The organism is Pseudomonas kuykendallii (genome assembly GCF_900106975.1).
Taxonomy (GTDB): domain Bacteria; phylum Pseudomonadota; class Gammaproteobacteria; order Pseudomonadales; family Pseudomonadaceae; genus Pseudomonas_O; species Pseudomonas_O kuykendallii.
Window position 1 is genome coordinate 228,200 of sequence record NZ_FNNU01000005.1, and the last position, 52,728, is coordinate 280,927.

The 52,728-nt window shown below is 63.6% G+C and carries 72 protein-coding genes, 1 tRNA gene and 2 pseudogenes (1 of these 75 running past the window's edge); 58 read left to right on the forward strand and 17 right to left on the reverse strand.

Annotation, left to right across the window (positions count from 1 at the left end; translation table 11 throughout):
* From BLV15_RS16915 to BLV15_RS16990, 17 genes and pseudogenes are all read left to right on the forward strand, one after another.
* Window positions 1-638, forward strand: partial view of a phage terminase small subunit gene (locus BLV15_RS16915; RefSeq protein ID WP_090230854.1) — the 3' portion only. The gene continues 64 nt to the left of window position 1, outside the view; the window shows 638 of its 702 coding nt (coding positions 65-702); the start codon falls outside the window, past its left edge; the stop codon is at window positions 636-638.
* A gap of 104 nt (window positions 639-742) precedes the next feature.
* A complete protein-coding gene (locus BLV15_RS16920) occupies window positions 743-1,204 on the forward strand; it encodes a head completion/stabilization protein (RefSeq protein WP_090230856.1) in 462 nt (153 codons plus the stop codon).
* Complete coding sequence (locus BLV15_RS16925) at window positions 1,204-1,413, forward strand: tail protein X (protein ID WP_090230858.1); 210 nt, start codon at window positions 1,204-1,206, stop codon at window positions 1,411-1,413. Before BLV15_RS16920 ends, BLV15_RS16925 begins: the two co-directional genes overlap by 1 nt.
* A gap of 30 nt (window positions 1,414-1,443) precedes the next feature.
* Entirely contained in the window at window positions 1,444-1,758 is a 315-nt protein-coding gene (locus tag BLV15_RS16930; RefSeq protein ID WP_090231076.1) for a phage holin, lambda family, read from the forward strand.
* Window positions 1,755-2,594 carry an N-acetylmuramidase domain-containing protein gene (locus tag BLV15_RS16935; RefSeq protein ID WP_090230861.1) on the forward strand — a complete coding sequence of 280 codons (840 nt, stop codon included), beginning with the start codon at window positions 1,755-1,757 and terminating at the stop codon, window positions 2,592-2,594. The genes BLV15_RS16930 and BLV15_RS16935 overlap by 4 nt, the downstream gene beginning before the upstream one ends.
* Window positions 2,591-2,797, forward strand: a complete 207-nt coding sequence (locus BLV15_RS16940; RefSeq protein WP_090230864.1) for a hypothetical protein — start codon at window positions 2,591-2,593, stop codon at window positions 2,795-2,797. Before BLV15_RS16935 ends, BLV15_RS16940 begins: the two co-directional genes overlap by 4 nt.
* Window positions 2,794-3,138, forward strand: a pseudogene (locus BLV15_RS16945) (Rz-like lysis system protein LysB); the annotation flags it as partial. The gene BLV15_RS16940 and the pseudogene BLV15_RS16945, both read left to right, overlap by 4 nt.
* A complete protein-coding gene (gene lysC / locus BLV15_RS22230; RefSeq protein WP_217632896.1) occupies window positions 3,059-3,322 on the forward strand; it encodes an Rz1-like lysis system protein LysC in 264 nt (87 codons plus the stop codon). The pseudogene BLV15_RS16945 and the gene lysC, both read left to right, overlap by 80 nt.
* Window positions 3,319-3,801, forward strand: a complete 483-nt coding sequence (locus BLV15_RS16950) for a phage tail protein (RefSeq protein ID WP_090230869.1) — start codon at window positions 3,319-3,321, stop codon at window positions 3,799-3,801. Before lysC ends, BLV15_RS16950 begins: the two co-directional genes overlap by 4 nt.
* Window positions 3,798-4,256, forward strand: coding sequence for a phage virion morphogenesis protein (locus BLV15_RS16955; protein WP_090231077.1), 459 nt, complete (start codon window positions 3,798-3,800; stop codon window positions 4,254-4,256). The genes BLV15_RS16950 and BLV15_RS16955 overlap by 4 nt, the downstream gene beginning before the upstream one ends.
* 60 nt (window positions 4,257-4,316) lie before the next feature.
* Entirely contained in the window at window positions 4,317-4,853 is a 537-nt protein-coding gene (locus BLV15_RS16960) for a phage baseplate assembly protein V (RefSeq protein ID WP_090230872.1), read from the forward strand.
* Window positions 4,850-5,200 (forward strand): GPW/gp25 family protein, encoded by a 351-nt coding sequence (locus tag BLV15_RS16965; protein WP_090230875.1) that lies wholly within the window; start codon window positions 4,850-4,852, stop codon window positions 5,198-5,200. Before BLV15_RS16960 ends, BLV15_RS16965 begins: the two co-directional genes overlap by 4 nt.
* Entirely contained in the window at window positions 5,197-6,114 is a 918-nt protein-coding gene (locus BLV15_RS16970) for a baseplate assembly protein (RefSeq protein WP_090230877.1), read from the forward strand. Before BLV15_RS16965 ends, BLV15_RS16970 begins: the two co-directional genes overlap by 4 nt.
* The gene (locus BLV15_RS16975) at window positions 6,107-6,673 is read left to right on the forward strand and encodes a phage tail protein I (protein ID WP_090230880.1); all 567 of its coding nucleotides are present in this window, start codon (window positions 6,107-6,109) and stop codon (window positions 6,671-6,673) included. The genes BLV15_RS16970 and BLV15_RS16975 overlap by 8 nt, the downstream gene beginning before the upstream one ends.
* Window positions 6,673-7,905 (forward strand): hypothetical protein, encoded by a 1,233-nt coding sequence (locus tag BLV15_RS22360; RefSeq protein WP_175534388.1) that lies wholly within the window; start codon window positions 6,673-6,675, stop codon window positions 7,903-7,905. The genes BLV15_RS16975 and BLV15_RS22360 overlap by 1 nt, the downstream gene beginning before the upstream one ends.
* 15 nt (window positions 7,906-7,920) lie before the next feature.
* Window positions 7,921-8,340: a hypothetical protein gene (locus tag BLV15_RS16985; protein ID WP_139210732.1), complete on the forward strand. Its 420-nt coding sequence runs from the start codon at window positions 7,921-7,923 to the stop codon at window positions 8,338-8,340.
* Entirely contained in the window at window positions 8,337-9,119 is a 783-nt protein-coding gene (locus BLV15_RS16990; protein ID WP_090230884.1) for a DUF7338 family protein, read from the forward strand. The genes BLV15_RS16985 and BLV15_RS16990 overlap by 4 nt, the downstream gene beginning before the upstream one ends.
* Window positions 9,120-9,194: 75 nt before the next feature.
* On the opposite strand, the gene BLV15_RS16995 is transcribed toward BLV15_RS16990, so the two are convergent.
* A complete protein-coding gene (locus BLV15_RS16995; RefSeq protein ID WP_090230886.1) occupies window positions 9,195-9,644 on the reverse strand; it encodes a hypothetical protein in 450 nt (149 codons plus the stop codon).
* A 213-nt stretch (window positions 9,645-9,857) separates the two neighbouring features.
* On the opposite strand from BLV15_RS16995, the gene BLV15_RS17000 reads away from it, so the two are divergent.
* The 8 genes from BLV15_RS17000 to BLV15_RS21900 are packed head-to-tail and all read left to right on the forward strand — an operon-like array spanning window position 9,858 to window position 17,108.
* Window positions 9,858-11,030, forward strand: coding sequence for a phage tail sheath protein (locus BLV15_RS17000; RefSeq protein ID WP_090230887.1), 1,173 nt, complete (start codon window positions 9,858-9,860; stop codon window positions 11,028-11,030).
* A 49-nt stretch (window positions 11,031-11,079) separates the two neighbouring features.
* The gene (locus BLV15_RS17005) at window positions 11,080-11,595 is read left to right on the forward strand and encodes a phage major tail tube protein (protein WP_090230888.1); all 516 of its coding nucleotides are present in this window, start codon (window positions 11,080-11,082) and stop codon (window positions 11,593-11,595) included.
* Between the two features lie 52 nt (window positions 11,596-11,647).
* Window positions 11,648-11,974 carry a phage tail assembly protein gene (locus BLV15_RS17010; RefSeq protein ID WP_090230889.1) on the forward strand — a complete coding sequence of 109 codons (327 nt, stop codon included), beginning with the start codon at window positions 11,648-11,650 and terminating at the stop codon, window positions 11,972-11,974.
* Between the two features lie 8 nt (window positions 11,975-11,982).
* Window positions 11,983-12,105 (forward strand): GpE family phage tail protein, encoded by a 123-nt coding sequence (locus BLV15_RS17015; protein ID WP_090230890.1) that lies wholly within the window; start codon window positions 11,983-11,985, stop codon window positions 12,103-12,105.
* On the forward strand, window positions 12,098-14,683 hold the full coding sequence (locus tag BLV15_RS17020) for a phage tail tape measure protein (protein WP_090230891.1): 2,586 nt from the start codon (window positions 12,098-12,100) through the stop codon (window positions 14,681-14,683). Before BLV15_RS17015 ends, BLV15_RS17020 begins: the two co-directional genes overlap by 8 nt.
* 6 nt (window positions 14,684-14,689) lie before the next feature.
* Window positions 14,690-15,130 (forward strand): phage tail protein, encoded by a 441-nt coding sequence (locus BLV15_RS17025; protein ID WP_090230892.1) that lies wholly within the window; start codon window positions 14,690-14,692, stop codon window positions 15,128-15,130.
* 2 nt (window positions 15,131-15,132) lie between these two features.
* On the forward strand, window positions 15,133-16,392 hold the full coding sequence (locus tag BLV15_RS17030) for a phage late control D family protein (protein WP_090231078.1): 1,260 nt from the start codon (window positions 15,133-15,135) through the stop codon (window positions 16,390-16,392).
* 50 nt (window positions 16,393-16,442) lie between these two features.
* Window positions 16,443-17,108: a hypothetical protein gene (locus tag BLV15_RS21900; protein ID WP_139210733.1), complete on the forward strand. Its 666-nt coding sequence runs from the start codon at window positions 16,443-16,445 to the stop codon at window positions 17,106-17,108.
* Here BLV15_RS21900 and BLV15_RS17040 read toward each other — a convergent pair whose 3' ends face one another.
* Complete coding sequence (locus BLV15_RS17040) at window positions 17,109-18,365, reverse strand: Y-family DNA polymerase (RefSeq protein WP_090230894.1); 1,257 nt, start codon at window positions 18,363-18,365, stop codon at window positions 17,109-17,111. It abuts the gene before it with no gap.
* A gap of 1 nt (window position 18,366) precedes the next feature.
* Entirely contained in the window at window positions 18,367-18,801 is a 435-nt protein-coding gene (locus BLV15_RS17045) for a LexA family protein (protein ID WP_090230895.1), read from the reverse strand.
* Window positions 18,802-18,899: 98 nt separating this feature from the next.
* On the opposite strand from BLV15_RS17045, the gene BLV15_RS17050 reads away from it, so the two are divergent.
* The 3 genes and pseudogenes from BLV15_RS17050 (at window position 18,900) to BLV15_RS17060 (ending at window position 21,127) form a co-directional block, all read left to right on the forward strand.
* Window positions 18,900-19,589: an endonuclease gene (locus BLV15_RS17050; protein ID WP_090230896.1), complete on the forward strand. Its 690-nt coding sequence runs from the start codon at window positions 18,900-18,902 to the stop codon at window positions 19,587-19,589.
* A gap of 46 nt (window positions 19,590-19,635) precedes the next feature.
* Window positions 19,636-19,860 (forward strand): annotated as a pseudogene (locus tag BLV15_RS22585) (helix-turn-helix domain-containing protein); the annotation flags it as partial.
* A 469-nt stretch (window positions 19,861-20,329) separates the two neighbouring features.
* Window positions 20,330-21,127, forward strand: a complete 798-nt coding sequence (locus BLV15_RS17060; protein WP_090230897.1) for a DNA adenine methylase — start codon at window positions 20,330-20,332, stop codon at window positions 21,125-21,127.
* Here the strand turns inward: BLV15_RS17060 and BLV15_RS17065 are convergent, their stop codons facing one another.
* The 5 genes from BLV15_RS17065 to BLV15_RS17070 form a co-directional block, all read right to left on the reverse strand.
* Window positions 21,128-22,291, reverse strand: coding sequence for a DGQHR domain-containing protein (locus BLV15_RS17065; RefSeq protein ID WP_090230898.1), 1,164 nt, complete (start codon window positions 22,289-22,291; stop codon window positions 21,128-21,130). It abuts the gene before it with no gap.
* Window positions 22,288-22,899, reverse strand: a complete 612-nt coding sequence (locus tag BLV15_RS21905) for a hypothetical protein (protein WP_139210734.1) — start codon at window positions 22,897-22,899, stop codon at window positions 22,288-22,290. The genes BLV15_RS17065 and BLV15_RS21905 overlap by 4 nt, the downstream gene beginning before the upstream one ends.
* Window positions 22,900-22,978: 79 nt before the next feature.
* A complete protein-coding gene (locus BLV15_RS22145) occupies window positions 22,979-23,155 on the reverse strand; it encodes a hypothetical protein (protein ID WP_175534389.1) in 177 nt (58 codons plus the stop codon).
* A 39-nt stretch (window positions 23,156-23,194) separates the two neighbouring features.
* Window positions 23,195-23,434 carry a helix-turn-helix domain-containing protein gene (locus BLV15_RS21910; RefSeq protein ID WP_139210735.1) on the reverse strand — a complete coding sequence of 80 codons (240 nt, stop codon included), beginning with the start codon at window positions 23,432-23,434 and terminating at the stop codon, window positions 23,195-23,197.
* A 19-nt stretch (window positions 23,435-23,453) separates the two neighbouring features.
* Entirely contained in the window at window positions 23,454-23,795 is a 342-nt protein-coding gene (locus BLV15_RS17070) for a helix-turn-helix domain-containing protein (RefSeq protein WP_090231079.1), read from the reverse strand.
* Between the two features lie 85 nt (window positions 23,796-23,880).
* On the opposite strand from BLV15_RS17070, the gene BLV15_RS17075 reads away from it, so the two are divergent.
* Together BLV15_RS17075 and BLV15_RS17080 are read left to right on the forward strand one after the other, a co-directional pair.
* Window positions 23,881-24,144 carry a DNA-binding protein gene (locus tag BLV15_RS17075; protein WP_090230899.1) on the forward strand — a complete coding sequence of 88 codons (264 nt, stop codon included), beginning with the start codon at window positions 23,881-23,883 and terminating at the stop codon, window positions 24,142-24,144.
* Window positions 24,145-24,173: 29 nt separating this feature from the next.
* Window positions 24,174-24,635: a YmfL family putative regulatory protein gene (locus BLV15_RS17080; protein WP_090230900.1), complete on the forward strand. Its 462-nt coding sequence runs from the start codon at window positions 24,174-24,176 to the stop codon at window positions 24,633-24,635.
* A gap of 204 nt (window positions 24,636-24,839) precedes the next feature.
* On the opposite strand, the gene BLV15_RS17085 is transcribed toward BLV15_RS17080, so the two are convergent.
* Complete coding sequence (locus BLV15_RS17085; protein ID WP_090230901.1) at window positions 24,840-25,151, reverse strand: hypothetical protein; 312 nt, start codon at window positions 25,149-25,151, stop codon at window positions 24,840-24,842.
* A 154-nt stretch (window positions 25,152-25,305) separates the two neighbouring features.
* On the opposite strand from BLV15_RS17085, the gene BLV15_RS17090 reads away from it, so the two are divergent.
* From BLV15_RS17090 to BLV15_RS17170, 18 genes are all read left to right on the forward strand, one after another.
* Window positions 25,306-25,611 (forward strand): Ogr/Delta-like zinc finger protein, encoded by a 306-nt coding sequence (locus tag BLV15_RS17090; RefSeq protein ID WP_090230902.1) that lies wholly within the window; start codon window positions 25,306-25,308, stop codon window positions 25,609-25,611.
* Window positions 25,608-26,000, forward strand: a complete 393-nt coding sequence (locus BLV15_RS17095; RefSeq protein ID WP_090230903.1) for a hypothetical protein — start codon at window positions 25,608-25,610, stop codon at window positions 25,998-26,000. The genes BLV15_RS17090 and BLV15_RS17095 overlap by 4 nt, the downstream gene beginning before the upstream one ends.
* A gap of 68 nt (window positions 26,001-26,068) precedes the next feature.
* Window positions 26,069-26,299 carry a hypothetical protein gene (locus BLV15_RS17100; protein WP_090230904.1) on the forward strand — a complete coding sequence of 77 codons (231 nt, stop codon included), beginning with the start codon at window positions 26,069-26,071 and terminating at the stop codon, window positions 26,297-26,299.
* 13 nt (window positions 26,300-26,312) lie between these two features.
* The gene (locus BLV15_RS17105; RefSeq protein ID WP_090230905.1) at window positions 26,313-26,594 is read left to right on the forward strand and encodes a hypothetical protein; all 282 of its coding nucleotides are present in this window, start codon (window positions 26,313-26,315) and stop codon (window positions 26,592-26,594) included.
* Window positions 26,595-26,605: 11 nt separating this feature from the next.
* Window positions 26,606-29,416, forward strand: coding sequence for a toprim domain-containing protein (locus BLV15_RS17110; RefSeq protein ID WP_090230906.1), 2,811 nt, complete (start codon window positions 26,606-26,608; stop codon window positions 29,414-29,416).
* Between the two features lie 62 nt (window positions 29,417-29,478).
* On the forward strand, window positions 29,479-29,604 hold the full coding sequence (locus BLV15_RS22425; protein ID WP_255964489.1) for a hypothetical protein: 126 nt from the start codon (window positions 29,479-29,481) through the stop codon (window positions 29,602-29,604).
* 64 nt (window positions 29,605-29,668) lie between these two features.
* The gene (locus BLV15_RS17115) at window positions 29,669-30,631 is read left to right on the forward strand and encodes a coiled-coil domain-containing protein (protein WP_090230907.1); all 963 of its coding nucleotides are present in this window, start codon (window positions 29,669-29,671) and stop codon (window positions 30,629-30,631) included.
* Between the two features lie 59 nt (window positions 30,632-30,690).
* Window positions 30,691-30,954 (forward strand): hypothetical protein, encoded by a 264-nt coding sequence (locus BLV15_RS17120; protein ID WP_090230908.1) that lies wholly within the window; start codon window positions 30,691-30,693, stop codon window positions 30,952-30,954.
* Between the two features lies 1 nt (window position 30,955).
* A complete protein-coding gene (locus tag BLV15_RS17125; protein ID WP_090230909.1) occupies window positions 30,956-31,552 on the forward strand; it encodes a hypothetical protein in 597 nt (198 codons plus the stop codon).
* Complete coding sequence (locus BLV15_RS17130; RefSeq protein ID WP_407072434.1) at window positions 31,545-31,751, forward strand: hypothetical protein; 207 nt, start codon at window positions 31,545-31,547, stop codon at window positions 31,749-31,751. Before BLV15_RS17125 ends, BLV15_RS17130 begins: the two co-directional genes overlap by 8 nt.
* On the forward strand, window positions 31,741-33,471 hold the full coding sequence (locus BLV15_RS17135) for a DNA cytosine methyltransferase (RefSeq protein WP_090230911.1): 1,731 nt from the start codon (window positions 31,741-31,743) through the stop codon (window positions 33,469-33,471). Before BLV15_RS17130 ends, BLV15_RS17135 begins: the two co-directional genes overlap by 11 nt.
* Window positions 33,464-34,090: a hypothetical protein gene (locus BLV15_RS17140; RefSeq protein ID WP_090230912.1), complete on the forward strand. Its 627-nt coding sequence runs from the start codon at window positions 33,464-33,466 to the stop codon at window positions 34,088-34,090. The genes BLV15_RS17135 and BLV15_RS17140 overlap by 8 nt, the downstream gene beginning before the upstream one ends.
* Window positions 34,087-34,329, forward strand: a complete 243-nt coding sequence (locus BLV15_RS17145; protein WP_090230913.1) for an ATP-grasp domain-containing protein — start codon at window positions 34,087-34,089, stop codon at window positions 34,327-34,329. The genes BLV15_RS17140 and BLV15_RS17145 overlap by 4 nt, the downstream gene beginning before the upstream one ends.
* The gene (locus tag BLV15_RS17150; RefSeq protein WP_090230914.1) at window positions 34,322-34,579 is read left to right on the forward strand and encodes a hypothetical protein; all 258 of its coding nucleotides are present in this window, start codon (window positions 34,322-34,324) and stop codon (window positions 34,577-34,579) included. Before BLV15_RS17145 ends, BLV15_RS17150 begins: the two co-directional genes overlap by 8 nt.
* A complete protein-coding gene (locus tag BLV15_RS17155; RefSeq protein ID WP_342741569.1) occupies window positions 34,572-34,838 on the forward strand; it encodes a DUF4224 domain-containing protein in 267 nt (88 codons plus the stop codon). The genes BLV15_RS17150 and BLV15_RS17155 overlap by 8 nt, the downstream gene beginning before the upstream one ends.
* Window positions 34,838-35,908 (forward strand): tyrosine-type recombinase/integrase, encoded by a 1,071-nt coding sequence (locus tag BLV15_RS17160; RefSeq protein WP_407072433.1) that lies wholly within the window; start codon window positions 34,838-34,840, stop codon window positions 35,906-35,908. The genes BLV15_RS17155 and BLV15_RS17160 overlap by 1 nt, the downstream gene beginning before the upstream one ends.
* 327 nt (window positions 35,909-36,235) lie before the next feature.
* Window positions 36,236-36,322 (forward strand) — tRNA-Leu (locus BLV15_RS17165).
* A gap of 290 nt (window positions 36,323-36,612) precedes the next feature.
* Window positions 36,613-37,797, forward strand: a complete 1,185-nt coding sequence (locus BLV15_RS17170) for a GAF domain-containing sensor histidine kinase (protein ID WP_090230915.1) — start codon at window positions 36,613-36,615, stop codon at window positions 37,795-37,797.
* Between the two features lie 35 nt (window positions 37,798-37,832).
* Here BLV15_RS17170 and BLV15_RS17175 read toward each other — a convergent pair whose 3' ends face one another.
* The gene (locus BLV15_RS17175; protein ID WP_090230916.1) at window positions 37,833-38,024 is read right to left on the reverse strand and encodes a hypothetical protein; all 192 of its coding nucleotides are present in this window, start codon (window positions 38,022-38,024) and stop codon (window positions 37,833-37,835) included.
* Between the two features lie 28 nt (window positions 38,025-38,052).
* Window positions 38,053-38,427 (reverse strand): response regulator, encoded by a 375-nt coding sequence (locus BLV15_RS17180; protein ID WP_139210736.1) that lies wholly within the window; start codon window positions 38,425-38,427, stop codon window positions 38,053-38,055.
* A 246-nt stretch (window positions 38,428-38,673) separates the two neighbouring features.
* Between BLV15_RS17180 and tusD the strand changes: the two genes are divergently transcribed.
* The 6 genes from tusD (at window position 38,674) to BLV15_RS17210 (ending at window position 42,132) form a co-directional block, all read left to right on the forward strand.
* The gene (gene tusD, locus BLV15_RS17185; RefSeq protein WP_090230918.1) at window positions 38,674-39,063 is read left to right on the forward strand and encodes a sulfurtransferase complex subunit TusD; all 390 of its coding nucleotides are present in this window, start codon (window positions 38,674-38,676) and stop codon (window positions 39,061-39,063) included.
* The gene (gene tusC / locus BLV15_RS17190) at window positions 39,063-39,422 is read left to right on the forward strand and encodes a sulfurtransferase complex subunit TusC (protein ID WP_090230919.1); all 360 of its coding nucleotides are present in this window, start codon (window positions 39,063-39,065) and stop codon (window positions 39,420-39,422) included. The genes tusD and tusC overlap by 1 nt, the downstream gene beginning before the upstream one ends.
* Window positions 39,422-39,721, forward strand: coding sequence for a sulfurtransferase complex subunit TusB (tusB, locus tag BLV15_RS17195; RefSeq protein ID WP_090230920.1), 300 nt, complete (start codon window positions 39,422-39,424; stop codon window positions 39,719-39,721). The genes tusC and tusB overlap by 1 nt, the downstream gene beginning before the upstream one ends.
* The gene (locus BLV15_RS17200) at window positions 39,718-40,053 is read left to right on the forward strand and encodes a TusE/DsrC/DsvC family sulfur relay protein (protein ID WP_090230921.1); all 336 of its coding nucleotides are present in this window, start codon (window positions 39,718-39,720) and stop codon (window positions 40,051-40,053) included. Before tusB ends, BLV15_RS17200 begins: the two co-directional genes overlap by 4 nt.
* 8 nt (window positions 40,054-40,061) lie before the next feature.
* A complete protein-coding gene (locus BLV15_RS17205; protein ID WP_090230922.1) occupies window positions 40,062-41,045 on the forward strand; it encodes a glycosyl transferase family protein in 984 nt (327 codons plus the stop codon).
* Between the two features lie 88 nt (window positions 41,046-41,133).
* Window positions 41,134-42,132, forward strand: coding sequence for a glutathione S-transferase family protein (locus BLV15_RS17210; RefSeq protein WP_090230923.1), 999 nt, complete (start codon window positions 41,134-41,136; stop codon window positions 42,130-42,132).
* Window positions 42,133-42,145: 13 nt separating this feature from the next.
* Here BLV15_RS17210 and cysG read toward each other — a convergent pair whose 3' ends face one another.
* The 6 genes from cysG to ftsK all read right to left on the reverse strand — a co-directional run bounded on the left by cysG (window position 42,146) and on the right by ftsK (window position 49,695).
* Window positions 42,146-43,528 (reverse strand): siroheme synthase CysG, encoded by a 1,383-nt coding sequence (gene cysG, locus BLV15_RS17215; RefSeq protein ID WP_090230924.1) that lies wholly within the window; start codon window positions 43,526-43,528, stop codon window positions 42,146-42,148.
* Between the two features lie 69 nt (window positions 43,529-43,597).
* On the reverse strand, window positions 43,598-44,878 hold the full coding sequence (gene serS / locus BLV15_RS17220; RefSeq protein WP_090230925.1) for a serine--tRNA ligase: 1,281 nt from the start codon (window positions 44,876-44,878) through the stop codon (window positions 43,598-43,600).
* Between the two features lie 57 nt (window positions 44,879-44,935).
* Entirely contained in the window at window positions 44,936-45,310 is a 375-nt protein-coding gene (crcB, locus tag BLV15_RS17225; RefSeq protein ID WP_090230926.1) for a fluoride efflux transporter CrcB, read from the reverse strand.
* Complete coding sequence (locus BLV15_RS17230) at window positions 45,307-46,632, reverse strand: replication-associated recombination protein A (RefSeq protein ID WP_090230927.1); 1,326 nt, start codon at window positions 46,630-46,632, stop codon at window positions 45,307-45,309. The genes crcB and BLV15_RS17230 overlap by 4 nt, the downstream gene beginning before the upstream one ends.
* Before the next feature lie 18 nt (window positions 46,633-46,650).
* Window positions 46,651-47,277, reverse strand: a complete 627-nt coding sequence (gene lolA, locus BLV15_RS17235) for an outer membrane lipoprotein periplasmic chaperone LolA (RefSeq protein ID WP_090230928.1) — start codon at window positions 47,275-47,277, stop codon at window positions 46,651-46,653.
* A gap of 15 nt (window positions 47,278-47,292) precedes the next feature.
* Entirely contained in the window at window positions 47,293-49,695 is a 2,403-nt protein-coding gene (gene ftsK, locus BLV15_RS17240; protein WP_090230929.1) for a DNA translocase FtsK, read from the reverse strand.
* A 230-nt stretch (window positions 49,696-49,925) separates the two neighbouring features.
* On the opposite strand from ftsK, the gene trxB reads away from it, so the two are divergent.
* The 4 genes from trxB (at window position 49,926) to infA (ending at window position 52,680) form a co-directional block, all read left to right on the forward strand.
* Window positions 49,926-50,876 (forward strand): thioredoxin-disulfide reductase, encoded by a 951-nt coding sequence (gene trxB / locus BLV15_RS17245; RefSeq protein WP_090230930.1) that lies wholly within the window; start codon window positions 49,926-49,928, stop codon window positions 50,874-50,876.
* A 43-nt stretch (window positions 50,877-50,919) separates the two neighbouring features.
* Window positions 50,920-51,600: a leucyl/phenylalanyl-tRNA--protein transferase gene (aat, locus tag BLV15_RS17250; RefSeq protein ID WP_090230931.1), complete on the forward strand. Its 681-nt coding sequence runs from the start codon at window positions 50,920-50,922 to the stop codon at window positions 51,598-51,600.
* 53 nt (window positions 51,601-51,653) lie between these two features.
* Entirely contained in the window at window positions 51,654-52,361 is a 708-nt protein-coding gene (locus BLV15_RS17255) for an arginyltransferase (RefSeq protein WP_090230932.1), read from the forward strand.
* A gap of 100 nt (window positions 52,362-52,461) precedes the next feature.
* On the forward strand, window positions 52,462-52,680 hold the full coding sequence (gene infA / locus BLV15_RS17260; RefSeq protein WP_002553999.1) for a translation initiation factor IF-1: 219 nt from the start codon (window positions 52,462-52,464) through the stop codon (window positions 52,678-52,680).
* Window positions 52,681-52,728 lie beyond the last annotated feature (48 nt).

Genomic DNA, 52,728 nt, shown 5'->3' on the forward strand with positions numbered 1-52,728 from the left:
CTGGTCCGGAACAGACCATGGAAGGGCTCAACGCCTACGAGCAGCAACTCGCCAAACTCACCCAGGATCGGCTGCGCCTGTCGGGCATCCAGTCCACCGAAGGCAAGATCAAGCTCAAGGAGCAGCTGCTCCCCGAATACGCCCCCTACATCGAGGGCGTCCTCTCCGCCGGGCAAGGTGCCCAGGACGAAGTGCTGACCACCGTGATGGTCTGGCGCATCGACACCGGCGACTACGCCGGCGCCCTCGACATCGCCAGCTACGTGTTGCAGCACAAGCTGGTGATGCCCGATCGGTTCGAGCGCACCACCGGCTGCCTGATCGCCGAAGAGATCGCCGAAGGCGCCCTCAAGGCCATGCGCGCCGGCGAGGCCTTTGACCTCGAACTGCTGCACCGCACCGCCCTGGCTACCGAAGCTGAAGACATGCCCGACCAGGCACGCGCCAAACTGGTTCTGGCCACCGCCCGGGCAACCGTCGCCGGCCTCACCGTCGAAAACCCGGGCCAGCCCGGCCAGGTGCAGGCAGGTATCGACCTGTTCAAGCGGGCGATTGAGCTTTACGACAACTGCGGCGGGAAAACCGACCTGAAATCGTCCGAAGCCCTGCTGAAAAAACTTGCTGGCCCAGCCAGCTGACCGAGCCGTCCCCGGCAACCCCGGCGGCCCGGGGCTGATCAACAGGTCCTCTCCTTCCTCGTTGTGACGCCCCGGCCACCGCCGACCTATTCCGAGTCCTGAGCATGAGCGGCTTCGTTGCAGTCGGCACCAGCCCCGCCATCACCCTGACCAACGACGGCTTCTGGCCCGACGTCGACAGCGAAACCGTTCGTGCCTCCCTTCGCCTCGACGCCAGCGTCAGCGATGCCCGGCTGGAGATGGCCATCGTCGGCGCCATGCTTGAGGCCAACCGCGACCTGCACAGCCTCAAGTTCCGCCACCTGGCCGCCGGCCGTGAGCGCCTTGCGGATGTTCCTGCCTGCCAGATCAACGGCCAGAGCGAACTGGTGGTCACCTACCTGCGCGCCATCTACTGCGCCGCCGGTGCTGAACTGGCCGAGCGTTACCGCAGCTACGACAGCACCGGCCAAGGTGACCGCAACGCAGAGGCCCTGAGCCCCACCATCGACGAATACCGCCGCGATGCTCGCTACGCAATCCGCAGCCTGCTTGGCACCCCACGCAACACGGTGGAGCTGATCTGATGGCCAGCGTCCGCACCGTCCAGGGCGAAACCGTGGACGCCCTCTGCTGGCGTGTCTACGGCCGCACCGCCGCGGCAACCGAAGCCGTACTCGAGGCCAACCCCGGCCTGGCCGACTACGGCCCCGTGCTGCCGATCGGCTTGCTCGTCACCCTGCCCGACGCCGCGCCCCAGGCCGAGCAGACCGAAGTGGTGAACCTATGGGACTGACCCTCAACTGCGGACAACGGACATATGCGCATGCCTGACAAACCCGAAACCTGGGCCTGGTTCGCTGCCTGGCTGCAGGAAAACTGGCCCGCGCTCTACGCCGGGCTGATCGCCTTCGGCATCGCCGGGCTACGGATCATCTACGGCGGCGGCGATCTTCGCCGCGTCGTGCTCGAGGCGCCCTTGTGCGGGCTGCTCGCCCTGGGCGCCTGCCACGGGCTCAGCCTGCTCGGCATCCCCGCCAGCACCGGCCCGTTCTTCGGCGGCGTCATCGGGTTGCTCGGCGTTGAAGGCACCCGCGCCCTCGCCATCCGCTTCTTCAAGAACAAGGTGGACCAAGCATGACGACTCTTCGACATGGCGACCGAAACGCCGAAGTCCGGCTGCTACAGCAACGCCTCAACGCCCGTGCCGGCGCCGGGCTGTTCGTCGACGGCGACTACGGCGACACCACCGAAGCGGCCGTCCGCGCCTACCAACTGCGCGTAGGCTTGGTCGCCGATGGCATCGCCGGCTCCAAGACGCTCGCCACCCTCGCCGGCGCCGACTGCTCCGCGCTGCTGCACAACGCAACGCTGGCGGCCGCCGCAACCCGCCTGGGCGTCGAGCTGGCCACCATCTACGCCGTCAACGAAGTGGAAAGCCAGGGCGAAGGGTTCCTGTCCCCCGGCCGCCCGAAGATCCTCTTCGAGCGCCATGTCATGTACCAGCGCATTGCGCTGCCTCGTTCACCCGGCGACGACGCAAGCGCCCTGCAGGCGCGCGCCGATCGCCTCGCTGCCCAGTTCCCCGCCCTGGTCAATGCCCGCCCGGGCGGTTACGCCGGCGGCGCGGCCGAACACCAGCGGCTGGCCAGCGCCCGGCAGATCGACGCGCAATGCGCGCCTGAGTCGGCCAGCTGGGGAGCGTTCCAGATCATGGGCTACCACGCCCTGCGCCTCGGTTACGCCAGCGTCGACGAGTTCGTGCGGCTGATGAGCCAGGACGAAAACCAGCAGTTCGAAGCCTTCGTGCGCTTCATCGAGGCCGAGCCCGCCCTGCTCAAGGCGCTCAAGGCCCGCAAATGGGCCGCCTTCGCCCGCGGCTACAACGGCCCTAACTACGCCCGCAACCTCTACGACAGCAAGCTGGAAGAGGCCTACCGCCGCCACGCCAGCTGCTGCGCCCAGGAGGCCGCATGATCGATATCGAACAGGTCCGCACACTCAGCCCAGTGGACGGGGCCGTCTACGTGTTACCCGAGCATTCGTCCCCTGAGCTACTGGCGGCCTTCGCCGAAGCGCTGCACGTAGCAAGCGCCGGGGTCAGGTGTCTGGTCACCTGCTGCGACGTGCAACAGCTCGACGAGCGAGCCATGAACGCCGCCGGCTGGTACCGCCGGTGAGCACGCTGCGCCAGTGGCTCTATGGCCTGGCGTTGCTCGGCGCACTCGCGGGCCTGCTCTACACCCAGCACCTGCGCCTGGCCCTGGCCGATGCCGCCACCAACGCCGCCCAGGAGCAAACCGCCCGCAAGGACGCCGCCATCGGCGTGCTGACCAGCTCCCTCAGCACGGAGCGTCAGGCGCAGGCCTCGCTGCGCAACACCCAGGCGCTGCTGCGCCAATCCCTCACCGATCGGCAACTGCAGATCAAGGAACTGAAACGTGAAAACCAAGAGCTTCGCCTATGGGCTGATCAGCAGTTGCCTGCTGCTGCTCGCAGCCTGCGCCGGCGCCCCGCCCTCAGCGGAGCAGCAAGTTATCGAGACTGGCTGTCCAGCAGTCGTGCCCTGCAGCCTGCCGGCGGCGGCGCCCAGCAATAACGGCGAGCTGCTCGACGACGCCGACGTGCTCGAGGCGGCCTGGGCCGAGTGCGCCGCCCAGGTCGACATGGTCTACCAGCACCAGGTGCAGCAGACCAAGCCATGAACAAACCCGAATCGCTCCGCGCCCACCTGCTCGCCGCCATTCCGGAGCTGCGCCACAACCCGGACCGCATGGCCGTGTTTATCGATAACGGCAGCATACGCAGCACCGCGGCCACCGGCCTGTCGTTCGAATACAGCTACACGCTCAATATCATCCTGCTGGAGTTCGCCGGCTCGCCGGACGCGGTGGCCATCCCCCTACTCGCCTGGGTGCTGGTCAACCAGCGCGAGCTGATGGAGAACCTGAATACCGGCCGTGATGCGATCAAGTTCGAAGCCGATGTCATCGACAACAGCAAGGTCGACCTGTCCATCACCCTCCCCCTGACTGAGCGAGTCATCGTCAAGGCCGGTGCCAATGGCGCCCTGGTGGTGACGCATCCGGCTGAACCGGAGGTCGACGATCAACTGATCACGCTCTCCAGCCTGCGCATCGAGAACTCCGCCGGCGAGCTGCTCGCCGAATGGGGCCAGGCGTGACGGGCGACCTCGAAGCGCTGGAGAACTGGGCCGCCCCCCTGCTCGCCAAGCTCAGTCCCGGCGAGCGACGCAAGCTGGCCACCGACATCGGCCGCGACCTACGCCGCAACCAGCAGCAACGCGTAGCGGCCCAACGCAACCCGGACGGCACTCCCTACTCCCCGCGCAAGCCACGTCAGCAACTGCGCGCCAAGCGCGGGCGCATCAAGTCGAAGATGTTCACCAAGCTGCGCCAGGCCCGACACCTCAAGCTGCAAACCACCGCAGCATCGATCGCGGTCGGCTTCCTCGGCCGCGCGGGCCGCATCGCCCGCGTGCACCAGGAAGGCCTGCGCGATCGCGCTGCCAAGGGCGCCCCCGATGTTCGCTATGCCAAGCGCGAGCTGCTCGGCTTCACACGCGAAGACCGCGACATGATCGCCAGCCGCCTGCTGGATCACCTCGCCGGTCTGTAAGCCGAGCCGCTACACGACCCGCCCCGTGCGGCCCGCGCGCGTGGTGGGCAGCATTCGGGCATGGACACATCCACCGAACTGGCCCGCCGCCTCGAAAACCTGATCCGCCTCGGCACCGTCGCCGAGGTAAATCACGCCACCGCGCGCTGCCGAATCACCGCAGGCAACCTGACCACCCACTGGCTGGCCTGGGTCGCCCTGCGCGCCGGCGCCAGCCAGGACTGGGACCCGCCGACCATCGGCGAACAGTGCCTCGTTTTCAGCCCATCGGGCGACCCGGCCCAGGGCATCGCCCTGGTCGGTATCTATTCAGAGGCCCATCCGGCGCCGGCGAACAGCGCCACCGTGCGCCGCCGGGCATACCCGGATGGGGCTCTGATCCAATACGATCACGCCAGCCACACGCTGCACGCCACGCTGCCCGCCGGCGGCCGCGCCGTGCTCGAGGCGCCCGCCGGCGTGCAGATCCTCGGCGACGTCGACATCACTGGCACCGTCACCGTCAGCGAGGACGTGGTGGCTAGCGGCATCAGCCTGGTCGAGCACGTGCATGGCAGCGTGCAACGCGGCAACAGCAGCACCGGTGCCCCGCAATGAGCGGCCTGAACCTCAACACCGGCCGCGCGATCTCCGGGCTCGACCACCTGCGCCAGTCCATCGCCGACATCCTCACCACGCCAATCGGCTCGCGCCTGCAGCGCCGCACCTACGGCAGCCAGTTGCCGGAGCTGATCGACGCACCGTTCAACAACGCCACGCGCCTGCTCGCCTATGCGGCCACGGCCATGGCGCTGATGCGCTGGGAGCCGCGCATTCGGCTGAACAAGGTCGCCTTCACCCAAGGTAACGACGCCGGCACCTGGTACCTGGACATCACCTGCACGCCGATCGACAGCAACGAATCGCAGAACCTGCAGATCCCGCTCGCAATGGGGGCCGCATGACCACTTTCAGCCCCATCGACCTGTCGCAGCTGCCCTCGCCCGACGTCGTTGAAACCGTCGATTTCGAGACCATCCTCGCCGAGCGCAAGGCCTACATCGTTAGCCTTTACCCGGAGGCCGAGCAGGCCGCGGTCGCCGCGCTGCTCCAGCTGGAATCCGAGCCGCTGAACATCCTTGCCCAGGAAAGCGCCTATCGAGAGGTCCTGCTGCGTCAGCGCGTCAACGACGCCGCCCGCGCCACCATGCTGGCCTACGCGACCGGCGCCGACCTGGACAACCTCGGCGCACTGCTCAACGTCGTGCGCCTCATGGTCACCCCGGCCGACGCGACGGCGGTGCCCCCTGTAGCCGCGGTGATGGAGTCCGACGCGCGCTTCCGCGCTCGCATCCAGCTCGCCCTGGAGGGGTTCAGCACCGCGGGGCCCGTAGGCGCCTACACCTACCACGCGCTGGCCAGCTCGGCCGCAGTGAAGGACGTCGACATCAGCAGCGCAACCGCCGGAATCGTCACAGTCACCGTCCTGAGCACCGCCGGCGACGGCACGCCAGATGCCGCGCTGCTCGCCACCGTGAACGCCGCGCTGAACGACGAGGACGTCCGCCCGCTCTGCGATACCGTCGAAGTGCAGGGCGCCGAGATCGTGCCGTACCAGGTCGCCGCCACGCTCACCTTCTACAACGGCCCGGACCTCGAGCTGGTCCGCGCCGCGGCCGAAGCCGCCGTGAGCAAGTTCGTCGCAGAGCAGCACGCCTTGGGGCACGACATTGCCCGTTCCGGCCTGTTCGCCGCCCTGCATCAGCCCGGCGTGCAGAACGTCACCCTGACGCAACCGGCGGCGGACATCGTCATCGACAGCCACCAGGCGGCCTACTGCACCGCTGTTGGCGTTGCCAGTGGTGGCGTCGATGTCTGAGCAGTTGCTGCCGCCAAACGCGAGCCCGCTGATGCGCGACATTGCTGCCGGGTTCTCCAGCATCACTGACCTGCCCGTGCTCGGCCGCTACGTGCGCAACCCGGGCAAATGCCCGTCCGGCCTGCTGCCGTTCCTTGCCTGGGAAATGTCGGTCGACGAGTGGAACCCTGCGTGGGGCGATGACGTGAAGCGTCGCGTGATTACCGAGTCGGCATCGGTGCACCGCCACAAGGGCACCCTCGGTGCAGTCCGCAGAGCGCTCGAAGCGATCTTCGTCGACATCCCGTTCGAGATCATCGAGGGCGCCGGCGCCGGCTTCTACGACGGCAGCAAGCGCTACAACGGCCTGCACTTCTACGGGCGGGAAACCAACTGGGCGAAGTACTCCGTCCTGATCAGCCGCCCGATCACGCTTGTTCAGGCGGCAAGCGTCCGCCGCATCCTCGCCTGGATCGCCCCCGCTCGCTGCCACCTGCTCGCACTCAACTTTGAACAGGCCCTCAACGCATACGACGGGGTCATCCGCTACGACAATTCTTACCCGCATGGTGTCGCCTGATGAGCAACCTGAACGAAACCCCAATCTGGGAAGAAGGCATTTACCAGATCGAGCTGACCGACCCGGTGGTCGGGGGCGCCGATGGCTTGTCGAACCGTCAGGGCAAGCAGCTGGGCAACCGCACGTCATACCTGAAGCAACTGGTCGAAGCCATCCTGGCGGCCATGGACCTCAAGGCGCCCCTGGCCAACCCGATGCTCACCGGCACGCCGAAAGGCCCCACAGCTCCGATCGGAACCAGCACTACGCAGCTCGCCACAACCGCGTTCGTGCAAGCCGCCGTTGCGGCCCTGGTGAACGCATCGCCGGCGACGCTCGACACCCTGGCCGAGATCGCCACCGCGTTGGGCAACGACCCAAATTTCGCCACCACCATCACCACACTGCTCGGCCAGAAAGCGCCGCTTGCGTCGCCGGCGCTCACCGGCACGCCAACTGCACCAACCGCAGTTGCTGGCACGAGCACCACCCAGCTCGCGACCACTGCGTTTGTTGCCGCTGTACAAACGCTTCTGACCACGTTGATCAACGGGCGTGCGCCTATGGCAAGCCCCGCCTTCAGCGGTACGCCTACGGCCCCCACCGCCGCGACGGGCACCAGTACCACGCAGCTCGCAACCACGGCGTTCGTGCAAGCCGCCATTGCGGCGCTGGTGAATGCATCGCCGGCGACGCTCGACACCCTCGCCGAAATTGCTACGGCCCTGGGCAACGATCCCAATTTCGCCACCACCATCACCACCCTGCTTGGACAGAAAGCCCCGCTGGCGTCGCCGGCACTCACTGGCAAGCCTACGGCCCCTACTGCGGCTGTAGGCCTGAGCGACGGGCAGCTCGCGAACACAAATTTCGTGCAAATCGCCGTGCAGAACGCTGTCGCCGCACTCATTGCTGCGCTGCCAGTCGCTAACTACTACGAAACAACAGTCAGCTACACGAACGGGGGCACGTTGACTATCACGCACGGTCTCGGCGTGGCTCCGAAGCTCGTCATGTTTGAACTTGTTGCTATTGCCGCAGTAAACGGCTTGGCAGTGGGCGAGAGCGCTGAATTGGGGGCTCAAGACTGCAGCAATAACCTGAATTCCTGGGGCGTCGAAGCGCGCAAGAAAACTTCATCGACCGTTACGGTCGTGATCGGTTTTAACGGCCTGACGATGTTCGCGGCAAATGGTGCTGTTAGCGGCGTAACAAGCGCGCAAGTACAAGTGAAAGTGAAGGTTTTTGCGTAATCAAGGGGTAAAGGCATGGAATTAGATCAAGCAGTGGCCCAAGGCGAACGGCTGAGCGTCCAGCGGTTCTATGTGAACGCTGACGGCGCATTTATCGGGTCGTGGGTGGATGCTCCCGAGCCCCCCGCTGGTGGGATCGAGGTGCCGTTTGGCCCGCAGTGGGCTGACCAGACTTGGGACTTCAGCACTGAGGCTTATGGCGCGAGCTTGCACGGGGCGTCGAGCGACGAGGACGCATGGCGGGAATCGGAGCTGCTGCTTATTGCAGAGCAATTGCTGATGATCGAAGACGCCGATCCGGCGGCAGCGCCAGGTTCAGCAGCGCAATGGCGGGCCTATCGCGTTGCAGTCAGAGCATGGAAGGCAGGAAACGGCGACTTCCCATTTGGAACCCGGCCGACCAGCCCGGCCGCCCTTGAAGGAGCAACAGCATGACCACACTCGCCCTACCCTCTGGCCTCACCTGGCGCCTGCTCGCCTCGGGCCTGGTCCAAACCCTCGGCTTGCTCGCGCTGCGCCTGCTGCTGATCGCCGTAGGCCTGTTCGTCGTGCCGATGGCGCTGCCCTGGTGCAATACGAACCAATCGACCCGCACTCCTTTCACCGAAGCCCTCGGCGACTGGTTGCTCATCACCCTGCCCGGCTGGGCATGGCTCTGGAGCAACGACCGCGACGGCGCCGCCGGCGACAAGCGTGGCTGGTGGCATACCCATGCGCCCTTCGCCCTGGGCGCCTATCACTGGCTGTCGCAGTTGCTCTGGCTCGCGTACCGCAACCCAGCAAACAACGCGCGCTTCACCCGTCTGATGGGATGCCCTGTCACCGAATGCGACATGCAGTTCTGGGGCGACGAGACCGTCGAGGACGACCCCGGCAAAGGTGGCATGCGCCTGCTGGTGGCCACCCACCGCGAAACCGCCCGCCGCTACGTCGGTTTCTACTGGGTGCATGAGTGGCCGTCGCTCGCCGTCTGGCTGGGGACCCGCCCGGCCCTGGTCGCGGCTATCAGCGCGGCAGCGCGCTGGGAATGGGCGATGACATTCACGACCTGGCTGCTAACGCCGAATCTGCGCGCCTTGGTCGTACAGATCGGTTTCAAAGGCGAGCCGAGCGACTGGGCCGAGGATTACAGCGCCGACCTGCTGCGGCAGTGGAAAGGATTCACGTTCGAGACCAACCCGTTCAAAGGCATCGGCGCCTCGCTGATCGTCTGACCCGCAACCCTGGGGAGGGATTGCCCCGCTTTGGCGGGGCTTTTTTATAGCTAGCTCGAAGCCTGATAAGGCTGACTATGGCACCGCTTTAAAGAGATGCTGAAGAAAGTAGTGAGATGTGAGCGGCCCCTCAAGTACTCCCTGCCGGAACACGTACCAGATTCCATCTGGTTGAATACGCTCGATTCGTCTGGGGCTCTCCGGCAGCCCCTTAATTGAGAAGAAGATGCCGTATCTGCGGTTTCCTTCCGGAAGGATCAGGACCTTCTGGCTAGCGAAAGCCAGTTGCATCGAGCGTGTTCTCAACTCCGCTGATCCACCCTCCAGTCCTATAACAACTGAAACGGGTACTTCGGTAATCCTGATCTGAGGAACTGCTCGAACCCATTCCCTGAGCAGGGTGTAGACAGCGTCCACGTCCCGACCCATTCCCAAAAGTATGTTTTCGATCGGGCCATGCGGCCTTTGGTGATCAGTGTTGTGGCGAACTATCGCCCTCCTCAGATTTTCCTCGTCTTTGGTCATGCCTCACCCGTTTCTCTCGCTCTTTTCCAAATTAGTCGAGCTGCCGTCTCCCATCCACTGAACGCTCGACCGTTCCTCGGAAAACAGCCGGGGCTCAGAACATGCTGCGCCCTGTAGTAGCGCTCCCTACATACCCAGCTGCTCGCGGGCCCCTCGCGCGCGCGGCAAGCTCAAGGCTCACTGAACCGCGATCCTGCGCAGGAGCCGCCACACATGGCCACCGATTACCACCACGGCGTTCGCGTCGTCGAAATCAACGAGGGCAGCCGCCCGATTCGCACCGTCGCCACCGCCGTGATCGGCCTCGTCTGCACCGCCGAGGATGCCGACGCCGCCGCCTTCCCGCTCAACAAGCCTGTGCTCATCACCGACGTGCTGACCGCCAGCGGCAAGGCCGGCACCCAGGGCACGCTGGCCGCCGCGCTTGATGCGATCGCCGACCAGGCCAGCCCGGTAACCGTCGTGGTCCGCGTCGCTGAAGGCGAAGACGAAGCGCAAACCGCCTCCAACCTGATCGGCACCGTGCTCGCCAACGGCCAGAAAACCGGCATGCAGGCGCTGCTCGCGGCCGAAGCCCAGCTAGGTGTCAAACCCCGCATCCTCGGCGTGCCCGGGCTGGATTCGCTGCCCGTCACCACCGCCCTGGTCACCATCGCCCAGAAGCTGCGCGCCTTCGCCTACGCCAGCTGCTGGGAGTGCCAGACCGTCTCCGAGGCCATCGCCTACCGCGAAGGCTTCAGCGCCCGCGAGCTGATGCTCATCTGGCCGGATTTCCTCAGCTACGACACCGCCACCAGCACCACCGTGAACGCCGCCGCCACGGCCCGCGCACTCGGCCTGCGCGCGCAGATCGACGAGCAGACCGGCTGGCACAAGACCCTTTCCAACGTCGGCGTGAACGGCGTCACCGGCTTGTCCCGCGACGTCTACTGGGACCTGCAGGACCCCGCCACCGATGCCGGGCTGCTCAACGGCGCGGACGTCACAACCCTCATCAGGCGCGACGGCTTCCGCTTCTGGGGCTCGCGCACCTGCAGCGATGACCCGCTCTTCGCATTCGAGAACTACACCCGCACCGCCCAGGTGCTGGCCGACACCATGGCCGAAGCCCACTTCTGGGCGGTGGACAAGCCGATGCACCCCAGCCTGGTGCGCGACATCCTCGAAGGTCTCAACGCCAAGTTCCGCGACCTGGTGCGCCAGGGCTACCTGATCGGCGCCGAGGCCTGGTACGACCCCGCCGCGAACGACAAGGACACCCTCAAGGCCGGCAAGTTGTACATCGACTACGCCTACACGCCGGTGCCGCCGCTGGAGAACCTGCAGCTTCGCCAGCGCATCACCGATTCGTTCCTGGTCGAGTTCGCCGAACGCGTCAACGCCTGACCCCAATCCACCCCGCGCGGCCCCGGCCGCGCCGTAGGAGAGCGCCCACATGGCCCTGCCGAAGAAACTCAAGAACATGAACCTGTTCAACGATGGCGTCAGCTACGTTGGCCAGAGCAAGTCCGTCACCCTGCCCAAGCTGGCGCGCAAAATGGAGCAGTTCCGCGGCGGCGGCATGGACGGCCCGGTGAAGGTGGACCTGGGCCACAGCGATGACGGTATCCAACTTGAGTGGACCCTCGGCGGCCTCGACCTCACTGCCCTGCGCCAGTACGGCGAAGTCTCGGCCAGCGGCGTGCTGCTGCGCTGGGCCGGCGCCTACCAGCGCGACGACGACGGCACCGTCTCCGCGGTAGAAGTAGTCGTGCGCGGTCGCCATGAGGAAATCGACATGGGCGACGCCGAGTCCGGCGAGGACACCGAGCACAAGTTCACCACCACCTGCAGCTACTACAAGCTGACGATCGACGGCAACGTGGAGGTCGAGATCGACCTGCTGAACTTCATCTTCAACGTCAACGGCGAGGATCTGCTCGCCGCCCACCGCAGCGCCCTTGGCATCTAAGCGCAACGCCCGCCGGCGTTCGCGCCGGCTCCCACCCCAACGGAGCAAGACCATGTCTGACGAAGTCACCACCACGGCGAAGAACCCCAACGAGGAAGTCATCACCCTCGACACCCCGATCCCGCGCGGCGCCACGCAGATCGACAGCGTCACCCTGCGTAAGCCCCTGTCCGGCGCACTGCGCGGCTGCAGCCTCGCCGAGCTGCTGCAGATGGACGTCAACGCCCTGCGCAAGGTGCTGCCGCGCGTGACTACGCCGGCGCTCACCGAGCACGAAGTGAGCGGCCTCGACCCCGCCGACCTGGTGCAGATGGCCACTGTGGTGGCCGGTTTTTTGTTGCCGAAGTCGGCGAAGGCGGAAGCGTCCCCCGACGCGTAGAAGACGCCATGGCGGACATCGCCGTGATCTTCCACTGGGGGCCCGAAACCATGGACCCCCTCCCCCTGACCGAACTGATGGAATGGCGCGAGCGCGCCCGCCTGCGAAGCGGAGTGAAGGACGATGGATAAGCTCCAGCTGCAGGTGCTGCTCGCAGCGGTCGATCGCGCAACCGCCCCGCTAAAGCGCATCAACGGTGCCAGCAACGCCACCTCCCGCGCCCTCAAGGAAGCCCGTGACCGCCTGAAGGACCTGAACGCCCAGCAGTCCAACCTGCAGGGTTACGCCAAGCAGCGAGAGGCGGTGCGCGGCACCTCCGAGGAACTGGCCAAGGCGCAGGAGAAACTGCGCCAGTACCGCGAGCAGCTCAAGGGCATGGACGCCCCTTCGGCCAAATTCCAGAAGACCTTCGCCAACGCCAGCGCCGAGGTAGATCGACTCACGCGCAAGCACGGCGACCAGCGCCGCGAGCTGCAGCGCCTTATTCCCCTGGTGAAGAACGCCGGAGTCGACACCCGCAACCTCGGCGCAAGCGAACAGCGGCTGGTGGCGGACATCACTGCCGCCAACGCCGCGATCAAGCAGCAGAAGGACCGCCTCGCCGCCCTGGGCGTGCAGCAGGAGCGCGTGGCCAAGGCCAAGGCCGCCTATTCCAAGGGGCGCGAATTCGCCGGCAACACGGCGATGGTGGGGGCCAGCGCAGCCGCCACCGGCGCGGCCATGGGCGCGCCGATCATTGGCATGGTCAAGGCCTACAGCAGTTTCGAGGACGCCATGGCCGGCGTCGCCAAGCAGGTAGCCGGTGCCCGCGATGCCAACGGTCAGTTGACCCCGACCTACTACGCCATGGCCGATGGCGTGAAGAAACTCAGCGAAACCATCCCCATGGCGACCACCGATATCGCTGCCCTGGTTGAAGGTGGCGCGCGCATGGGCGTCGAGGGCAAAGAGAACCTGCTCGAGTTCGCCCGCGTGGCGGCCAACGCGTCCACGGCCTTCGAGCTGCCGGCCGACCAGATCAGCGAGAACCTCGCGCGCATTGCAGACCTGTACAAGCTGCCGATATCCAACATCGGCCAGCTCGGCGACGCCATCAACTACCTGGACGACAACGCAAAGTCGAAGGGCGCGGACATCATCGATGTCATGCAGCGCACTGCCGGTATTACGGCGACCGTGGGCATGAGCTTCAAGGACGCGGCCGCTCTGGGCTCCACCTTCCTCAGCCTCGGCGCCACCGCCGAGGTGGCCGGTACCGCCACCAACGCGATGATCCGCGAGTTGAACATCGCCACCCAGCAGCCGAAGCGCTTCCAGAAGGGGCTCAAGGCCCTAGGCCTGGAGGCAGAAGCCATCCAGACCGGAATGGCGACGAACTCGACGGCCACTATCCAAATGGTGCTGGAGGCCATCAATAAGCTGCCGAAGAAGAACCAGCTCGGCGTCACCACGCAAATTTTCGGCAAGGAATACAGCGGCCAGGCTGCCAAGCTGGCGAACAACCTGGGCGAGTACCGTCGCCAGCTCGAGCTGGTCAACGACGCCAAGGGCAACGGCTCGATGGATCGCGAAGCGGCGATCGCCGCCGAAAAGCTGTCCGGGCGCTGGATCATGTCGAAGAGCCGGCTGTTCAATCTCAGCGCCGCGCTGGGGGAAACGCTGCGGCCGCAGTTGGTCCAGATCCTTGATGCCTTCAACGGTTTGATTTCGAAAGTCGACGCCTGGGTCAAGGTTCACCCGGCAATGGTGAGCATGATCCTCAAGACCACCGCCGGCATCGCCGCGCTGGCGGCTGGCTTCGGTGCGGTGGCACTCACCCTGTCCGGACTGATGGGCCCCTTTCTCGCCGTGCGCCTGGGCCTGTCGCTGCTCGGGATCAAGCTGCCCGGGGTCCTCGGTCTGCTCTGGAAACTCGGCAAGGTCGTCATCCCGTTTGTCTTCCAGGCGCTGCTATGGCTCGGCAAAGCCGCTATGGCAAACCCAATCGGCATCGCCATCACCCTACTGGCCGCGGCTGCATACCTGCTCTACGCCAACTGGGACAAGGTGAAGACCTACTTCGCCGGCCTCTGGGTCGAGATCCAGCAAGGTGTGTCCGGTGGCTTGGGCGGCATCCTCGCGCTTCTGGTCAATTTCAGCCCGCTGGGCCTTGTTTACCGGACGTTCGCTGGCGTCATGAGTTATCTGGGCATCGAACTGCCCGGCCGCTTCACCGAGTTCGGCGGCATGATCCTGCAGGGCCTGGCGAACGGCATCACCAATGCGCTGGGCGCGGTGAAGCAAGCCATCACCGGTGCCGGCGAGGCCACCATCGGCTGGTTCAAGGACAAACTCGGCATCCACAGCCCGTCGCGCGTGTTTGCCGAGCTGGGCGGCTTCACCATGGCCGGGCTCACCCAGGGCCTGCAGGCCGGCGCCAACGGCCCCCTGGCCGCGGTGGCCGGTACCGCCAAGCGCCTCGCCCAGGCCGGCACCCTGGCTGCGGGCCTCACCACCGCCGGCGGCGCCGTGGCGATCGACAACCGCGCGCCGCTCGGCGTCAGCGCACCGCCCGCCGGGCAGGCCGCTGGCAACAGCTACACCATCCAGGTCTACGCCGCACCGGGTATGGACGAACAGGCCCTCGCCCGCCTGGTGGGTGCCGAGATCGACAAGCGCGAGCGCGCTAAACAAACCCGGGGCCGTAGCAGCCTCTACGACAAGGACTGACACGCCATGATGATGGCCCTCGGCATGTTCATCTTCAGCCTGGAAACCCTGGCCTATCAGGAGTTCCAGCGCCAAACCGAGTGGCGCCACGGCGCCACCAGCCGCATCGGCACCAACCCGGCGCGGCAGTACCTGGGGCGCGGCGACGACAGCATCACCCTGCCCGGCGTGCTGCTGCCGGCGCTGGCCGGCACCGTGCTCAGCCTGGATGCCCTGCGCTACATGGCGGACACCGGCAAGGCCTGGCCGCTGGTGGAGGGCACGGGCAGGATCTACGGCGCCTGGGTAATCGAGTCCCTGAGCGAGACCCGCACGCTGTTCTTCAGCGACGGCGCCGCCCGCCGCATCGAGTTCACCATCAAGCTGACGCGCATCGATGACGGCCGCGTGGATCTGCTCGGCGCCGGCATCAGCACCGCCGGCAACATCCTGCGGGCCATCCTGTGACCATCCTCGACGACGCCCTGAGCGCCGCCGGCGGCCTGCTGGATCGCGCCGCCGACCTCTACCGCGAAACCACCGCCTACCCGCGGCCGATCTGCCGCGTCATCGTCAACGGCACCGACATCACCGGCGCCATCGAGCAGCGCCTCACCGGCATCGAACTCACCGACAACCGCGGCCTCGAGGCGGACCAGCTCGACATCACGCTGAGCGACCACGACGGCCTACTGGCCATCCCGCCGCGCGGCGCCATCGTCCAGCTCTGGCTGGGCTGGAGCGACACCGGGCTGGTCAACAAAGGCCTGTTCACCGTCGACGAGGTGGAGCACAGCGGCGCGCCGGACACCCTCAGCATCCGTGCCCGCAGCGCGGACCTGCGCAAGGGCCTCAAGGTGAAGCGCGAGCGCAGCTTCCACGCCAGCACCCTCGGCGCTCTGGTATCCACCATTGCCGCCGCCTACGGCCTCAGCCCCATCATCAGCGCCGCCCTCAGCGTGATGCGGATCGCCCACGTCGACCAGGCCAACGAGTCCGACGCCAACCTGCTCACCCGCCTCGGCCAGCAGTACGACGCCCTCGCCACGGTAAAGGCCGGGCGCCTGCTGTTCATGCCCGTGGGCGGCTCCACCACGCTCAGCGGCTTGCCGCTGCGCCACGTCATCCTGACCCGGGCGGACGGCGACCAGCACCGCTACCTCGAGGCGGACCGCGATAGCTACACCGGCGTGCGCGCCTACTACTACGAGCTGAACAGCGCGAAGAAGCTGGAGGCCATCGCCGGCGGCGGCGAAAACCTCAAGGACCTGCGCCACACCTACACCGACCAGCACAGCGCCCTGGTCGCCGCCCGGGCGGAATGGAAACGCCTGCGGCGCGGCACGTCGACGTTGAGCTACACCATGGCAAAGGGCCGGCCGGACCTGATCCCCGAGCTGACCTATTCCCTGGAGGGCATCAAGGCGGAGATCGCCGCGGTCGTCTGGCTGGGCGGCAACATCCGCCACAGCTTCACGCCGGACTGCTACACCACCAGCCTCGAGCTGGAATCCAAGCTGCCGGACGCCGAAGAGGTGGAGGAACTGGCGGACGAGTCCACGGACTACACCGGCGTGGTGGCCTGGTACCGCGACGCGAAGACCGGCAAACAGAAGTCCATCACTGGTGGAGACCAGAGCAAGCCGAAGCGGCTGGTGCACCTGTACGCCAACAAGGCGAACGCGCAGCGGGCGGTTGATCGGGAGCTGAAGAAGATAAAAGCCATGTAGCGGGCTACGCTTCGCGTCCGATAACCTCCTCATTTTTTAGGGAGATTGAAATGAGCGAACCTTCACTACCTTTTCAAATAGCCGAGGCAATATCTTCCCAGAACGACAAGATGATGGTGATGCTACTACTCGTAGTTGCCTGTTCATTTGTAGGAATGTACTTTCTTACCAGAACAATAAAAGGTGCAGAGCTACGCGAAATAAACAAAAACTTCAAAAACATTCTTAAGCAACAAGAACAACTAGAAAGACAAACCGCCTCTATTAATGCCGCCATCAACAAACAGTCAATCGAATATCAAATTAGACTTTCCGCATACAACGAGCGGAGCGTACAAGCAATCGACGAGATCTATGTCATGCTTGTAGAACTTAAGCGGGAGGCGCAAACGCTAGGCTACATACGCGACAACGAGACCACCCAAAAATTAACTAACGCCATTAGAGATTTCAACGATACTTTCCATGAGCGAAAGCTTTGGCTGCCACTAGAACTAGCACAAGAATTTGAAGCTTTCGCCAAAGAGATCGAAAGCAATTCTCGGAAGTTTATGCGCGCCGGCGATAGGCTGCAAAATCCCCAAACGCCAAATCACTTGATGGAAAAATCCGCTCGCGAACAAGAAGAGTATTACGACTTCATCTACAAGCTGGATGATATGCTGGAGCCAATAATATCGAGGGTTTCAGAAATAACGATGGGTGTTTTGAAATAGTTAACCGCATACATGCAGTAGCTCTTCCCAGCATGTTGTATAGCACTCACTCTTCATCTCCCGCCGCATCCCCCAGTCCGGATCGGCGGGCACTCTCCCCAGCCTCACAGTTCCGCGCCCTTCCCGCTTGTTGATGTGATCCATCACCGCCATCAGCGCTTCGCTGCCGCGCCGTGGCGTCGGCGCGAACAGGTCGGCTGTCACCTCACCGCGCTGGCTGAGGTCCGTCAGCAGGATGGCGCACTTCGAATAGGCGTAGCCCGGCACGTAGATGCGCTGCAGGCAACGGAGGGCGAGTTGCAGGATGTCGCGGGTGTCGTCGGTGGGCACCGGCAGCACGCAGGTCAGCGCGTTGGCGTAGCGCGGTTTGTGCGGGTCGTGCACCTGAGTCTGCAGGCTCACCTGCAGGGCGCCGCATAGAGAGGCCTGCTCGCGCAGCTTCTCGGCCGCGCGGCTGACGTAGGTGGCCATCGCTTCCTGGATCGGGGCCAGGTCGCGCAGCTTGGTACCGAACATCTTGCTCGAGCAGATGGCCTGCTTCGGCGGCGGCCCGTCGCTGAGGTCGATACAGCTGATGCCGCGCAGCTCGCGTGCCGTGCGCTCCAGGGTGACGCCGAAGGTTTTCCGCAGCGTGCCGACGTCGTAGTTCGCCAGGTCCCAGGCCGTGCGAATGCCCAGCAGTGCCAGCTTGGGCGCCAGGCGCCGGCCGATGCCCCACACCTCGTCGACGGCCGCAATGCGCAGCAGCTTCTCCTGCCGCACCGGGTCGCTAAGGTCCACCACGCCGCCGGTGGCCGGCCACTTCTTCGCCGCCCAGTTCGCCAGCTTGGCCAGCGTTTTCGTGGTGCTGATGCCCACGCCCACCGGCATGCCCACCCACTGCAGAAGCCGCGCGCGGATGGCACGGCCGAGCGCTTCCCGCTCAGCGATGCCGCTAAAGTCTGCCCAGCACTCGTCGATCGAGTACACCTCAACCGTGGGCACCATGTCGGCGATGATGCGCATCACCCGGTTGCTGATGTCGGCATACAGCGTGTAGTTGCTTGAGCGCACCACCACGCCGGCCTCAGCCAGCTGGTCGCGGTACTTGAAGTACGGCGCGCCCATGGGCACTCCCAAGGCCTTCACCTCGGCGGTTCGCGCGATGACGCAGCCATCATTGTTCGACAGCACCACCACCGGCCGCCGCTTCAGCGCTGGCTGGCAGATCCGCTCGCAGCTGCAGTAGAAAGAATTGCAGTCGATCAGGGCGAACACGTCATAGCCCCACGTAGCTGATCACCCAGCGCACCACCCCGAACACCTCCAGGTCCTCGACGTATTCCAGGTTGATCTGTCGGATGAAGGGATGCGCCCCTTTCAGAACGAGGGCGCCACTGTCGCGCGTCATCAGGCGGACGCGGTACTGGCTATCGCCGTCGATATCCACCACCACGTAGCAGTCCGGCACGCAGCGTGCGGCGCGGTCCACCACCAGGCGATCGCCCGGATACATGCCGAAGCCAATCAGGCTGTCGTCATCTACGCGCATCAGCCACGTCTGCGGCGCACCCAGGCCCACCAGCGAATCGAGCGAAAGCGTGCCCTCCTTCTCGTCTTCGGCAGGTGACTGGAAGCCCGTGATGCGCAGCTCTGCGGCTTCCGGTAGTAGGTGACGAAGCCGGTCATGGCGGCCGAGAATGGTAAGGGACATGGAAACGGGTGCTCGAAAGACTGTATATTTATACAGATACCAGCAGCCCCCGCCGTCGCGCAACGGGCGTCCGACCATCAGCACGCGAAAGGAAGCACATGCCGTACTTCGTCCTTATCCTCTGCCTCGCTATCGCCCAGGGAGCCAGCGCGGCCGCACCGCGCACATTCGTTGAAGCCAAGAAGGTGGCGTGGAAGCTCTACGCCGGGAACCCCGTAGAGTTCTACTGTGGCTGCCGATACAGCGGCAAAACCGTGGACTTGAAGAGCTGCGGCTACCAGCCGAGGAAAAACCCGCAGCGCGCGGCGCGGATCGAGTGGGAACACATCGTGCCGGCCTGGGTAATCGGCCATCAGCGGCAGTGCTGGCAACACGGAGGTAGGAAGAACTGCACGAAGACGGACCGCGTCTTCAACCAGGCCGAGGCCGACCTGCACAATCTCGTGCCGAGCATCGGCGAAGTGAACGGCGATCGCTCCAACTTCAGCTACGGTTGGCTGCCGCAGAAGCCCAGCCAATACGGCACCTGCGCCACGGTGGTGGACTTCAAGGCCCGCAAGGTGATGCCGCGTCAGCAGATCCGCGGAATGATCGCGCGGACCTACTTCTACATGAGCGAGCGCTATGGGCTACGACTGTCGAGCCAGGACCGGAAGCTGTACGCTGCCTGGAACAAGCAGTACCCACCCGAGGCGTGGGAACTGGCAAGGAACAGGCGTGTTGCATGCGCCATGGGGCATGCAAATCGGTTTGTCGAAGCAGTCAACCAGAGCACCTGTCGGACATAGGCCAATGAAGCCAGCAGAAACTGCCAAACGCAGCCCACCTCGCGATGACTTGGTGCCGAACGAGGTAGTCGGATTGATGGTCAAGGAAAGTCTCACCCCTGCCGGCGCCTGGCGCCGCCACCTGGGGCTGTCGCAGCAGGAAGTGGCAGAGCGCATCGGCATCACCCAACCGGCCTACGCGCAGCAGGAGTAGGCCGCCAAGCCGCGCAAGGCCACGCGGGAGAAGATCGCCCAGGCGTTCGGCATCGCGCCGGCGCTGCTCGATCTGTAGTGCGTCGGGAAAACAAAGGTCCCGCATAAGGGCCTTTATGTATCAGTCAGGTATCTGGTTCGCCGCCAGCGCGGTGAGCATCCGTCGCATCCATGCCTGGTCCCGCTCTCGCAAGCCGCGGTAGAACCGAACGATCATCCATTCCTCTGGCGTCAAGCTATCAGACGCGGGCAATGCCCCTCCCGCTCCAACTCTGCAACCACAACAGCAACCTCGCAACTCATCTGCATACTCCGTCATTGGCAGGGAGCTACTGACGTTATAGTCAAATCCAGATATCAAACCCTCTATCCAGATGGTTTCGGAAGGCAGGAGCCCACGGCACCGGCCTCACGGCGAATAGGAAGAGGAGCGCGAAGACTCAGTTACCAGCTAACCCCGCCTAAATTAGTGGTCCGCTCCAGTGGACGTAGCTGAGACGCCGCGACTAAGCTACGCGCCAATTTGAATAGTGCTGATCGAGTAAAAAATGGAGCTTCAACCAATCATAAAATGGGCAGGTGGTAAACGCTGGCTCGTCCGCAAAGGTTCAGAGCTTTTCCCTACCGAATTTGAAAACTACATTGAGCCGTTCTTGGGTGGTGCCGCAGTGTACTTTCACCTAAAGCCTGAGAGAGCTTTGCTGTCCGATGTAAATGCGGAGCTGATCAACGTGTATGTCGCGGTGAAGCAGGACTGGTCGAAAGTTGTCAGTCTGCTGCGCGAACATCAACGCATGCATAGTACAGAGCACTACTACAAAGTTAGAGATCAGCGGCCGCATACTATTTATACGATGGCAGCCCGAACTCTTTATCTCAATCGCACCTGCTGGAATGGCCTTTATAGGGTTAATCTAAAAGGTAATTTTAACGTTCCGATTGGCACGAAAAATAACATTCTGCTCGATATTGATAGCTTCGCAGATATTTCAAATTTGTTTGAGAACACCAAATTTGTCGTATCAGACTTTGAGCCAATTATAGATCAAGCACAAGCAGGCGACTTTGTATTTGTAGACCCGCCCTATACGGTCAAACACAACTATAATGGATTCATAAAGTACAATGAGAATTTATTTCGCTGGGAAGACCAAGTGAGACTAAAAGACGCCGTGGTTAGAGCGACAGCTCGTGGAGCAAAAGTACTTGTTCTAAATGCCAACCACGAATCGATAAAAAGCCTATATGCCGGATTCGAGCAGGTAACACTTTCCCGCAGTAATGTTCTTGCAGGGAAAAGCGAGTTCCGAGGTGTTTACCAGGAACTCGCAATTAAATGCTGGTAGCTAGGAAACTCTAATTTCTGCGACTAATGCCTTATACAAGGCAGACTCCCCACTTGTGCCCGGCTTGTATGTCTCAGTCGAAAAATGGGAATCATCAAAACTAACTCTGGCAAAAATCGGATCGAAATCCGCCTGCGTTGGCTTGTCTTTTTTTAGCCACAGATAAATATCTTTAAGAAGACGCATCAACGCCATAAACCCATTAGTTTTGCTTAAAATAATTCCTTTATCTGGATTACTCCAGGCTCTAGGCCACCGAGACTCTACCGCCTTAAAGTAATCCCAAATAATATCTGTAAGTTCGTAATCCCTATCTTCGATCAGAAATTTACGGAAGATCTGCTTATAGGGGTCACCATCATGTATTGATGGGATTCTACCCCGCATATAAGCATCGCGATCTCTCATTGGATCGGATGAAATATATCGCATTAGAGCTTGGACAAATGCTGCCTGCGTGAGGCTCCCAGGCAAATTGTGTGGCTGCGCGCCGCCCAGCCGCTTTATCCTTCTGAAGAATGGGCTATCTTTATCCTTATCTAGAGCTACCGCTATCTCATGGCAGAGTTTTTGAGGGCTTCTTTTATTCGCCAGATCATAAAGATCGTATACGAGGCTAGTGCTAACTTTCGTTTGAGCCAAGTTCACCGTCGAAAAAAGATATGCTTCTGAGGAAACATCTATCTCAACAAAAATAGAAACATTGATTTCAAAATCGTCTCCAGCGTAGTCGTGCAACCCTGCTATACGGTGCTGGCCATCAATAACGTTCGCAAGCCGAGGATAGGGAACGCTTTCGAAAAGATCATCTTCACCCTCATTTCTATAGGGCATAAGGGTCAAAATCCCTTTCTCTTCATCAAATTCTGCGCAATGTCCCTTAACAGATAGCAATACCGCTGTTGGGAAACATGCATCAACCGTCTTTGTATAGGCAGAAATTTCTTTTACACGCTTACTATTTAGCGGTCGCTGGATTCCTAAATAGCTTTCAAAGCCCCGCTCCCCTTCCATGCGTCGAACATCGGAGTATGTAATCTCGCGCAGATCCTTGCTATTTATGCACCCTACGTAGAATTCGCCCATAGGTTGATGAACCTTTAGGCAGCGAATTTCCAATTGCCGCCCATAATAGGCTTCGTCAACTAAATCTCTTTGCCTCATTGTTCCGCCCTCCGGTGACGACTATAACCAGCGGAAAATTCAAGGGCGTTGTCTTCTATATCTCTAGAAGGGTCAGCCACTTCAGTGAAGTGCTTATGGCAATGCACTATGTAAAGCACGAATATGGTAAAAATAAACATCACAACAGAGGAGTACCATGCAAAGCCAGCGTTAATAACCTCCAAGGACATTTGCTTGGTATAGTAAATTGTCGCTGCAGTTTGGATTACGAAGACAGACAGTATGTGAGACATTGGAGAAGGCATTTTTCCAGAGCTGTTTCCGTCACTCTTTTCCTCAAGAGCAAGATACAATACCGGCGCTATCAAAGATGCGGAGTAAAGTATCAAGGTTCCATTTTCTAATGCCTCCCTAAGACGGCTGAGATACAGCAGAAAGGCTGAAGACAAACTTTCAATTTTTCCTATGTCGGACAGGGCTCCATAAAACGCCCCTGCCCAGATAGGGAATGTTGCCAATAAAACGGTTACAGCAACCTCCTTTGCTGCCCCCGAAAAATGTTTTCCTTTGAGTCGATGCAGTCCTCCAACAAAAGGTAGGAAGCCAGTTACCGTTTTCCAGATACTTTTCTCATCCGTTTGAGGCATCGGTGTGTCCTTCTAAACCTAGTGTCTGTTGCAGTGAGGCTGAGGCTGTTGACCTCCCGGCAAAAGCCGGGAGGTCCAGTTATCCCGCTACGGTCGCAAGCGCTTCTGCCAACCGAAGCAAGCTTTCCTGATCGTTCATTGACATGCGCCGATAAAGCTTTAGTAGCCGCAGTTCGATAGCGGTCAATCCCTGCGGGTTATCCGCTTGCTCCGCGTCACCCTTCATGTCACTCCATTCCTTGCTTTGATCCTGCATGCTCCAACACTCCTTAAAATTGGAAGTGCCGGGCTTGCGTCATTGTCTACGCCCTGTCAGCACGTAAGAGATGCTTACCTCGGTGCGGCATTCGAGCAGCTCCAGATAGCTGATGGTGATTGGCCTGAGACCCATTTCCATCAGGACCACGGCGGCCTCTTGTTCACCCATGAGCAGCGCGAAGTCGGCGACCTCGAATCCGAGACGCATGCGTTCTTCCCGGAGTCTAGAACCGAGGACTTCGGCAGGTATGTCGATGAGGGCGTTGATGTTCGCCAAGATCGTTCAGACGAGGCGATCACGGCCGCTGGGGCTGGCGTGCCACCAGCTCTGCCAAGGCGGTGATGGTGCGAAGCGCGACGGCTTGGTCCGCTTCAGGAAGCGTGCGATAGCTCGCGATGATCTGCATTTCTTCCATGGATAGTCCCTCTCCCTTGATCGGCGTCCTGTTGCCTGTGACCACGTACAGCACATCGACGCCCTTCTCCGCCACAGCGGTCAGGTACACAGCGTCTGGGCTGCGCTCGCCTTTCTCATAGTTGAGCTGGCTGTTCTTAGCCACACCTGCGAAAGCGGCGAAATCCGATTGATTAAGGCCCAGGCGTTGCCGCTCTTCCTTAAGGCGATCGCCAAATCCCACGAATACGCACCTCAGATCGTTGACAATCAATCATTCGTGGGAAATACTTCTTCCGTCATCACACGAAATCACACGAAACCGCACTATGCCGAACGGATACCCCACCGAGCAAGCGCTCGAAAAGGCACGGTCACTGATCAGTCAGACGGGCCGAAGCGCCAAGGAATGGGCCGAGGACAACAGCCTGTCTCCCTCAACTGTGTACGCCGTCCTGAATGGCCAGAAGAAATGTCTGCGCGGCGAAGCCCACCGGGCGGCAGTTCTGCTCGGCATAAAGGAAGGCGTTATCGGAGAGGTGCAGCGCTACGGGCGCCGCAAGACCGACGCCGAACCAGCGATCGCAAGTTAAGCCCAACGGCCCAGTCGAGAAACCAGAACATGAAGCGCAGCACCCTAGAAACACGCCGCCAGGCCGTCAGCGCCATCATTTGCGACTACCCGGGCGGGCGTGACTGCGCAGCCCCACGGCTGGGGCTGAACCTCAAACAGTTCGACAACCACGCCTACCAGAATGCCGGCAGCCGCCCGCTCTCCGACGAGCAGCTTCACCTGCTCGAGCAAGAGGCCGGCACCCACCACCTGCCGGACTACCTCTGCGCCCTCTACGGCGGGGTGTTCGTGCCGCTGGCCGACCCGGAGAGCCTGGACAACCTGGACCTCTACAGCCGCGCGCTGGACGTCTCGGCGAAGCGCGGCATGGTCGACTCGATCATCGAAATGGCCCTGAAAGATGGCGTCATCAGCAGCATCGAAATTCGGCAGATCCTCTCCGCCCACCGCGCCTACGTGGCCGCGCGGCACGAAGAGGTCGCCGCCGTGATCATCCTGCACCAGGAATAGTCGAGGGACGCTATGGGCATCATCTACCAGATACACATGGAATTGAGCGGCCCGGCAGGGGCCGGGAAGACATTGTTGCTGCACCTCCTAGGCCGATGCCTGCTGGATGCGGGCTTCAACGTGGAGTGCAAGGACGGTGGCCACATCGTTCAACCGAACGCGGAGCCCGCACGGCCCTACAGGATGGCCGATGGCCTGATATCCCTATCGACGCGCTGGGCCAGCGTTGAACAGGTCGAGGACCTCCGCCGACGCGCCAACAGTCCGCGCGATCGCAATGGGGTCATCGATGACGTTGGCGATGAGGTGGTCGAGGTAGCGGCCCCGGTTGATGGGCCCGAGGGCGCGGATCGCATCGTCGCAGGCCTTCAAGCCCTGCTTGCGGTGGCCCTGGAACACCAGCAGGCAGCCCATCGCGAAGAGGTTGCGCAATGCGATCGCGATTTCCCCCGGAAAGCGCTGATCGATGAGCAGGGATAGTTCGAGGGCGTCCACGTCCTTGCGTTGCTTTTCCATTCACTGCTCCAGATCGATACGACAGGGCAAAACGCCCAGGCAGTGAACGTTACCGGTAGGCCAATCGGGCTGCCAAGCAGGAACCGTAGTAGGCGCACGACGCGCCGCAACTTTACCGGCCACGGCCGGGCCGCGACTGGCGGCGGGGAGACAGATGAGCACTTACAAACTGGTGTGCCCGGCTTGCCGCGGGCGCATGCGGATTCGTACATCCGAGGGGCAGACGCCCTGCTTTCGTTCGACGTACTACCAGTGCACGAACCTGGCCTGCGGCGCCACCTACAGCGGCTCGGTAACCATCGATTTTCAGCTCAGCCCGTCCGGCCTCACTCAGCCGTTGATGGTGCTTCCGGTCGCCCCGTCGATCGAGCGAATGAGGGCGCTGCGCCTGGCGCGCGCCGACGACCAGCAGTTGGACCTGCTGGACCCCATTTCACAACAGGGAGTACTCACCGCATGAACGCCGCACCGTTGCCCATCGACCCCTCCACCGACTACCGCGCGGCGATGCAGTACGCCGCTGTTGCCTACCTGCAGCGCAATGACGTGCTGCACCTCGCCGGCGAACAGCTGATGGCGAGCTGCGTGCAGTACCTGGTCACCTCCCTGGGCGTGCCCCAGTTCATGGTGCAGCGCATCGCGGATCTGGCCGTGGCCGAGTTCGAGGCCCGCCAGCTGGCACCCAGCATCGAAAGCCCCACGCTGTTGCAGGTGGCCTGGGTCGGTATCGACTTCGCGTCCGCCCCGGACGTAGCCGTGCTGATCGATACCCGCACCGGCGATCGCTATTCCGTGCCCGCCCGCCTGCTGCCCAGCCGCCTCACCAGCCGCCCGCAACCCGTCAACTGACCCCCGTACACCGCCAGCCCCACAGCCGTGGGTTTGGGTGAACTGCGCCCGAAAACCGGGAGGAAGCCATGCAAACAGCCGTTTCCGTACAGCTCGACATGCCGCAACCCGTCGCCGAAGCACTGCTCGCGAACCTGCGCCACTGCTTGCGCCTGGCGCTGACCGAGCACTGGTACGACGACCGCTATCGCGCGGTGCCGGAGCAGCTGCGCAGCCAGCGAATTCTGGACGACCATCCAGCCCTGGCGGGCCACAAACGCACCATCGGCGCGCTGCAAGCCGCCCTCTCCCACTCCTGATTGGCCGTTCGACATGACCGAAGAAGCGCACACCATCGACCCGCGGATTGCTGAGCACACCCCCTACATCGCCGCGCTGGCGGATAAGCACCCGCTGCTGATCAACCTGGTCAAGCGGATGCTCGACTCATCGAATTATTTCCGTGATTCCGACTACCACGAGGCACGCGGCTATCTCACCGCGCTCATGTGGTCAGACGCGATCCCTGCAGGTCCCTGCTACTTCGACCAGTACATGGCCCCGCTGAGGGCTCTGTACCAAGTAGCGACAGAGGACATGGGGCAGCGGCCGTGAAAGCGCATCCCATGGACCAGCAGATCCGCGCCGACGTGCTGCAGCGGCTCGAATCCGACTACAGCCTCAAGCGGCGCACCGGCACCGTTTTCATGCGCGGCGGCGTGTGCCCGGCCTGCGGGAAGAAGGAGCTGTACAGCAACTACGAACAGCCCTGGTTCATCAAGTGCGGCCGCGAGAGCAAGTGCGGCCAGCAGTGGCATGTGAAGGAGCTGTACCCGGACCTGTTCGACGACTGGAGCAAGCGCGCGCCGGCCACCGAGCAGCAGCCCACCGCCAGTGCCCGCGCCTACCTGGAATTCGCCCGCGGCTTCCGCCTCGAGCTGCTCGAGGGCTGGTTCAGCCAGGAACACTATTTCGACCGCGTGCTGAACATCGGCAGCGCCACTGTGCGCTTCGAGCTGGAGCACGGCGGCTATTGGGAACGGCTGATCGACCAGCCGCATCGCTTCGGCAAGCAGAAGGCACGCTTCAAGCCCGGCGCCTCCTACCGCGGCTGGTGGTGGTGCCCGCCGAGCGTCGACCTGCTGGCGGCGAAGGAAATCTGGATCGTCGAGGGCATCTTCGACGCCATTGCCCTGCTGCACCACGACATCACCGCTGTTTCCGCCATGAGCAGCAACGCCTTCCCCGAGCAGGCCCTGCTCGAGCTGGGCAAGGCGCGCGGCGGCAAACTGCCGAAGCTGGTATGGGCGCTGGACAACGAGCCCGGTGCGCACCGCTACACGCGGCGCTGGGTGCAGCAGGCGCGCAAGCTGGGCTTCACCTGCGAGGCTGCGCAGATCCCGCAGCACGACGGTCGCAAGGTCGACTGGAACGATCTGCACCAGCGCTGGCAGTTCATCGACGACGCGGAGAAGCGCGCCGATTGCATCAAGGCCGACATCGACGAAGCCCGGCACCACGGGGCCCTGCTCATCGCGGAGAGCGCCAGCGAGAAGGCCCTGCTGATGTACGACTGGAAGGAGCGCCAGGAATTTCACTTCGGCTTCGACAACCGTCTCTACTGGTTCAAGCTGGACCTGGAGAAATACAACAAGGCCATCCAGGGCCTGGAGTCGAGCGAGCACCAGGACGACCAACTGCTGAACGATCGGCAGATGCGCGAGAAGGCCCTGCGCCAGTCGGGCGGCGTGGTCGAAATCGCCAACTGCTACCCCCAGGCCCTGTATTTCCAGGCCAACACCGTCACCGACGAGAGCTGGTACTACTTCCGCGTGGATTTCCCCCACGGCGGCGCCAGCGTGAAGAACACCTTCACCGGCGGCCAGGTGGCAGCGGCGAGCGAGTTCAAGAAGCGCCTGCTGGGCATGGCCGCCGGCGCCGTGTTCACCGGCAGCGGCCAGCAGCTCGACAAGATCCTGAAAGACCAGCTCTACGCCATCAAAACGGTGCAGACGATCGACTTCGTCGGCTACAGCAAGGAATTCCGCTGCTATGTGTTCGGCGACGTGGCCATCAAGGATGGCGCCGTCGTAAGCGTCAACGAAGAGGACTACTTCGAGTTCGGCCAGCTGCGCCTGAAAACCCTGCAGAAGGGCGTGCCGGTACGCATCGATCAGCAGGGCAAGGGCTACGACAACGAGTGGCTCGCCCTGCTGTGGACCTGCTTCCGCGCCCAGGGCGTGGTGGCGCTGGCGTTCTGGTTCGGTTCGCTGTTCGCCGAGCAGATCCGCGCCAAGTACCAGTCCTTCCCCTTCCTCGAGGCGACTGGTGAAGCCGGCGCCGGCAAGACCACGCTGCTTAACCTGCTCTGGAAGCTGCTCGGCCGGTCCGGTTACGAAGGCTTCGACCCGTCCAAGTCCACCAAGGCCGGGCGCTCGCGCCTGATGGGCCAGGTCTCCGCCATGCCTGTGGTGCTGCTCGAATCCGACCGTAGCGGCGGCGACGACAAGGCCCACGCGAAAACCTTCGACTGGGACGAGCTGAAGGACTACTTCGGCGGCGGCACGCTCGCCACCAAGGGCGTTAAAACCGCAGGTAACGAGACCTACGAACCGCCGTTCCGCGGGACCATCGCCATCAGCCAGAACGCCCCGGTGGTCGCCTCCGAGGCGATCATGACGCGGATCTGCAAGCTCCACTTCGTGCGCCCCAACGTCACCCCGGAAAGCCGCGTAGCCGCCGACCGCCTCACTGCGCTGGACGGCGACACCCTCAGCCACTTCCTGCTGCGGGCGCTGAAGGCCGAAGCCGAGGTGCTCAAGCAGTTCGACGAGCGCGTGCCCACCCACGAAGCGCGCCTGCGCCGCTTGCACAGCCACTGCATCGCCTGCGATGCCCAGTACCCGAAGACGGCCAGCGAAAACGACGCCTGCCCGGCCTGCGGCAATACCCTGCGCGGCTACATCCGCGTCGAGCGGATCATCAAGAACCACGCCCAGCTGCTGGCCCTGCTCGACGCGCTGCGTCTGGTGTCGCCGCTCAGCGACGCCCAGGTCAGCGCCACCATGCGCTGCATCATCGAAATGGCCCTGGAGCGCCAGGCGGCCATCAGTGCCGACCACCCGGTGGTGGCCGAATTCTGGGAGGTCTTCGACTACCTGGAAGGGCTGGACGCGGAGGGCCCGGTGGTGAACCACAGCAAGAAAGACGGGCTGATCGCCATCAACCTCAACGAGTTCGCCGAGCGCGCCGCCGAGCACCGCCAGCGCCTGGCCGACGTGCCCGAGCTGCGCGAGCGCCTCAAGGACAGCCGCAGCCGCAAATTCCTCGAAACCAACCGCGCCGTCGACTCCGCCGTGCGGAGTCACCAGGCCATGCGCCACAACCACAGCGTCACCAAATCGGCCACGGTGAAGTGCTGGATGTTCAAGGCGTAGGGCTGCAACCCGCGCCAATCAACGCCGGCGGCAACCGGCACACCCATGAGAGGAGAAGCACCATGCAAATCGATGAAAACGCAGGAAACGGAATGGCGGGAGGGCTGGTGGCAACGCTGGCCGCCCTGCTGGTGATCGCCCTGGCCGGCGCCTCGATGCCTGACCTGATCGTCTGGCTGGCCCGTTGAAGGACTGAGAAATGCTGCCCGGACGCGGCAACGCCCGGGCAACCCATCCCCAAGGAGAAGCACCATGCACCACCTACAACGGCACCACCGCTGGGCCTTGCTGGCAATGGTCGCCGCGCTCGCAAGCGTGACCGCCACGTCGGTGGCGCTGGCCATCGCCGCGCTGATCGAGAACGCCATGCTGGCCGTCCTGTTCGCATCCGCCGCGGTCGTCCTGGACCTGTTCAAGTACATCGCCTGGCCGCTGGCCCTTGGCCTGCTGGCGGCACGACGAACCATCTGCGCGCTGCTGATGATGGCCTGCGCGCTCGCCCTGGGCGGCGTATCCGGCTGGGCCAGCTACGACCGGCTCTACAGCTCGATCATCACCAGCCGCGCCGAGTACCAGGCCCGCCACGAACAGCGCAAGGCCGACCTGGTGGAACAGCGCGACGCCGACGCCGCTCGCATCGAGCAGCTCGACACCGACGCGGCCGCCGTCCACCAGCAGGCCAACGCCCTGCGCGAACGCGGCATGGTCAGCCGCGCCCTGGAGCTGGAGACAGCCGCCATGGCCCGCATCGACGCCGAACGCGAACGCGCCCAGGTGCGCAGAGACTCCGCATCGCAAGAGCTGACCACCCTACTCGCCCGCCCGGCCAAGGCCGCAGGCCTACCCCTCGAACTGGCCACCCTGCTATGCGCCGGCTTTGCCGCCGCGCTGGAGGTTGTCCCGGCCCTGATCCTCGCCGCCCTGCGTTCCACCCCTGTCGCGGAGCGCTCCCCACTAGCCGTAACCGAGAACCGGAAACAGGCCGGGGAACGCCAGCAGGAACGAACGGAAACCGACACGGAAACAGCCGTCGCCCAGGTCCTGCCGCCCGAGCTGCAGCAGCTCATCGCCGAAGCGCAGAGCGGCGCCAAGGTGGCAGTCAGGCAGGTAGCGAAGGAACTCCAGATAGGCAGCAGCAAGGCCACCCGATTGCTGCAGCAGGCCGCTGAACTGGGCCTGCTGCACAAGACCGCCGGCGGATACGTCGCGGCGTAAAAGACGGCCCCGGAGGGCGGCAACCCCCCGAGGCCTTACCAACCCCAAGGAGAAGCACCATGCAAGCACAAACCCCTGAAGTCAGCGGCGCCGAGGCTACCACGAACACGTTTGCCATCGGCGATAAGGTGTCCTACGTCGGCACCAAGGCCACTGGCCGCGGCTTCCGCATCAGTGCCCGAGAAGGCGAAGTAGTTGCGGTCACTGATCACCTTGTTCTGATCAAGGCACGCAACGGTCAGGCCGTTCACGTGCATGCCGCCAACGTCACCCCCATCGGGCAACCCAACGCCCTCACCCGCGCGCTGATGGGGAGCAACTGACATGGCCTACTACTTCTACAAGTCGTCCGCTCCGGCCACCGTCGCCGTGCTCCTCGAGCTTGCTGCCGCGAAAGAAGAACTCCGCGCAGGTCTGGATCGGCTCGGCAAGCTGTTCGGCGGCAAGGTCGCCGGCATGCACGACATTGACTCGAACTTCGCCGGCGGCTTGATGCTACCCGCCAGCGACGAGTTGACCTTTCACTGGCGCCAACCGGACGACCACGGCTACCGGCACCTGCGCAGCGCAGTGAAGCTGCCCAAGGGCATGCCGAAGGAGGAACGCGCCGCCTACCGCGAAGAGCATAAGCGCCTGCTGACCCTCTGGCGTGAGAACTGCCCGCCGCTGCTGAGCAGGCATCGCTACTGGGAGCGCCTCGGTGTCAACACCGGCAACCTGTTGCTGTGCGGCGGCCTAATGTTCGAGCACGCCGGCGTTGCCTACTTCCACCTCGGGTTCCAGATCGACCAGGCCAACCACTTGGCGAACGTCGCCGCCGGTCGGCCGTCGTCCGGCTGGATCGAGGGCGCCATCGAGATCGTCCCCAGCGAATACGAAAAAGCCCGCGCCGCCAAGAATGCGGAGGTGTCCCGTGGCTGACACACGCACCCGTCCAACCATGGCCAGCAAAGCACTGGACCTGCCGCACATCTGCGACGTGTGCGGCAAGGCCCGCGCCACCCGCAAGCACCGCGCCTGCAGCCGTATTCGCCAGCAACGCAAGAATCTGGAGTGGGCCGCCTTCATGGCCGAGCGTGCCGCTATCCGCCAAGCGAAGGAGCGCCGCTATGCTCGTTAAGCGCACCTACAAACACTTCGGGTTCTGCTGCGGCCTGGGTTCCGGTGCCGCCGGTTTCAACGACAGCTCACTGCAGATCGCCAACATGCTGGGTAGCTGGCGTTGCATCGGTGGAGTCGATATCGACGCCGCCGGCCTGGCGGACTTCGAAGAGTTCACCGGCACCAAGGGCACCCTGCTCGATCTATTCACCCGCGAGCAGTACATCGCGTTTCACGGCGAGGAACCGCCCGCAGGCTGGAAGGAAGCCACGCTCGACGACATCCGCCGGGCAGCCAACAACGAAGACCCAGATGGCGTATTCATCAGCAGCCCCTGCAAGGGGGCGTCTGGCCTGCTACCTGAGTCGATGAGCCTCACACCGAAGTACATGGCCTTGAACGAGCTGACGCTGCGCTGCGTCTGGCTGATGCTGGAGGCCTGGCAACACCGACCGGTCAAGCTGATCGTCTTCGAGAACGTCCCGCGGTTGGCATCACGTGGTCGCTACTTGCTCGACCAGATCGTCCAGCTGTTCAGGCATTACGGCTACGCCGTGGAAGAAACCGTGCACGACTGCGGCAAGATTGCCGGGCTGGCACAGAGCCGTCCGCGCTTCCTGCTGGTGGCCCGCCACGTCGAGAGCGTGCCGGCATTCCTGTATCAACCGCAGACCCACAGCCTGCGCGGCGTCGGCGAAATCCTCAACCGCATGCCCATGCCTGGCGATATCGACCTCGCTGGCCCGATGCACCGCGTTCCAGCGCTGCACTGGAAAACATGGGTTCGGCTTGCCCTCGTCGAACCGGGTAAGGACTGGCGGTCGCTCAACCGCCTGACGATCGAGGACGGCTACCTGCGCGACCTAATCATCGTCCCGGAATACCAGGCGGGGTACCTGGGAGTGCATGGCTGGGGCGACAGCACCGGCACCATCGCCGGTCGCAACGGCCCAACCAACGGTGCGTTTTCTGTCGCGGACCCTCGCCCAGCCAGCAAGGCGGAATACTCACAGTACGGCGTGATTCCCTGGGATCGTCATTCCGGCGTGGTGACTGGCCAGCGCAGCCCAGGGCAAGGCCCGTTCAGCGTGGCCGACCCGCGCCCGGACTGGAACCGCCACTCCGGAAACTTTCGCGTGGTGCCATTTGATCGCCATGCAGGCACCATCATCGCCGGCGGCAAGGGCGTGCAAGGTGGCTGGCAGTCGGTCGCCGACCCGCGTGTCCTCAATCGCAAGAAGGGCGACGCCTACCTCACCGGCGGCCACTACGGCGTAGTCGACTGGGGAAGCTCGGCCGGCGCCGTATCCGCCAGCGCACGCCACGACAACGGCCGCTGGTCAGTTGCAGACACTCGCCTGCCTGCCTCCAACGACCGTCTGGCTTGCGTCATCCGCAGCCCGCACGACACCTGGAACCGGCCGTTCACCACCCTGGAACTGGCCGCGCTGCAATCCATGTTCGACCCTGAGGACATTTGGCAGCCCAACGACGAAACCAGCGCCCTGGAGCTGGTCGGTAAGCAGTTCATCCTGCATGGCAGCAACGACGGCGCCTGGCGCGAACGCATCGGCAACGCCGTACCCCGCAAGGCGGGCAAGGCAATCGCCAACGTGATGCTCAGCACCCTGATGCTTTCCGAAATGGGCGAGACCTTCACCCTCAACAACATGCCGGTCTGGTGCCGCCCCCTGGCTATGGCAATCAGCCTGAGCCGCCTGGAGGTGGCCCATGGCTGACCTCTTCTACCTGCAGGACAGCCGCAGCAACGTCGGCAGCCGGGCGATGTTCTGGCGCGACGGCGGTGGCTACACCTCGAACCTAGACGACGCCGAGCAGTTCACCCGCGAGGCTGCGGTCAAGCAGTACGAGTGCCGCGATACCGACCTCCCTTGGCCGGCGGATTACGTCCGCGCCCGGGCAGAGGTCGGAGTCGGCTGTCAGTACCTCACCAGGTCGGAAGCCGAGGCCTACCGCAACGAGGACGGCCGCGTATATGTGGCCTACGCGCGCGAGTGGGACGGAAACGACCTAGTATGGCGCGGCGGCAAGGGCCCAACCGCCAACCTGGACGACGCGATCCACCCAGGGGCGGCAGATGCCGCTGGGTACCTGGCCCAGGGCTTCGAGCTGTGGCCGTGCGGCTACATCGCCGAGCGCTCCCGCCCGGTAGTCCGCGCCAGCCTGCTCGAACACAAGCAGGCGCTGCGCTCGGTCGGCCTCAAGCTGCCCAAGCTCCAGCGCCCGCGATATCGCAGCTACAGCACCCGGCTCAACTGCGAAGGCTGCGGCCGCTTCCTGAGCGAACGCCAGCGCTTCCAGGACTGCTCGAACTGCGGCGCGAGGAATGCACCATGAGCCGGATCGTCATCACGTCGGGCCGGCGTTATGGCAAGGCCTTGCAGCTGCTGTACGACTACGCCACCGAGAACGGCTGGCAGGCTCAACGCACAAACGGTGGCCACCTGCGCTGGCTCAAGCCAGGGCGGCCGATCATCCACACCAGCAGCACGCCGAGCGATCGGCGCGCCTGGCTGAACGCCTTGGCGATGCTCCGCTGGGCAGACCGGCAACCGGTGGAGGTGGCCCATGTCTGAATGTCGCTTCTGCGCGGGCAGCGGCTGCCAGGCCTGCAGCTACACCGGGCAGGAAGCGATCCTGCACCAGATAGGCATGCTGCTTGACTTCCGCGCCGAAGGCCCTGCCGTGTCGCTCGACGAAGCCCATCACCAGGCCAAGCTACTCAGCCTGGCCGACTGGCACACGCCGATTGGCGTGTGGGCCGACCCGGCGGGAGCCAACGAGTTGGTCGAGATCTGGTATCAGGGGAGGCCGTACCGTGGCTGAAGAAGAAATCCCGCAGCACCTGATGGAGCTGCTGACGGAAGCGGAGCTGGCGAGCATCACCGGATATCGCCGCCCGCGGGAACAACAGCGCTGGCTCGACGCAGAGCGATGGCGCTACGCACTAAGCGGAGCAGGCCGGCCCATCGTGGGCCGGTTCTACGCGCGATTGAAATTGGCCGGGCTGAACCCCGGCCTATTGCTGGCCGCGGCAGAGCGGCCACATGATGAATGGCAAATGGACTTGGGAAAGGTGAAGTAGTGCGGCCGAAGACAAAGCAAAATCAGGACGTCTTGCCGCCCCGGATGATCGCCCGTACCCGGCGACTGAAGAGCGGCGACGTGTGGATTGGGTACTACTACAACGGGCGGGATGCGAAGGGTAAGCGGATTGAAATCCCGCTCGGCACCGATTTGGAGGCCGCGAAAATCAAGTGGGCCGCCCTGGAATCCAAGCCAGTAGAGAAGCCGGCACACCTTATGGGGGCACTGTTCGACCGGTATGAACGAGAGATTATCCCCACTAAAGCGCCCCGAACGCAGCGAGACAACCTAGCGGAGCTGCGACAGCTCCGCCCCGTGTTCGAGATGGCGCCAATCGAGTCGGTCACCACCCATCAGTTGGCACAGTATCGAGACGCTCGGTCGGCGAAGACCCGCGCCAATCGCGAACTCGCCCTGCTCTCCCACATGATGAACATCGCCCGGGAATGGGGGCTGACAACACGCGCAAACCCCTGCACGGGGCTCCGAAAGAACAAGGAAAAGCCCCGCGATTACTACGCAACACCCGAGGTCTGGGCTGCCATTTACAGCGTGGCGGTAACCGAGCTGCAGGACGCTATGGACCTCGCCTACCTCACCGGCCAGCGGCCGTCTGACGTGCTGAAAATGCGAAAGCGCGACATCGTCGGCGACTACCTGCTGGTCGGCCAGGGGAAGACGCAGAAGAAGCTCCGTATCCGCCTGCAGGAAAACGGAGAGCCAACCGGGCTGGGACTGTTCCTGGAACAGCTGAAGGCCCGCCACATCGCTGAAGCGCGCATCACCGCCCCGCTGATCTGCAACGTCGACGGGCTTCGGCTGAGCTACGGAATGCTGCGCAACCGCTGGGACGATGCACGGGCGAAAGCGGCAGAGATTGCGTCGAAGGCCGGCGACGACGACCTGGCCGCGCTGATCCGTGCGTTTCGGTTCAGCGACATCAGGCCGAAGGCGGCGACGGAGATCGAAGACCTCTCCGCCGCAAGCCGGCTGCTCGGGCACACCAAAGAGCAGATCACCAAGACTGTCTACCGCCGCCTCGGCGAGGTCGTCAGCCCCACCAAATAGCCCCGAAATCGTTTCCGCAACCCACACTACCCCCCGCGTCGTTACTGGTCTCCAGAGGACCAAACGGCGCGAAGTTGCGGAAACGATTTTCTGTAAGCAGTTGATCCCCCTGCCCTTTGTTTCGGATTGCAAATCCGTGTACGCCGGTTCGATTCCGACATCGGCCTCCATTATGAAAGCCCCGTAGATCAAGCATCTACGGGGTTTTTTCTTTTCTGCGCCCCACTATTTCGGGACAACGGAAAGTGCCTAGGCAACCTTGCCTGCACCCGCCTCGCTGTATATATTCCGCGCGTCGCCGCCAGGCGATCACGCTGTAGCGCTACCGCCCGAATGGCGAAATCGGTAGACGCAAGGGACTTAAAATCCCTCGGGGGTAACCCCGTGCCGGTTCGACCCCGGCTTCGGGCACCATTCTCTCCGGCTTCGATGCCGCTGAGCAGTCCAAGTACCTTCCGAACCCAGCAACTCGACAGCTGGTTTTCTTCACGAATCTTTCACCTTCACCGGCGTAGTCTTTCCTTCAACGCAAATGACTCCTTTGTGTTGCTGTGTGTTATGGCTCTTAGCCCGCCCTGTGCGGGCTTTTCTTTTTCAGGTGTTACCGAACCAACCTTCCCACGCCGCTCGCATCACCCCTTCATGAGTGGGGATGGCGTCACTTGTTTGGAAAACAGCGCTCTTCGCCTGCAGTGGATATCGGCATGCAACACTCGATAGCTTCAGACGTATCCGCCATTGGGCGGATCAGCGCGGTGCCTGCGATCCTGCAGGTCATCGCGGAGAGTACGGGGCTGCGTTTCGTCGCGGTGGCGCGGGTCACCAAGAGCGATTGGACGGCGTGCGCGGTGCTGGACCTGCTGGGCTTCGGGCTGGAGGTCAGCGACACGCTGGAAATCGCCACCACCCTGTGCAACGAGGTGCGGGGCTCCCGCGAGCCGGTGATCATCGATCACGCTAGCATGGACGAGCGCTACTGCACCCATCACACCCCACGCCTGTACAAGTTCGAGAGCTACATCTCCTATCCGGTGATTCGCGCCGACGGCAGTTTCTTCGGCACCCTCTGCGCGCTCGATCCCCTTCCAGCCAAACTTTCCGAGCCCCACATCGTCGCGATGATGGCGTCCTTCGCACGGCTGCTGGCGATTCAGCTGGAGGCCGAGGAAGGCTTCCAGCGCACCGAAGCCGCGCTGCTGCTGGAGCGAAAGAACGCCGAGCTGCGCGAGCAGTTCATCGCGGTGCTGGGGCACGACCTGCGCAATCCGCTGTTCGCGATCGACGCCTGTGCGGAAATGCTGATGCGCAAACCGATGGATGAACGCACCGAGCGGCTGGTGAAACACATCGTGAGCAGCAACCAGCGCGCTTCGCAGTTGGTCGAGGACGTCCTCGATTTCGCCCGCGGACGCTTGGGCGACGGAATCCCGGTGAAGCTGCGAGAGTGCCCGAACCTGGCGGACAGCCTTCGTCACGTGGTTTCCGAGATTCAGCGGATTCATTCGGAACGGATCATCAATGCGAACATCGAGCGACTGGAAGGGTTTCGCTGCGACCCCGAGCGGATCGGCCAACTGCTTTCCAATCTGGTCGCCAACGCCATCGCCCATGGCGCGCAGGATGGAACGGTCGAGGTGAATATCGGGCGTAATGCGGGGGGCTTCAGCATCTCGGTGAGCAACCAGGGCGAGCCGATTCCGGCCAGCGTGCTCGAGCGACTGTTCCTGCCCTACTCCCGGCCGCTCAGCGATCTGCCGCGAGCCGGCCTTGGCCTGGGGCTGTACATCGCCAGCGAGGTCGCGCGTGCCCATGGCGGCAACCTGACGGTGACGTCGAGCCGCGAGGCCGGCACTACCTTCACCTTCCATCAGCCGCTGCAGAGCACATAGCAGAAGCCCCGCAGATGCGGGGCTTCTCGGGCTGGCTACATCGGCCCCGGATCGGGGACCGCCGCGGGTACATCGGCCTCTTCGGTAAGGTTTTCCAGTACCTCATCCGGCAATGGCTGGTCTTCGTCGATCTCGCTTTCGGTCTCGTCAAGATCGTTCAGCGGAGACTCATCGGCGTGCCACATCGGTAGCTGTGTCATCTGAGGCTGCGGTACGTAAGGGATCATGGTCACCTCCGGACAATCGATGAATCGGTCAGGCCGCCGAACCGACGAGCTGGTGAATAGATGCGTCCAGTTGCTCGAGCCTGAAGGGTTTGCTGACCAGTTGGGCATTCAGGCTCTTGAAGTTCTTCGCCGACCAGACTTCGTAGGGGTGACCGCTGATGAACAGCACCTTGATCATCGGCAGCTTCTTCAGCGCAGCCTCCGCCACCATCATGCCGTTGGTGCCATCGTTCAGGCGGAAATCCGAGATCAGCAGGTTGATGTCGTCGTGTGCCTGGAGCACATCCATGGCCTGGGCGGTGTTGCCGGCGCCGTAAGCGTCATAACCACAATCGGCCAGGTGCTCCAGCAGCATGGAGAGAATATCGGGCTCGTCGTCTACGATCAGGACTGACTTGTGCAAAACAACACCTGCGAAAGGATGCGTCGGGCAATGGCACCCGGCTTCTCATAGAGTCACTGACCGCCATTTCCAGAAAGAGTCCCGTAGTAACAGGCAATTACCGGACGAACAGCATGCAGCTTCATAGGAAATCCCGCTTCGACGCAGGGCGGGCCGACGGGGTCTGGTTCCCCGATGCCGATGGGCGCTGCACGGATCGGCAAAGCACCCTATCATGGCGGCCTGTCCGTAAGCCGCGTTCGAGCCATGAAATTCGCCATCGCCCTGTTCGCTCCACCCCATGCGCCGTCGTCACGTCGCGCCCTTCGTTTTGCCGAGGCGGCACTGGCGGGCGGGCATCAGATCGTGCGGCTGTTCTTCTATCAGGACGGTGTGCACAACGCGTCCACCAATCCGGTAACCCCGCAGGACGAACTCGACCTGCCGGCCGCCTGGCGGGAACTGGTCGAGCGGCACTCGCTGGATGCTGTCGTCTGCATCGCCGCGGCCCTGCGCCGTGGCGTTCTGGATGAGGGCGAGGCGCAGCGTTACCAGCGCAGCGCAAGCGTAGCCGCGCCTTGGGAACTGTCCGGATTGGGACAGTTGCATGAAGCGGCGCAGCTCGCCGATCGCCTCGTCTGTTTCGGAGGTCCGTGATGGCCAAGTCGATGTTGCTGGTCTGCAGGCAGTCACCCTGGAGTGGCAGCGGCGCCCGTGAGGCCCTGGATATCGCCCTCGCTGGCGGTGCGTTCGATCTGCCGGTCTCGCTGCTGTTTCTCGACGACGGCGTGCTGCAACTGGCGACCGCGCAGCAGGCCGCCGCCGTCCAGCAGAAGGACCTGAGCGCCAACCTGCGGGCGTTGCCGATGTTCGGTGTCGACGAACTGTACGTCGATCAGCGCAGCCTCGACGCCCGCGGCCTCTCCGCGGAGGCGCTCGACCTACCGGTGACGCCGCTGGACGATGCGGCGTTGCGCACCCTGCTCGATCGTTTCGACCTGCTGGTGACGCTCTGATGACCACCCTGCATCTGCTTTCCCATTCGCCCGTCGGCGATGACCGGTTCGACAGCTGCCTGCGTCTCCTCGGCAGCCGCGATGGTGTACTGCTCACCGGAGACGCCACGTACGCGCTGCGCGGCGACAGCCTGCCCGCGCGCGAGCTGGCCGCCTTGCCGAAAGGCTTCCCACTGTTCGCCCTCGACGAAGACCTGCACGCGCGCGGGCTCAGCGCTCCGGCACACTGCACGGTCGTCGACTATCCGGGCTTCGTCGAGCTGTGCGGCCGTTTCGACAAGGTGAATGGCTGGCTATGAGCAGCATCGACGTCGAAGGACGGAGCATCGCCCTGGACAAGGATGGCTATCTGGTTCGCCTGGATGACTGGTCGCCGGCGGTTGCCGCCGCCCTGGCCGAGCGCGAAGGGCTGGCGCTGCAGACCGCACACTGGGAAATCCTCGACCTGTTGCGCGCCTTCTATGCCGAGTTCCAGCTCTCGCCAGCCACCCGCCCATTGATCAAGTACGTGGCGCTCAAGCTGGGGCCTGAAAAAGGCAACAGCCTGCACCTCAACCACCTCTTCCAGGGTACCCCGGCGAAACTCGCGGCCAAGCTCGCCGGGTTGCCGAAACCGAGCAACTGTCTATGAGTCAGGCTATGAATCTGGTGACGCCCGCCGAACACCCTTTCGCCCATTACGTGCGCATTCTCGGCAAAGGCAAGCGCGGCGCCCGAGGGCTAACCCGCGAGGAAGCGCGCGAGGCCATGGGCTTCCTGCTCGATGGCAAGGTGGAGGACACCCAGCTTGGTGCCTTCCTCATGCTGCTGCGGCACAAGGAAGAAAGCGCCGAAGAGCTTGCCGGCTTCACCGAGGCGGTACGTGCTCGCCTTTCGCCCCCAGCCATTCCCCTCGACCTGGACTGGCCGACCTACGCCGGCAAGAAGCGCCACCTGCCGTGGTTTCTCCTGGCCGCCAAGTGTCTCGCCCGGCACGGCGTGCGCATCCTCATCCATGGCGCCGGTGCGCACACCGCCGGGCGCCTGTACAGCGAGCAACTGCTGGAACTGCTGGACCTGCCCTGCTGCGCCAACTGGGACGAAGTCGCGCAAAGCCTCGACCGCGAGTCCATCGCCTTCATTCCGCTGGGCGCCTGGATGCCGGAGCTGCAGCGGATGATCGACCTGCGCAACATCCTCGGGCTGCGGTCGCCGATCCACTCGCTGGCCCGTGTGCTCAACCCGCTGGGCGCCAGATGCGGCTTGCAGAGTATCTTTCATCCCGGATACCAGGCGGTTCACCGTGAAGCCAGCCACCTGCTGGGCGACACCTCCATCGTGGTCAAAGGCGACGGGGGCGAGATCGAAATCAACCCCGACGCCGCCTCGCACCTCTTCGGTACCGCGAACGGCGAAAACTGGGATGAGGATTGGCCGGCGCTGTCGGCACTCCGCCACGTCAAGCCGGAGCGCCTGGACCCCGCCCATCTGAAGGCCTTCTGGCTGGGCGAAGTGGAAGACAGTTACGGCCAATTGGCGGTGCTGGCGACCATTGCCCTCGGCTTGCGCGCCCTCGGTCGCACGCGCGACGAGGCCTTCGCCCAGGCGAAAACCTGCTGGGAAACCCGCAATCCATCGATGTAGCCGATTCGTATGGGCAGTAACTTGCGCCATTCGATCGAACCTATGCCGGTAGACTCCTCTCCAATCTGAAATTGGCGAGGATATGACGATGGGGCTTCTGATCGACGGGCGCTGGCATGACCAGTGGTACGAGAACGGCGAGGACGGCCGTTTCAAGCGCGAGATGGCCCAGCGCCGCAACTGGATCACCGCAGACGGCGAAGCCGGCCCGAGCGGCAAACCGGGTTTCGCGGCCGAAGCCGGGCGCTATCACCTCTACGTTTCGCTGGCCTGCCCCTGGGCTCACCGCACGCTGATCATGCGCAGGCTAAAGGACCTCGGCGGGCTGATCGACGTCTCTGTCGTCGGATGGTTGATGGCCGAGCAGGGTTGGACCTTCGATCGCGCCTACGGCTCCACCGGCGACCCGCTGGACGGCCTGGACTTCCTGCATCAGCGCTACACGCGCGACGACCCGAAGTACAGCGGCAGGGTGACTGTGCCCCTGCTATGGGACAAGCAGCGCGCGGAGATCGTCAGCAACGAATCCTCCGAGATCATCCGCATGTTCAACAGCGCCTTCGACGGCCTGACCGGCAACACGCTGGATTTCTATCCGCAGGCGCTGCGGGCGGAAATCGACGCGCTCAACGAGCGGATCTATCCGGCGGTCAACAACGGTGTCTATCGCGCCGGGTTCGCCACCACGCAGAAAGCCTATTCGGAAGCCTTCGCCGAGTTGTTCGGTGAGCTCGACCGCCTCGACACCTTGCTGGGCGAACGCCGCTACCTGGCCGGTGAATACCTCACCGAGGCCGATCTGCGGCTGTTCACCACGATGATTCGCTTCGACGCCGTCTACCACGGTCACTTCAAGTGCAACCGCCAGCGCATCGAGGATTACCCGAACCTGTCCAACTGGCTGCGCGAGCTTTACCAGTGGGCGGGGATCGCCGAAACCGTCGACTTCACCCACATCAAGGGGCACTACTACGCCAGTCACAAGACCATCAACCCGACCGGCATCATTCCGGACGGCCCCGCGCTGGACTTCCTGCGCCCGCACGATCGCGAGCGGTTGCCGGGCAAGGGCGTTTGGCAGGCGTGAATCGGCCGGCGCCTCAGGCGTCGGCGGCACCTTCGAACCAGGCCAGCTTTTCATGCAGCCGGACCACCTCGCCGACGATGATCAGCGTCGGCGCATGGACTTCATGGGCGGCGACCACTGCCGGCAGGTCCGCAAGCGTACCGGTGAACACCCGCTGTGCGGCGGTGGTGCCCTGCTGTACCAGCGCTGCCGGCGTACTCGATGCGCACCCGTGCGCGATCAGCCGCTCGCAGATCACCGGTAGCCCGACGAGGCCCATGTAGAACACCAGCGTCTGTCCGGGCGAGGTCAGATCGGCCCAGGGCAGGTTGTAGCTGTCGTCCTTCAAATGTCCGGTGACGAAACGCACCGACTGGGCGTAGTCGCGGTGGGTAAGCGGAATCCCGGCGTAGGCCGCACAGCCACTGGCGGCGGTGATGCCGGGCACCACCTGGAACGGAATGCCGCGCGCCGCCAGGCCTTCGATTTCCTCGCCGCCACGACCAAAGATGAACGGATCGCCACCCTTGAGGCGAAGTACTCGTTTGCCTTCTTGCGCTAGCTCGATGAGCATCTGGTTGATGCGTTCCTGGGTCACCGCATGCTCGGCGCGGCGCTTGCCGACATAGATACGCTCGGCGTCGCGGCGACAAAGCTCGACGATCGCCGGGGCGACGAGTCGGTCATAGAGCACCACATCGGCCTGCTGCATCAGACGCAGGGCGCGGAAGGTCAGCAGGTCGGGATCGCCCGGGCCGGCGCCGACCAGGTACACCTCGCCGCCGGACGGCTTGGGCGCGCCGGCCAACTGGTTTTCCAGCAGACGCTGGGCTTCATCGCCCTGCCCGGCCAGCATGCGTTCGGCGATCGGCCCCTGGAATACGTCTTCCCAGAACACCCGGCGCTCGCGGACGTTGGGAAACAGCGCCTTCACCCGCGAGCGGAACCGTTTGGCCAGGCCGGCGAGCTCGCCGTAGCGCGCCGGAATCCAGGTCTCGACGCGGGCGCGGATCAGCCGCGCCAGCACCGGGGCGTCGCCGCCGCTGGACACCGCGACGATCAGCGGCGAGCGGTCGACGATGGCGGGGAATATCACGCTGCACAACGCCGGGGCGTCCACTACGTTGACCGGAATCCCCAGCGCCTTGGCTTCGCTGGATATCCGTGCGTTCAGGGGCTCATCGTCAGTGGCGGCGATAACCAGGCAGGCGCCCTGCAGATCGCCGCTCGCATAGCCGCGTCGATGCGCGCCCTCACCGGCCAGGGCCAGCAGCTCGGGGCAGATCTCCGGTGCGACGACGCGCAACTCAGCGCCGGCATCGGCGAGCAGGCGCGACTTGCGCAGCGCCACCTCGCCACCGCCGACGAGCAGCACGCGACGACCCTGGAGGTTATGGAAAAGCGGGAGATAGTCCATGGCGGCCTGCGAGGAAGACGCGACGAGTCAGGAGCGTCGCCGGATACGCGGTATCCGGCGACGGAATCATCAACCGATGAGGTCGATACCGCCCATGTAGGGCTTGAGCACTTCGGGCACGCGGATCGAACCGTCGGCCTGCTGGTAGTTCTCCAGCACAGCGACCAACGTCCGGCCGACGGCCAGGCCGGAGCCGTTGAGCGTGTGCAGCAGCTCGGGCTTGCCGGTTTCCGGATTGCGATAGCGCGCCTGCATGCGGCGCGCCTGGAAGTCACCGCAGTTCGAGCAGGAGGAAATCTCGCGGAACTTGTCCTGGCTCGGCACCCAGACTTCCAGGTCGTAGGTCTTGGTCGCGCCGAAGCCCATGTCGCTGGTGCAGAGTGCGAGCACGCGGTACGGGAGTTCGAGCAACTGCAGGACGCGCTCGGCATTGGCCGTCAGGTTCTCCAGCGCCTCGTAGGAGGTGGCGGGATCGACGATCTGCACCATCTCCACCTTGTCGAACTGATGCTGGCGGATCATCCCGCGGGTATCGCGACCCGACGCGCCGGCCTCGCTGCGGAAGCAGGGAGTGTGGGCGACGAATTTCAGCGGCAGCAGCTTCGGATCGATGATCTGCCCGGCCACGATGTTGGTCAGGGAGACTTCGGCGGTCGGGATCAGGTACAGGTCTGCCTGATCCTCACGGGCGATGCGGAACAGGTCTTCCTCGAACTTCGGCAACTGGCCGGTGCCCTGCAGTGCCGAGGCTTGCACCAGATAAGGCGTGTAGGCCTCCTCGTAACCGTGCTCGGCGGTGTGCAGGTTGATCATGAATTGCGCAAGGGCGCGGTGCAGTCGGGCGATCGGCCCGCGCAGCAGGGCGAAGCGCGCGCCGGAAAGCTTGGCGGCCGTCTCGAAATCGAGCCAGCCATGCCGTTCGCCAAGGCTCACGTGGTCCTGAACCGGGAAATCGAAGACCTTCGGCGTACCCCAGCGGCGCACTTCGACGTTGCCCTCCTCGTCCGCGCCGACCGGCACGGATTCGTGCGGCAGGTTGGGGATGCCCAGCAGCAGGTTGTCCAGCTCCTGCTGGATGCCGTCCAGCTCGCGCTTGCCCTCGTCCAGCTCGCTGCCCATGCGGTCGACCTCGGCCAGCAGCGGCGCGATGTCCTCACCGCGCTGCTTGGCCTGACCGATGCTCTTGGAACGGGCATTGCGCTCGGCCTGCAGTTGTTCGGTGCGGGTCTGGACGCTCTTGCGCTGGGCTTCGAGCGCTTCGATACGCGTGACGTCCAACGAATAGCCACGCGTGGCCAGGCGTGCGGCGACGTCGTGTAGTTGGCTGCGTATCAACTTGGAATCGAGCATGTGCAAATCTCAGCTGGAACCTAAAGGAGGACGCCGGCAGTCGCCGGCGACAGGAATTCAAAGGCGTGCGAAGGATAAACCGGCCCAGACCGCTAATAAACCGCCGAGGATGCTGCAGCCCAGGTAACCGATGGCGAGGCCCGTCTGGCCGCCCTCGAACAACCGTACCACTTCCATGCTGAACGAGGAAAAGGTGGTCAGGCCGCCGAGTACGCCGACGGTGAGGCCAACGCGCAGCTCGATGGGCAGGTCGGTGCGGATCAGGAACAGGCCGTACAGGTAGCCGATGGCGAGGCAGCCGACGATGTTCACCGCGAAGGTGCCGAGAAAGTAGTGACGCGGCCAGTGGCTGACCATCCAGGCAGAGGTCAGGAAACGGGCGACCGAGCCCAGCGCCCCGCCCAGGGCAACAGCGATGATCAGGCGGATCATGGCTTTCTCCGTTTCCTGGGGCTCGCCCGGTCCAGTGCCGCAAGGTGATCGAGCTTGTCGCGGATCTTGCTTTCCAGGCCACGCGGCACCGGCTGGTAGTACTGGCGCGGCTGCATGTCTTCCGGAAAATAGTCCTCGCCCGCGGCGTAGGCGTCCGGCTCGTCGTGGGCGTAGCGGTATTCCTCGCCGTAGCCCAACTGCTTCATCAGCTTGGTCGGCGCGTTGCGCAAGTGCAGCGGCACCTCGTGCGAGCCGTTCTCGGCGACATCGCGCATGGCGGCGTTGAAGCCCGTGTAGACCGCGTTGCTCTTCGGCGCGCAGGCCAGGTAGACGATCGCCTGGGCAATCGCCAGCTCGCCCTCGGGGCTGCCAAGGCGCTCCTGGACGTTCCAGGCGTCGAGGCACAGCGCCAGCGCGCGCGGATCGGCATTGCCGACCTCTTCGCTCGCCATGCGCACGACCCGCCGCGCCAGGTACAGCGGATCGCAACCACCGTCGATCATCCGGGCGAACCAGTACAGCGCCGCGTCCGGGTTGGAGCCGCGCACCGACTTGTGCAGCGCGGAAATCTGGTCGTAGAAGGCTTCTCCGCCCTTGTCGAAGCGCCGCCGGCTGTCGCCAAGCAGGCTCTGCAGCAGGCTCACGCCGATCTCGCCGTCGTCCTCGGCGAGGTCGGAGGCGTTTTCCAGCAAGTTGAGCAGCCGGCGACCATCGCCGTCGGCCGCGGCCAGGAGAATCTGGAAGCTTTCCTCGGGCAGGCTCAGGTGGCGCTGTCCGAGCCCCTTGTCCTCACCCAGCGCACGCTCCACCAGCTTGCGCATCGCCGCTTCGTCGAGACTCTTGAGCACGTAGACCCGCGCCCGCGAGAGCAGCGCGTTGTTGAGCTCGAACGAGGGATTCTCCGTGGTCGCGCCGATGAAGATCAGCGTGCCGTCCTCCACGTACGGGAGAAAGGCGTCCTGCTGGCTCTTGTTGAAACGGTGCACTTCGTCGACGAAGAGGATGGTCCGGCGACCGTACTGCGCGGCCTGCTGCTTGGCCATCTCGACCGCCTGGCGAATTTCCTTGACCCCGGAAAGCACCGCCGAAATCGTCTCGAAATGCGCTTCCGAGACCTGCGCCAGCAGTCGCGCCAGGGTGGTCTTGCCGACACCGGGCGGGCCCCAGAAGATCATCGAGTGCAGCACGCCCTGCTCAAGCGCCTCGCGCAGCGGCTTGCCGCGCGCTAGAAGGTGCTCCTGACCGACGTACTCGTCCAGCGTGGCGGCGCGTAAACGCGCAGCCAGCGGCTGGGCTACCGGGTCAGAGCGGAACAGGTCCATGGGAAACGCGCGAGCCTCTTATTCCTGAATGACGTCGGCGCCTTCGGGAATCTTGAAGTCGAATTGCCCGGCGTCGATCGGCTGATTCATTTTCACGCCGAGGAACAGGATGTTGGTGCGCTGGCCAACGCTGTCGATCAGCTGCATGTCGTTGATGGTGCCGTTGCGGAAGGACACGCGCAGGTTGTCGAACAGCGTGTCCTTGGCCTTGGGCTTGAGCACGAAATCGACCACGCCGCCGGCTTCCTTGTGGCTGATCTCGAAGTTCTCGCTGATCTGCGAGACGTCGCCGGACAGCAGCAGCGCGGGCGTGTGGGTCAGGCGCTGGTCGAGCTTCTGCACGGTGACCTGCTGCAGGTCGGGATCGTACAGCCAGACCTTCTCGCCATTCGACACCAGCAGTTGCTCCTGCGGCGCGTCGGTGTGCCAGCGGAACAGCCCCGGGCGTTTCAACGCCAGCTCGCCCGCAGTTTCCTGCAGGTTGGCGCCGGAGGCGTCGAGGGTCAGCTGGGTGAAGCGCGAGGTCAGGGTCTGCGCTTGCTGGAGCAGTTCGGTCAGGCGCTTCACCGACGCATCCTGGTCGGCGTGAGCCGGCATGGCGGCGAAACCCAGCAGGGACAGCAACAGCACGCGAAACAGGCGCATGGAAATCCTCATCAGTCAGTCGCGGGTCGGCCCCGGCGCGATCACTTCGCGCGAGCCATTGGTGTTCATCGAAGTCACTACGCCGGCCATTTCCATCGATTCGATCATCCGCGCGGCGCGGTTGTAGCCGATCTTCAGCTTGCGCTGCACGGCGGAAATCGACGCGCGGCGGCTTTCCAGCACGAAGTTGACCGCCTCGTCGTAGAGCGGATCGTCCTCGCTGTCGTCGCCACCCTCGCCGCTGCCGCCTTCGAAGCCGCTGCCGGCCTCCTCGACGCCGGCCAGGATGTCCTGGTTGTAATCCGGCGCGCCACGCAGCTTCCAGGCCTCGACCACGCGGTGCACTTCCTCGTCGGAAACGAAGGCGCCATGAACGCGAATCGGCAGGCTGGTGCCCGGCGGCATGTAGAGCATGTCGCCGTGACCGAGCAGCTGTTCCGCACCGCCCTGATCGATGATGGTCCGCGAGTCGATCTTGCTCGACACCTGGAAGGCCATGCGGGTCGGGATGTTGGCCTTGATCAGGCCGGTGATCACGTCCACCGAGGGGCGCTGGGTGGCGAGGATCAGGTGGATGCCTGCAGCCCGCGCCTTCTGTGCGATACGCGCGATCAGCTCTTCGACCTTCTTGCCAACGATCATCATCATGTCGGCAAATTCGTCGACCACCACCACGATGGTCGGCAGGTGCTCGAGCAGCGGCGCCTCGTCGTGCATGTTCTCGCGCTTGTAGAGCGGATCGGCGAGCGGCGTGCCCGCTTCCTCGGCCTCCTTCACCTTACGATTGAAGCCGGCCAGGTTGCGCACGCCCATCTTCGACATCAGCTTGTAGCGCCGCTCCATCTCGGCAACGCTCCAGCGCAGCGCGTTGGCCGCCTCCTTCATGTCGGTGACGACCGGACAGAGCAGGTGCGGAATGCCTTCGTAGATCGACAGTTCGAGCATCTTAGGGTCGATCATGATCAGTCGCGCGTCCTTCGGACCGGACTTGAACAGGATCGACAGGATCATCGCGTTGACGCCCACCGATTTACCGGAGCCGGTGGTGCCCGCAACCAGCAGGTGCGGCATCTTCGCCAGGTCGGTGATGATCGGCTTGCCGCCGATGTCGTGGCCCAGGGCCAGGGTGACCGGCGACTTGGCATCATCGTATTCGCTGGATTCGAGCACTTCGGAGAAGCGCACGATCTGACGGTCCTCGTTAGGAATCTCGATGCCGACCGTGGTCTTGCCTGGAATGACCTCGACCACCCGCACGCTGATCACCGCCAGTGAGCGCGCGAGGTCCTTGGCCAGGTTGGAAATGCGGCTGACCTTGACGCCGATGCCGGGCTGAATCTCGAAGCGGGTGATCACCGGGCCCGGATGCACGGACTCGACGATCACTTCGACGCCGAATTCCTTGAGCTTGATTTCCAGCAGCCGCGACATGGCCTCGAGGGATTCCGGGGAAAAACTCTTCTGCTTCTTCTCGGCGCGGTCGAGGATCGAGATGGGCGGCAGCGAACCCTCGATGGCGCTGTCGACGAACAACGGCGCCTGCTTTTCCTTCAGCACCCGCTTGCTCGGCTCGGCGGCTTTCGCCGGTGCCGGCGGCGTGATCACCGGGGGTTGGCGCTTCTCGCGTTCGCTCATGTGCTTGGTCAGCGCTTCTTCGCGCTCGATCAGGCGTTCCTTGACCTTGGCCTGCTCGCGACGGTCGGGCACCAGCGGCGCGGCCACGGTACTCACCCGGTCGTCCACCTCGCGCAACTGGGCGACCAGCTGCTTGCGGTTGTTGCGAGCGCTCCACCAGCGGTTCATGCCGCTCTGGATCAACTCCAGCAAATCGAGGGTGATCTTGCCGGTGATGTCCATCACGCGGAACCAGGACAGGTCGGCGAATACGGTGAGGCCGAAGAGGAACAGCGCCAGGAACAGCAGCGTGCTGCCCTGCACGTTCAGCGCGGCGACGGCCAGCTGGCCGAGGCTCTCGCCCAGCGCACCGCCTGCCGATGCCGGCATGCTGTTGGTGGAATGGAAGTGGATATAAGCAAGCGCTGCGCCGGAGAGAATCAGGAACACCAGGCCGATCAGACGCCAGGAAAACAGCCAGCCGTTCCACTGCCAGGGCTGATGACGGTTACGGAACACCTGCCAGGTCTTCACTGCCAACAACAAGGGGAACAGGTAGGCGAAATAGCCGAGTGCCATGAACAGGATGTCGGCGAACCAGGCGCCGGCACGGCCGGCAGCGTTCTGCACCTGCTCCACGCGGCTGGTGTGCGACCAGCCCGGATCGTTCTGGTCGTAAGTGAGCAACGCCATCCACAGGTACAGGCAAAGCGCACCCAAGGCGATCAGCGCGCCCTCCTTCAGGCGGTAGTTCAGTTGCTGTCGCCAGGGAGGGGTTTGGAGGGTAGAACTGGAATTCTTCAAAACACGTCTTTCCTGCGCTCGGGGCGCGCCAACTAACGATGACGGCGAAAATGCGGCCCATTGTACGGCTTTGCCAAGGCGCTGCCCATGTCGACCGCCCGGGCGCGGTGTCGGAAAACCGCTGCTCCCCGCTCGCCCATTCTTCGGTGTAGCATAATTGGCATTCCCTTGCGTGCGGCCCAATTGGAGCATGCATTCTCTTTTGTGACAAAGGCTTATGGAGTCTTTTTATGGGTGAAGTCAAGCATTCGCGGCTGATCGTTCTGGGCTCCGGCCCCGCGGGCTACACCGCTGCGGTGTACGCCGCCCGGGCCAATCTGAAGCCGCTGGTGATCACCGGAATCCAGCCCGGTGGACAGCTCACCACTACTACCGAAGTCGACAACTGGCCCGGCGATGTCGAGGGGCTGACCGGCCCGGCGCTGATGGAGCGCATGCAGAAACACGCCGAGCGCTTCGATACCGAGATCGTCTACGACCATATCCATACCGCCGAGTTGCAGCAGCGTCCGTTCACCCTCAAGGGCGACAACGCCACCTACACCTGCGATGCCCTGATCATTTCCACCGGCGCCTCTGCCCAGTACCTCGGCTTGCCTTCCGAGGAGGCCTTCGCCGGGCGCGGCGTGTCCGCTTGCGCCACCTGTGACGGCTTTTTCTACCGCAACCAGGTGGTCTGCGTGGTGGGCGGTGGCAACACCGCCGTCGAGGAAGCCCTGTATCTGTCGAACATCGCCAAGGAGGTCCATCTGGTCCACCGTCGCGACAAGCTGCGCTCGGAGAAGATCCTGCAGGACAAGCTGTTCGACAAAGCTGCCAACGGCAACGTCCGCATCCACTGGAACCATGCGCTGGACGAGGTCCTGGGCGATGCCAGCGGCGTGACCGGCGTGCGCCTGAAAGACACCCTGAGCGGAACGACCAGGGAACTGCCGCTGGCCGGCGTTTTCATCGCCATCGGCCACAAACCCAACACCGACCTGTTCCGGGGCCAGTTGGAAATGCGTGACGGCTACCTGATCGTGCGCGGCGGCGGTGAAGGCAACGCCACAGCCACCAGCATCGAGGGCGTGTTCGCCGCCGGCGACGTGGCCGACCACGTCTATCGCCAGGCGATCACTTCGGCAGGCGCCGGCTGCATGGCCGCGCTGGACGCCGAAAGATTCCTCGACGATATCTGAGCCTTCGGGCGGGCCAGTGGCCTGCCCGTCGCCCTCCCCCACCATGCTGACCTGGCTCTCCCGCGATTCGCTGGAATTCCCCCCGCTGAGCAAAGCCATGCGCGAGCCCAATGGCCTGCTCGCCGCCGGTGGCGATCTCAGCGTCGAACGCCTGATCCGGGCCTATCGACATGGCTGCTTCCCGTGGTTCCAGGATGGCCAGCCCATACTCTGGTGGTCGCCCGACCCGCGCACCGTTCTGCCGCCCGAAGCGCTTCACGTTTCCCGCAGCCTGGCGAAGGTTCTTCGCCAGCAACGCTTCCGTGTGACGTTCGACCAAGCCTTCATCGACGTCCTGCAGGGCTGCGCCGGACCTCGCGCCTACAGCGACGGCACCTGGATCACCCATCCGATGCAGCAGGCCTACCTGCGCCTGCACGAGTTGGGCTTCGCCCATTCAGTGGAGGTGTGGCTGGACGATGAACTGGTGGGCGGGCTCTATGGATTGGCGATGGGGCAACTGTTCTTCGGCGAGTCGATGTTCAGTCGCGCCGACAATGCCTCCAAGGTGGGTTTCGTTACGCTGGTCGAGCGTTTGCAGCAGTGGGGTTTCGTCCTGATCGATTGCCAGATGCCCACCCAGCACCTGCAGAGTTTCGGCGCACGCTCGATTTCCCGCGTCGAGTTCGCCGGGTGGCTCGAACGCCACCTGGATCAACCGACGACCGCCGACTGGCTCGTCTAGGCGTCACCGGCAGCCTGGCTTACACTGGCGTCAGGTTCACCCGAGTGCCGACGATGACAGAGCTGGCTCGCCTGAAGTTCTACGCCACCCAGCCTCATCCATGCAGCTATCTGCCCGGCGAGCAGGCCACCACCCTGTTCCTCGATCCCAGCCAGCTCATGGATGCGCAGGTGTATGCCGGGCTGTCGGAGATGGGCTTTCGTCGCAGTGGCGATCACCTCTACAGACCTCACTGCCAGCGCTGCTCGGCCTGTGTCCCGGCACGTATTCCAGCCGACCAGTTCCAACCCAATCGCCAGCAGAAACGCATCCTCAAGCGTAATGCCGACCTGTGCGTCATGCCGGTACGGCCCAAGTTCAGCGAAGAGTATTACGCGCTCTACGCGCGCTACATCGAACAGCGCCACGCCGATGGCGATATGTATCCGCCGAGTCGCGATCAATTCAGCACCTTTCTCGTCCGCGACCTGAATTTCGCGCGCTTCTACGAGTTCCGTCTTGGCGACCGGCTGATGGCGATCGCGGTCACCGACCTGCTGCCGAACGGTCTTTCCGCGGTTTACACCTTCTACGACCCCGATGAAGAACGCCGCAGCCTCGGCCGCTACGCCATCCTCTGGCAGATCGGCGAGACCGCACGTCTTGGCCTCCACGCGGTCTACCTCGGCTACTGGATCAAGAATTGTCGGAAGATGAATTACAAGACCCAGTACCGGCCGATAGAGCTGTTCGTCAACCAGCGCTGGGTCGCTCTGACCTGAATCGCTTGGCGACAAGACACATTTTCGGGCACAATGCACGCCGCTTTTGCCAGGCGCCGTTTGCGTCCGGCTACCTATAGAACACCGAGGGCTTTACTGAATGTCGAAAGAAGACAGCTTCGAAATGGAAGGCACTGTCGTCGACACCCTACCCAACACCATGTTCCGAGTGGAGTTGGAAAACGGGCACGTCGTTACCGCGCACATCTCCGGAAAGATGCGCAAGAACTACATCCGCATTCTCACCGGCGACAAGGTTCGTGTTGAACTGACACCCTACGACTTGAGCAAAGGCCGCATCACCTACCGCGCCCGCTGAAGTTTTCGCATCATGAAAAACGCCCGGTCTAGCCGGGCGTTTTCGTTG

Coding starts and splice junctions, on each gene's coding strand:
- BLV15_RS16920 (WP_090230856.1), top strand. CDS start 743: ATGAGCGGCTTCGTTGCAGTCGGCACCAGCCCCGCCATCACCCTGACC.
- BLV15_RS16925 (WP_090230858.1), top strand. CDS start 1,204: ATGGCCAGCGTCCGCACCGTCCAGGGCGAAACCGTGGACGCCCTCTGC.
- BLV15_RS16930 (WP_090231076.1), top strand. CDS start 1,444: ATGCCTGACAAACCCGAAACCTGGGCCTGGTTCGCTGCCTGGCTGCAG.
- BLV15_RS16935 (WP_090230861.1), top strand. CDS start 1,755: ATGACGACTCTTCGACATGGCGACCGAAACGCCGAAGTCCGGCTGCTA.
- BLV15_RS16940 (WP_090230864.1), top strand. CDS start 2,591: ATGATCGATATCGAACAGGTCCGCACACTCAGCCCAGTGGACGGGGCC.
- BLV15_RS16950 (WP_090230869.1), top strand. CDS start 3,319: ATGAACAAACCCGAATCGCTCCGCGCCCACCTGCTCGCCGCCATTCCG.
- BLV15_RS16960 (WP_090230872.1), top strand. CDS start 4,317: ATGGACACATCCACCGAACTGGCCCGCCGCCTCGAAAACCTGATCCGC.
- BLV15_RS16965 (WP_090230875.1), top strand. CDS start 4,850: ATGAGCGGCCTGAACCTCAACACCGGCCGCGCGATCTCCGGGCTCGAC.
- BLV15_RS16970 (WP_090230877.1), top strand. CDS start 5,197: ATGACCACTTTCAGCCCCATCGACCTGTCGCAGCTGCCCTCGCCCGAC.
- BLV15_RS16975 (WP_090230880.1), top strand. CDS start 6,107: ATGTCTGAGCAGTTGCTGCCGCCAAACGCGAGCCCGCTGATGCGCGAC.
- BLV15_RS22360 (WP_175534388.1), top strand. CDS start 6,673: ATGAGCAACCTGAACGAAACCCCAATCTGGGAAGAAGGCATTTACCAG.
- BLV15_RS16985 (WP_139210732.1), top strand. CDS start 7,921: ATGGAATTAGATCAAGCAGTGGCCCAAGGCGAACGGCTGAGCGTCCAG.
- BLV15_RS16990 (WP_090230884.1), top strand. CDS start 8,337: ATGACCACACTCGCCCTACCCTCTGGCCTCACCTGGCGCCTGCTCGCC.
- BLV15_RS16995 (WP_090230886.1), bottom strand. CDS start 9,644: ATGACCAAAGACGAGGAAAATCTGAGGAGGGCGATAGTTCGCCACAAC.
- BLV15_RS17000 (WP_090230887.1), top strand. CDS start 9,858: ATGGCCACCGATTACCACCACGGCGTTCGCGTCGTCGAAATCAACGAG.
- BLV15_RS17005 (WP_090230888.1), top strand. CDS start 11,080: ATGGCCCTGCCGAAGAAACTCAAGAACATGAACCTGTTCAACGATGGC.
- BLV15_RS17010 (WP_090230889.1), top strand. CDS start 11,648: ATGTCTGACGAAGTCACCACCACGGCGAAGAACCCCAACGAGGAAGTC.
- BLV15_RS17015 (WP_090230890.1), top strand. CDS start 11,983: ATGGCGGACATCGCCGTGATCTTCCACTGGGGGCCCGAAACCATGGAC.
- BLV15_RS17020 (WP_090230891.1), top strand. CDS start 12,098: ATGGATAAGCTCCAGCTGCAGGTGCTGCTCGCAGCGGTCGATCGCGCA.
- BLV15_RS17025 (WP_090230892.1), top strand. CDS start 14,690: ATGATGATGGCCCTCGGCATGTTCATCTTCAGCCTGGAAACCCTGGCC.
- BLV15_RS21900 (WP_139210733.1), top strand. CDS start 16,443: ATGAGCGAACCTTCACTACCTTTTCAAATAGCCGAGGCAATATCTTCC.
- BLV15_RS17045 (WP_090230895.1), bottom strand. CDS start 18,801: ATGTCCCTTACCATTCTCGGCCGCCATGACCGGCTTCGTCACCTACTA.
- BLV15_RS17050 (WP_090230896.1), top strand. CDS start 18,900: ATGCCGTACTTCGTCCTTATCCTCTGCCTCGCTATCGCCCAGGGAGCC.
- BLV15_RS17060 (WP_090230897.1), top strand. CDS start 20,330: ATGGAGCTTCAACCAATCATAAAATGGGCAGGTGGTAAACGCTGGCTC.
- BLV15_RS17065 (WP_090230898.1), bottom strand. CDS start 22,291: ATGAGGCAAAGAGATTTAGTTGACGAAGCCTATTATGGGCGGCAATTG.
- BLV15_RS21905 (WP_139210734.1), bottom strand. CDS start 22,899: ATGCCTCAAACGGATGAGAAAAGTATCTGGAAAACGGTAACTGGCTTC.
- BLV15_RS22145 (WP_175534389.1), bottom strand. CDS start 23,155: ATGCAGGATCAAAGCAAGGAATGGAGTGACATGAAGGGTGACGCGGAG.
- BLV15_RS17075 (WP_090230899.1), top strand. CDS start 23,881: ATGCCGAACGGATACCCCACCGAGCAAGCGCTCGAAAAGGCACGGTCA.
- BLV15_RS17080 (WP_090230900.1), top strand. CDS start 24,174: ATGAAGCGCAGCACCCTAGAAACACGCCGCCAGGCCGTCAGCGCCATC.
- BLV15_RS17085 (WP_090230901.1), bottom strand. CDS start 25,151: ATGGAAAAGCAACGCAAGGACGTGGACGCCCTCGAACTATCCCTGCTC.
- BLV15_RS17090 (WP_090230902.1), top strand. CDS start 25,306: ATGAGCACTTACAAACTGGTGTGCCCGGCTTGCCGCGGGCGCATGCGG.
- BLV15_RS17095 (WP_090230903.1), top strand. CDS start 25,608: ATGAACGCCGCACCGTTGCCCATCGACCCCTCCACCGACTACCGCGCG.
- BLV15_RS17100 (WP_090230904.1), top strand. CDS start 26,069: ATGCAAACAGCCGTTTCCGTACAGCTCGACATGCCGCAACCCGTCGCC.
- BLV15_RS17105 (WP_090230905.1), top strand. CDS start 26,313: ATGACCGAAGAAGCGCACACCATCGACCCGCGGATTGCTGAGCACACC.
- BLV15_RS17110 (WP_090230906.1), top strand. CDS start 26,606: ATGGACCAGCAGATCCGCGCCGACGTGCTGCAGCGGCTCGAATCCGAC.
- BLV15_RS22425 (WP_255964489.1), top strand. CDS start 29,479: ATGCAAATCGATGAAAACGCAGGAAACGGAATGGCGGGAGGGCTGGTG.
- BLV15_RS17115 (WP_090230907.1), top strand. CDS start 29,669: ATGCACCACCTACAACGGCACCACCGCTGGGCCTTGCTGGCAATGGTC.
- BLV15_RS17120 (WP_090230908.1), top strand. CDS start 30,691: ATGCAAGCACAAACCCCTGAAGTCAGCGGCGCCGAGGCTACCACGAAC.
- BLV15_RS17125 (WP_090230909.1), top strand. CDS start 30,956: ATGGCCTACTACTTCTACAAGTCGTCCGCTCCGGCCACCGTCGCCGTG.
- BLV15_RS17135 (WP_090230911.1), top strand. CDS start 31,741: ATGCTCGTTAAGCGCACCTACAAACACTTCGGGTTCTGCTGCGGCCTG.
- BLV15_RS17140 (WP_090230912.1), top strand. CDS start 33,464: ATGGCTGACCTCTTCTACCTGCAGGACAGCCGCAGCAACGTCGGCAGC.
- BLV15_RS17145 (WP_090230913.1), top strand. CDS start 34,087: ATGAGCCGGATCGTCATCACGTCGGGCCGGCGTTATGGCAAGGCCTTG.
- BLV15_RS17150 (WP_090230914.1), top strand. CDS start 34,322: ATGTCTGAATGTCGCTTCTGCGCGGGCAGCGGCTGCCAGGCCTGCAGC.
- BLV15_RS17170 (WP_090230915.1), top strand. CDS start 36,613: ATGCAACACTCGATAGCTTCAGACGTATCCGCCATTGGGCGGATCAGC.
- BLV15_RS17175 (WP_090230916.1), bottom strand. CDS start 38,024: ATGATCCCTTACGTACCGCAGCCTCAGATGACACAGCTACCGATGTGG.
- tusD (WP_090230918.1), top strand. CDS start 38,674: ATGAAATTCGCCATCGCCCTGTTCGCTCCACCCCATGCGCCGTCGTCA.
- tusC (WP_090230919.1), top strand. CDS start 39,063: ATGGCCAAGTCGATGTTGCTGGTCTGCAGGCAGTCACCCTGGAGTGGC.
- tusB (WP_090230920.1), top strand. CDS start 39,422: ATGACCACCCTGCATCTGCTTTCCCATTCGCCCGTCGGCGATGACCGG.
- BLV15_RS17200 (WP_090230921.1), top strand. CDS start 39,718: ATGAGCAGCATCGACGTCGAAGGACGGAGCATCGCCCTGGACAAGGAT.
- BLV15_RS17205 (WP_090230922.1), top strand. CDS start 40,062: ATGAATCTGGTGACGCCCGCCGAACACCCTTTCGCCCATTACGTGCGC.
- BLV15_RS17210 (WP_090230923.1), top strand. CDS start 41,134: ATGGGGCTTCTGATCGACGGGCGCTGGCATGACCAGTGGTACGAGAAC.
- cysG (WP_090230924.1), bottom strand. CDS start 43,528: ATGGACTATCTCCCGCTTTTCCATAACCTCCAGGGTCGTCGCGTGCTG.
- serS (WP_090230925.1), bottom strand. CDS start 44,878: ATGCTCGATTCCAAGTTGATACGCAGCCAACTACACGACGTCGCCGCA.
- crcB (WP_090230926.1), bottom strand. CDS start 45,310: ATGATCCGCCTGATCATCGCTGTTGCCCTGGGCGGGGCGCTGGGCTCG.
- BLV15_RS17230 (WP_090230927.1), bottom strand. CDS start 46,632: ATGGACCTGTTCCGCTCTGACCCGGTAGCCCAGCCGCTGGCTGCGCGT.
- lolA (WP_090230928.1), bottom strand. CDS start 47,277: ATGCGCCTGTTTCGCGTGCTGTTGCTGTCCCTGCTGGGTTTCGCCGCC.
- trxB (WP_090230930.1), top strand. CDS start 49,926: ATGGGTGAAGTCAAGCATTCGCGGCTGATCGTTCTGGGCTCCGGCCCC.
- aat (WP_090230931.1), top strand. CDS start 50,920: ATGCTGACCTGGCTCTCCCGCGATTCGCTGGAATTCCCCCCGCTGAGC.
- BLV15_RS17255 (WP_090230932.1), top strand. CDS start 51,654: ATGACAGAGCTGGCTCGCCTGAAGTTCTACGCCACCCAGCCTCATCCA.
- infA (WP_002553999.1), top strand. CDS start 52,462: ATGTCGAAAGAAGACAGCTTCGAAATGGAAGGCACTGTCGTCGACACC.